Origin of the sequence: Novosphingobium sp. 9U, from assembly GCF_902506425.1 — a bacterium.
In the GTDB taxonomy this organism is placed as follows: Bacteria; Pseudomonadota; Alphaproteobacteria; order Sphingomonadales; family Sphingomonadaceae; genus Novosphingobium.
In genome coordinates this window covers 172229-229209 of record NZ_LR732488.1, presented here as the reverse complement: position 1 = coordinate 229209, position 56981 = coordinate 172229, and the positions used below count along the sequence as shown (strand labels likewise).

Below are 56981 nucleotides of genomic sequence, written 5' to 3'. Positions count from 1 at the left end.
CAGCTGTAATCACCAAGACGAAGGGCTGTAAGAGAGCCTCACTGCGCTTACGGGAAGGCGATTGCGATCAAGGCATCCAACTGCTGCCGCATACCCATGCAGCAGACTTTTGATCCGCCCTGGTGCGACGGCTGACCATCGAAGGGGAGATCCGAGTGACTGAGTTTCTGAGCTTTGACAAGGTTGACGATATTGTCATCGTCACCATCGATTCACCGCCGGTCAATGCATTGGGTCTTGGCACCCGCACTGCGATCGCCGAAGGCATGCGCCGGGCGGCGCAGGACGAAGCGGTCAAGGCGGTGGTGCTGATCTGCGGCGGGCGCACGTTCTTCGCGGGCGCAGACATAGCCGAATTCGGCAGCGCGCCGCAGTCGCCCACTTTCGCTGAACTGTTTGATTTGGTCGAGAACTTGGGCAAGCCGACAATCGCCGCGATCCACGGCACGGCGCTGGGCGGCGGCCTGGAACTGGCGCTGACTTGCAATTACCGGATCGCGGTTCCCTCCGCCAAGGTCGGCCTGCCCGAGGTTGCCTTGGGCCTGCTGCCCGGCGCCGGCGGCACACAGCGCTTGCCGCGCCTCGTCGGTCCAGAGGCAGCGCTCAGCATGATCGCCTTTGGCGCTCCGATCGGCGCCAAAAAGGCGCTGGATGCCGGCGTTATCGACGCGCTCGCCACTGAGGGGAACCTCAAGGCCGACGCGATCGCGTTCGCCAAGCAGGTGCTGGCGGATGGCGGGGCGATGCCGCGCGTGCGCGACCGGCAGGCCAAGGTCGATCCGTACAAGGGCAACACGGAGATTTTCGCCAACTTCCGCAAGGCCAATGCCCGCGCGTTCCGCGGCTTCAAGGCACCAGAGAACATCATCAAGGCGATCGAGGCAGCGGTCGAGCTGCCGTTCGACGAGGGTCTGGAGCGCGAGAAGGAACTGTTCCTGGAACTGCCTGACTCGACCGAGAGCCAAGCCCAGCGCTACTACTTCTTCGCCGAGCGTCAGACCGCGCGCATCCCCGACGTGCCGGCCGACACGCCCACGCTTCCCATCAAGGCCGTCGGCGTCATCGGCGCAGGCACCATGGGCGGCGGCATCACGATGAACTTCCTGAATGCCGGCATCTCGGTCACTCTCGTCGAGATGACGCAGGAAGCGCTCGACCGCGGCGTGGGCGTCATCCGCAAGAACTACGAGAACACCGCAAAGAAGGGTCGGATGACCCAGGAGCAGGTCGAGCAGCGCATGGCGCTGATCAAACCGGCCCTCTCACTCGACGAACTCGCCCCCGTCGATCTCGTCATCGAAGCGGTGTTCGAGCAGATGAGCGTCAAGGTCGACATCTTCGGCAAGCTCGACAAGATCTGCAAGCAGGGCGCGATCCTTGCGTCCAACACCTCCTTCCTCGACATCGACGAGATCGCGGCCGCGACGAGCCGCCCGGAGTGGGTGATCGGCCTGCACTTCTTCTCGCCCGCCAACGTGATGCGGCTTCTGGAGGTGGTGCGCGGCGCCAAGACCTCGAACGAGGTGATCGCCACGTCGATGAAGCTGGCGAAGACCATCGCCAAGGTGCCGGTTCTGGCTCGCACCTGCCACGGCTTCATCGCCAACCGCATCATGGAACCCTACATGAAGCAGGCCCAGGTGCTGGTGCTCGAAGGCCCGACGCCGACCGAAGTCGACAAGGCGATCTACGATTACGGCTTCGCGATGGGTCCGCTCTCGATGTTCGACCTGGTCGGCCTGGACGTGCTCGGGCGTGACAGCAACGAACGCCTGCTGACGGGCGATCTGGTCCGCGCCGAGCGCCTGGGCCAGAAGAAGAACGGCGGCTTTTACGACTACGATGACAACCGGCGGGCGGTGCCCTCGCCCGTCGCCGCGCAGATCATCGCAGACTACGCCGAGTACAAGGGCATCAAGAACGAAGGGTCGCAGCCGGCCGAAGACATCGTCGCTCGCCTGCTCTACCCGGTGGTAAACGAAGGCGCCAAGATCCTTGACGAAGGCATCGCCATCCGCGCCGCCGACATCGATGTCGCGTGTATCCTCGGCTACAACTGGCCGGTCTACACCGGTGGCCCGATGTTCTGGGCCGACACGGTCGGTCTGCCGAAGATCGTGGCGAAGCTGCAGGAGCTGGAGGCTCGCTATGGCGACGCCTACAAGCCTGCCAAGCTGCTCGTCGAGCTGGCCGAAAAGGGCGGTTCGTTCACCCGCTGACGTGCCATGTGACCGCCGCCGCCGACGGGCGGCGGCCGATTTCGAGGGGAGGAGTGCTGCAATGACCGAACTGGTGCTGCGCAAGGATTTCGACGGTTGGACGCAGCTCACGCTGAACCGGCCGGACAAGCTCAACTCCCTCAATGTCGAGCTGTTCGGCGAGCTGCGCACGCACGTCGAAGCTCTCGCCGGCGATGCAGCGTCGCGCTGCGTGGTGCTGCGCGGCGCCGGCAAGTGTTTCTCAGCCGGTCATGATCTCGGCGATCTCGCGGAAGGCGAGGCAGTCCCCTCTCCCGGTTGGCACAGCGAGACGCTGCGCATGCTGGAGCGCCTGCCGAAGCCCGTGATCGCAGCCGTTCACGGTCATTGCTACACAGGTGCGCTGGAAATGGCGCTGGCGTGCGACTTCATCGTTGCGGCTGACAATGCCCGCTTCGGCGACACGCACGCCAAATGGTCACTGACGCCGATCTGGGGCATGAGCCAGCGCCTGCCGCGACGGGTCGGGCTCGCGACTGCCAAGCGGCTGATGTTCACCGCCGACATGATTGACGCGAACCAAGCAGTTCGCATCGGTTTGGCCGAGTACGCCGTTCCGCTAGCGGACTTCGATAGCGAGGTCGAAGCGCTAGTCGCCCGGATCATTGCAAACGCATCGTTCTCGCACGCCGCGAACAAGCGTCTGCTCGAGCGCACCGAAGGACTTTCCCTTGATGCCGGCCTTCAGGCGGAGGTCTGGGAGGGCGAAGGGTTCGGCCCCGACATGCAGGACCGCATCGCCGCCTTCACCAAGCGGTCTTGAGGTGAGCGGCGCTGTAGCACCGCTTCGGTCAGTGCCACTCCGGCTCGTCCCACCACGGGAAGAAGTCCGGGAACCCCTTGGCTAGGTCGGTCGAAAAATCGGGCGGGCGCTTCTCCAGGAAGCTGTTGACCCCCTCTACCGCGTCGCTCGTGCGACCGCGGGCATAGACCAGTCGGCTATCGATGCGGTGCGCCTCCATGGGTGGCTTTCACCAAGGCCTCGCCACATCATCTGTCGAATCATCGCCACTGAGATCGGGGCGCTATGGTCGGTCAGCTCGTGCGCAAGGGCGCGGGCGGCCGGCAAAAGGTCCTGTGGCGCGTGCAGCGCGCGGATGAGCTCCGCCTCCAAAGCTTCCTCTGCCAGGAAGATGCGGCCTGACATCGTCCACTCCACCGCGCGGCTTATACCGACGAGCCGCGGCAGGAACCAGGAGCTCGCGCCCTCAGACACGATACCCCTGCGGGCGAATACAAAGCCCATCTTCGCCCCGGGCACGGCCAGCCTGATATCGGCAGGGAGTGTCATGGTCATGCCCGCACCGACGGCCGAACCGTTGATCGGCAGATTACTGGTTTTAGGCTGCGGAACACGCGCAAGGTCACCCGCCCGGCGGCGTCGCGCACGTCGACATGGGCCCAGTCGATGCTGCCGTCGAGGCGAACCGGCCCGCCGACGGTCTCGCCGCCGTAGTTGAAGGTGTCGGCACCCGCGCTCAGGTCCGCGCCCGCGCAAAAGGCGCTGGTCCCCTCGCCGGTGAAGATGACCGCGCGCATACTGTCATCGCTGTCGGTAATCTCGAATGCCTGGATCAGTTCTTGGCACATGAGGAGCGTGAAGGCATTCATTTGCTCGGGCCGGTTCAGAGTAATAATCGCGATGCAGTCCTCGACATCGAGCTTGATGGTTTTGAACCGGATCACTTGCATTCTCTCCCGTTTAGCCGGTGCCCACGCCGATTTAGCACGCCGCTCAAGATCAACCCGCTTCACGGCTGGTGATTCTGCCTCGACTGGCCGCATGCCAGCTTCCAACTCGTATGCTTTAAGAGCATCGAAGAGTTCCGGGCTCGAGCTGTAGAGCACCCGAAGCCTTTTTTGTGAGTCGCAAGTACACTGATCCATACGAGATCAAGTTTACGTGACTGATGTGTCGCAACATCGTTCTGGTACAGTGAGGCTAGATCGACACTCTGCGGAATCTTTCGATGTGCCCGGCCCCATTATGGGCGCGATGCACATGCAAAACAGCACGCACCAGCCCGATGGTTAGTCATTACATACGTGTTCCACGGCCCCCGCCGGGGCTTTTCCGCAGGAGATGTGGCTTCACGCTCCCTTTCGTAAGCCGATGCGCGTCTCACAAAATCGAAGCACAGTTTGCGTCAAATAGCGGAGGTGATACACGCCGAGGCCACAAGGAAAGCCGGCATTTCGCCCAAAAGCAACGTCACAAGATCATCCTGTCAGGAGTCTGACAGCGGATGTCGTGAATGATTGCCAGGATCCATGGAGAGGACATCGCATGAATTTCGATCTTCCGCAGGATCTTCTGAACTTCCTCGATGAGCTGGACCACTTCATTGCGACCCAGATTCGTCCGCTTGAGGCGAAAGACGACAACGTGCGCTTCTTCGATCATCGCCGCGAGTATGCGCGCACCGACTTCGAGAATGGCGGTCTCCCGCGGCACGAATGGGAAGCTCTGCTTGATGAGGCAACCGCCCTTTCCGAAGCGGCGGGTTACTGGCGCTTCTCGGCACCCAAGAAGTTTGGCGGGCGCGACGGATCGAATTTGTGGATGGCCGTGATCCGCGACCGCTTCACCCAGATGGGACTGGGGCTTCACAACGACTTGCAGAACGAGCACTCGATCGTCGGCAACTTCCCGTTCGTCGCTATGTTCGAGCACTTCGGCACGCCCGAGCAACAAGAAGAATTCATCCTCGGCGGCTTTGCACGCACACGCCGTGTCGCCTTCGGCTTGACCGAGCCGATGCACGGCTCTGACGCCACGCACATGGAGACACGTGGCACTCCCGAGACCCGCGACGGAGTCGCAGGTTGGCGCATCGATGGCGCCAAGATGTGGATCAGCGGTATGCACACAGCCAGCCATTGCGCGGTATTCTGCCGCACGTCCGGTGAGCCTGGAGACGCGCGCGGCATCACCTGTCTGCTGGTACCCCGCGATACTCCGGGGATGCGCATCGATGAATACCTGTGGACCTTCAACATGCCCACCGATCACCCACGAATGACCTTCGAGAACTGCTGGGTGCCCGAGAGCGCCATGCTGGGGCCTCTTGGCGGTGGTCTCGCAATCGCCCAGAGCTTCGTCCATCAGAACCGCATCCGCCAGGCCGCTTCGTCGCTAGGGGCGGCCACGTTCTGCCTCGAGGAAAGCCTGCGATATGCCCGCGAGCGCAAGACCTTCGGTCATGACCTCGCTCGTAACCAGGCAATCCAGTTCCCCCTCGTCGAGATCGCGACGCAGTGCGAGATGCTGCGGCTGCTGATCTATAAGACCGCCTGGGAAATGGATCGTCTGGACCACAAAGAAGTTGAGCAGCAGCTGTCGGATCGCGTGTCCATGTGCAACTACTGGGCAAACCGCCTCGTCTGCGAGGCCGCCGATCGCGCCATGCAAGTTCACGGCGGCATCGGTTATTCACGCCACAAGCCGTTCGAGCATATCTATCGTCATCATCGGCGCTACCGGATCACCGAGGGTTCTGAAGAGATCCAGATGCGGAAGGTGGCTGGATACCTGTTCGGCTACACGGGCCCGCGCAAGAAGACTGCGCAAAAGGATTGATGCGCCAAGCGGGCGCACCCGGGGAAGCGCAACCACCGCATGCCCTGCTCGCCGCGGCTGGGTGCGCCCGCGCTCCGACGTATCGGCGACGATAGCTGGCCCTTGTCCATGCACATGAAGGACATCCTCGAACCCCGCGCTAGATGGCGAGGTGGCGAGAATTGGATTCTCGATTAGAGCAAATCTCGTCAAACTAGACGATCTCAGTGGCACGCTTGCGGATTGCGAACGCCTGGACTTGAGCTAGCCGGCTGGTCATCACGGAGCATCGCGGTTGTTCAATCGCGAGCCGATGGGAGAGTGACGGAAAGGGTGCGATGTCGGAGACCGTGGCCCAGCCAGGCTCTGCTTGGCAGTCCTCGCCGATCTACGGCGATGCGCGCTCCATGCGTTACTCTAAGCCACAAGTATAATGGATGATCGTCGAGGCACATTTTTGCTGTGCGCCTGAGCCATATTAGCGGACTGATAAGTGGCAGATGCAAACGTGTACTCGGATGAGGTGCTTCTATATCCTCACCTGACCGAACATATTGAGTATAGCTACCCCGGCGCGCAGCACGCGATCCAAAATGAAGAAGAAGAACATCGTCGGACGTCGATCAGATCACCATCTTGAGGCGCGAACCTTACGATGCGGTGGTGACGGCTCAGTGTTCAAGGGAGAAAGCCAGGTCATGAGATCACTATCCTCCTTCGGCTCTCTTTCAGACCTCAGAATCATCGATCTGACGCAGATGCTAGCCGGGCCGTTCGGTACCATGATGTTTTCCGATCATGGTGCGGAGGTGATTGGAATCGAGGCGCCTTCCGGCGACATGACTCGAGCGGCTGGTCCTTTTCGAGAGGATGACACGCTCGGCCTGCTCGGCGGCTATTTCCAAAGTATAGATCGCAACAAGAAGAGCGTCTGCCTCGATCTCAAGACGGAGAGTGGACGGGCGGCATTGCGCGCGCTCGTCAGGGATGCCGATTCAATCGTCGAGAACTACCGCCCCGGCGTGATGGAGCGCCTTGGTCTCGGTTACGAGGCGCTGCGGGAGATCAACCCGCGTCTCGTCTCTGGCGCACTCAGCGGGTTTGGCAACAAGCGCACCGGCAAGTCCCCTTATGGCGAGTGGCCGGCCTTTGACGTGGTCGCCCAGGCAATGGGCGGTATCATGGCGCTGACCGGTACCAATGGCGCCACACTTATATAAATAGGGCCTGGAGTAGGCGATATTGTGCCTGGGATGTTCCTCGCCTTCGGCCTGCTCAGCGCGATCCATGAAGCGCGCAATTCCGGAGAGGGGCAGTTCGTCGACGTGTCGATGGTCGACTGCATCCTTGCGGTATGCGAGCGCATGGTCTGGCAGCATTCCGTTCAAGGTCTCGTTCCAGGTCCGGAAGGCAACCACCATCCTTTTCTCTGCCCATTCGGAATGTTCCCGGCGCGCGACGGCTGGATAACGTTGGGCGCGCACCAGGACGAGTTCTTTGGAAAGCTCACCGTCCTCCTCGACGCTCCGCATCTCGCAAAGGACTCGCGTTTCCTGACCTTCGCCGACCGAGGTGCCAATCGCCTGGCGCTCATCGAGGAACTCAGCGTCTTCACCAGCGCATTGTCCAAGGCTGAACTGACCGAGCTCGTTGGCGGCAAGATCCCGTTCGGCCCAGTACTCAACATCGCCGAGATTGAACAAAGCGCGCATTTCGCCGCACGAGAGATGATCGTGGATATCGAGCAACCCGGGGCCGACAGCCCCATCCGCGTGGCCGGCGTGCCGGTGAAGCATACGCGTACAGCCGGCAAGGTTGACAGTCGCGCGCCCTTCTTGGGCGAGCATACCGCTCATTACCTTGAGCTCGCCGGTCTTAGCGAGAACGAGGGTGGGATCCGAACTCAGCATCTAAGTTGCGTATGACGCTGGAGAATTTCTGAGGCGCTGGAGCGCTATACCTTAAACCATACCTCGCAAAAAAACTTTTCGGATCTCAAGTGCTTGTCCGTTCAGGTTGATTCCTGGCGTAGGATTCGAATCCACAGGTCCCTCTTACCGGCATGTTGATGCAGGCAAGCTGCCCGCGCCGACCGCGCGCCTGGTGCCCCCCATCCTTAATCACTAGATAGCATACGTTATTTAAGTTCAGCATTTCCTGACTGTAGATGTTGAAGATGCATACTCGTACTTCGCCGTGGTCTTGCTCGCGACCTCATCGGCGCTCACGCCCGGCGCAAGCTCCACCAGCTTGAACGCGCTCGCGTGATCGGGCCGGGCGAAGACGCACAAGTCGGTGACGATCATGTCCACGACGTTCCGGCCGGTGAGCGGCAGGGTGCACGCTGGGATGAATTTGGGGCTGCCGTCCTTGGCGGTGTGCTCCATCACGACGATGATCTTCTTGACCCCGGCGACGAGGTCCATCGCGCCGCCCATGCCCTTGATCATCTTGCCCGGGATCATCCAGTTGGCGATGTCGCCGTTCTGGGCGATCTCCATGGCGCCCAGCACGGCAAGGTCGATGTGCCCGCCGCGGATCATGGCAAAGCTTTGCGCGCTATCGAAGTAGGCGGAATGCGGCAGTTCGCTCACCGTCTGCTTGCCCGCGTTGATGAGGTCAGCGTCCACTTCGTCCGCGTAGGGGAAGGGTCCGATGCCCAGCATGCCGTTTTCAGACTGCAGCGTCACCGTCATGCCGGCGGGCACGTGGTTGGCCACCAGCGTCGGGATGCCTATCCCTAAGTTCACGTAGAAGCCGTCCTCAAGCTCCTGCGCAGCGCGAGCGGCCATCTGGTCGCGGTTCCAGCTCATCAGGCGGCCTCCCTCTCGCGCGTGGTCACAAACTCGATCTTCTTGTCGTAGGGCGCGCCCAGGATCAGGCGCTGGACGTAGACGCCGGGCAAATGGATCGCGTCGGGATCGAGGCTGCCGACAGGCACGATTTCCTCTACCTCGACCACGCAGACCTTGCCGCAAGTCGCGGCAGGCACGTTGAAGTTGCGAGCGGTCTTGCGGAACACCACGTTACCGGTCTCGTCCGCCTTCCAGGCCTTGACCAGCGCCAGATCGGCGAAGATGCCCTGCTCCAGCACGTACTCCTCACCGTTGAAGACCTTGGTCTCCTTGCCCTCGGCGATCAGCGTGCCCACGCCGGTCTTGGTGTAGAAGCCGGGAATGCCCGCACCGCCCGCCCGCATCCGCTCGGCCAGCGTGCCTTGGGGTGAGAACTCCACTTCCAGCTCGCCCGAGAGGTACTGGCGCTCAAACTCCTTGTTCTCGCCCACGTAAGACGAGATCATCTTGCTGACCTGCTTGGTGCGCAGCAGCTTGCCGATGCCTTCGTTGTCGATGCCGGCGTTGTTGCTGGCGAACGTCAGGTTCTTGATGCCGCTGTCGCGCACGGCATCGAGCAGCCGCTCGGGCAGGCCGCACAGGCCGAAACCGCCGCTGGCGATCAGCAGGCCATCGCGCAACAAACCGTCCAGCGCGGCAGTGGCATCGGGGTAGACCTTCTTCATCGACGATATTTCCCTTCCCAAGCGGAGATCTTTTCCGGACATCGCGTCGGTGTTGACGCGCAACTACCTTCATCGTTCAACTGCCTTGCACGCTTCCACAAACTCGCATGCCGTCATCTTTCCCCATGTCGGAGGCAGCATACCTACGACTAGCCGTGCGCGGAACAGACATCGTTCTATGAGTTCACAGCCTACTTCTTGGACTGGTTGAAATACGAGGCCCCTGTTCAGACATAAACACTACACTCGGCACTTCATGAGCTTTCCCATCTCATTCCTTGGTAAGTCTGAAACGAATATTATGCTTCTCGGGCACTTATATTGGCTCAGCCGCGCTACGCAGAAGTCCAGAAGTCCGGTCTGCATCGCTCGATCTGAACTATAACCCTGCTTAAGCACGATCAGTGCGGTGACCACCTCGCCCAAGTCTCGATCGGGAGTGCCGACGACCGCCACATCAGCGATCGCCGGGTGGCTGTGCAGCACATCCTCCGCTTCGCGCGGGTAGACGTTGACGCCGCCGGTGATGATCATGTTGCTGCTGCGATCAGTCAGGTAGAGGTAGCCATCGGCATCGAGATAGCCGATGTCGCCCAGTGATGCGTAGCCTTCGGCGTCGTAGTCCTCGGCGCCAGGGCTGGCGGCAGCGCCGTGATAGGCGAAGCGCTGGGTATTGCGCATGCGTATCAGCCCCGTCTCGCCCGCCGGCAAAATGCGGCCCTGCGCATCGACGATCTTGACCTGCACGTGTGGCGGCGGACGGCCGACGGAGCCGGGATGCGCGAGCCACTCCTGAGCGTTGATGAAGGTCTGGCCGATCGACTCGGTGCCGCCATACAACTCGTCGATCACCAGGCCCCACCAATCGATCATCCCACGCTTGACCGCGACTGGACATGGTGCAGCGCCATGGATCGCGTGGCGCATGGAGGTGACGCAGTACTGCGCACGTACCGCGTCAGGCAAGTCGAGCATGCGCTGGAACATGGTAGGGACGAAAAAGCCGTGGGTCGCGCCTGTTCGCTCAATCGCGGCGAGCATCGCTTCGGCATCGAACTTGCGCATGACAATCACTGTTCCGCCGGCACGCTGCACTGCCATGGATATCCGCAAGGGTGCAGCGTGATAGAGCGGCGCCGCGGTTATAAATACGGTGTTCGAATCGAGCCCGTAGGCGGCGAGCAGCCCAGCATGGCGCGGGGGTGGCACTTCGGGAGGCACGTCGCTCAGCATAGCTTTCACCCCTTTGGGCCTGCCGGTCGTGCCCGAAGAGTAGAGCATTGAAGCGCCCCGCTTGCGTCCGGGCAGCGTCGTCGCGGGCTCGATCGCAGCCAGCGCGCGCAGGTCGCAAAACCCTGGCAGCGTTCCGTCGGCGCAGATCATCCGGATGCCCTCCGGTTCGAGCCTCAGATCAACGATGCGCGATGCAAGGTCGGCGGTGCAGATCAGTGCGGTCGCGCCAGAATCGCGGACGATGTAGTCGATGTCGGCAGCGTTCAAACGCGTACCAACCATGACGTAACGCCAGCCGTTGTTCTTCGCCGCCCAGACAACCTGGAACAAGGAGGGAGCGTTGCTCATCAGGCAGGCGATAGTGGCGCCCACTCCCAGACCCAGCCCTGCCAGCGCCCGGCCGATCCGATGAGCCGAGCATGTTAATTGCGCGTAAGTCAGCGCCTCGCCGGTATCCGCCATCTGCAGCGCCGTTTGGAGCGGCGCCCGACGGGCAACCGCTTCAGGATGCGCAGTCCTGGAATCCTGTTCCATGTCGCCTGTCCTCGCCTCGCCCCAGCCTTATGCGCGATTGGGGTTGATTTGATATGCCAGCGAACTAGTTTGTCGCAAGCATTCTCTACGGGATACTCTGATGACTGATCTTGCCGCCTTGTTCGAGCCCGTGACCCTCGGCGCGCTGGAGCTGCCCAACCGTGTCATCATGGCACCGCTCACCCGAGCGCGGGCCACAGAGGGCAACGTGCCCACCGCGATGATGGGCGAGTACTATGCGCAGCGCGCCGACTGCGGGTTGATCGTCTCGGAGGCGACTGCCGTCGATCCCCTGGGCATGGGCTGGTATCGGGTGCCCGGCATCTGGACGGACGAGATGGTAGACGCCTGGCGTGCCGTCACCTCGGCCGTGCACGCGCGTGGCGGGCGCATGGTACTTCAGCTATGGCACATGGGGCGGCTCGTATTGCCCGACTACATCGGCGGCGAGCAGCCCATCGGGCCTTCGGCGATCGCCGGTGAAGGCGAGACCTTCGCGCCGCGACCTCACGGTGACGACAGTCTGTTCCTGCCGATGAAACGATATGTCGTGCCGCGGCCTATGGAGCAGGCCGACATCGATCGCGTTATCGCCGCCTTTGGCAAGGGTGCTCGCAATGCAGCGGCAGCAGGCTTCGACGGGGTCGAGGTGCACGGGGCCAACGGCTACATCATCGACCAATTCCTTCAGTCCAAGACCAACCAACGCAGCGACGCTTATGGCGGACCTGTAGAGAACCGCGTGCGGCTGCTGCGCGAGGTGCTGGGTGCCGTGTCGGCCGAGATGGAGCCGGGCCGCATCGGCTTGCGCATCAGTCCGACGAGCGAACGCAAGGGCATGGGTGACAGTGACCCCGGCGCCCTCGCCCGCGCCGTCGGCGCGGTGGCGCGTGAGTTCGGCCTCGCATACATCCATTTAATAGAGCCAATCGCCTCAGGGTTCATGGAGAAGCCGGAGCGACCGGTGCTGGACGACCTGCGTGCGGCATTCGGCGGCAAGGTGATCCAGAATGGCAGTTTTGACGCAGCCACGGCGGCGCAGTTCATCACCCAAGGCAAGGCGGACGCGATCTCGTTCGGGCGGCCCTACATCGCCAATCCGGATCTCGTTACCCGCTTTCGCAGCGGCGCCCCCATTGCTTTGGCAAATTTCGACTATGCCTATGTCGGCGAGGAGACGGGCTACACCGACTATCCCGTCCACGTCAGCTGAAGAGCGTCACCGCGAGGCGGTGAATAGCCGCCAAAACCTTCGGAGGCGCTCACATTTCGGCGTTGGATCGCCCGATGTGATGGATGAGATTGCCCGCGGCGACCTGTCCCCAATGGATCGCTGAGTTCTGGCCGGTGCAGGTGAAGTAGTCGCCCGCCAGCTGGATCGGGGAGGCGGGGTCGAGCCGGTGCTTCATCGTGTGGATCGCCTTGTAGACGCCCGGCGCGGGATTGGGGATCGCGCGGTCCCAGCGCAGCACTTCGGCCATGTCGCGCGTGCCGGCAAGCTCCGGGAACAGCCTTTCCACCAACCTTTGCGCGATCTCCACGAAGTCGGCGTCCGAGCGTGCGGCCAGTTGGTCGAGACCGCCTTCCTCGAAGTAGCAGGTGATCAGCGAATGGCCGCCCGGCGCGGTCTCGGCGAGCTTGTTGTGGTCCAGCCAGACAAGGCCGATGTTCGGATGCTCCACCACCGGCACCAGAACGCCGAGCGCTTGCGTGTTCGTCCGGCGGGTGTAGCCGAGATAAACGTTCACCGCCCGGTTATAGTGCAGGACGCGATCCAGCGGCGCGATGACCTCGGCCATTTCGGGCAGCATCGCCGCCGCTTCCGGCAGGCGGGTGGCGACGATGCAGGCATCGGCCTCGATCTCGCCATCCTCGCCCTGAGAGACGCGAACGCCGCCCGGGATCTTGCGCACTTCCCGCACCGGGCTCGACAGCCGGACGTCGAGCAGCGAGGCGAGCTTGGCGGGGAACGCGTTGATCCCGCCCCGCAGCGCCAGCATGCGCTGCCCGGCAAGGTTCGCAAGGCCCGAGTACCACTCCAGCGCCGAGACATTAGCGCCTCGGTTGATCGTGTAAGTGCGGATCAGCGGATCCACCAGCACGTCATAAATCTCGCGATTGAGCCGGCGCAGCGTGTAATCCTGCGCGGATTCTGTGTCGGCGGCATGCGCCTCGCTGACATCGAGCACGTCGGTGGGGCGATGCTTCAAGTAGTCGAGCACCGCGCGCACCATGGTCAGCTTCGAGCGCCAGCTGAGCGCCCCGCTCAGCAGCGCGCGCAGCGGCTTGGTGCCATCGATCTCGTAGAGCCGGCCCTGCCGCATCAGCATGATCGTGTTGCTGCACTCGGCGATCTGGTCGGCCATGCCGACTTCCTCGGCGAGCGCGAGGTAGGCCTTGTAGCCGGTCGAGAGCTGGGTGGCACCGCGCTCCAGCAGATAACCCTGCTTGCGGAAGCTGCGAGTGCGGCCGCCGATCTCGTCGGCCGCCTCCAGCACAATAACTTCCCAATCCGCTTTCTGTAGCCGGTACGCGGCGGCGAGCCCGGCGAACCCTGATCCGATGACGACGGCCTTCATCGTTGCGTGCTCAGCCCGGGATCACTTCGGGATTGGCGTCGGGGTAGACGCCGCGCTTCATCGCCCGGATCATCAGCACCGAGGTCAGCGCGAACCAGCCGCCGAACGAGCCGACCGGGATCCAGATGCCGAACAAGCCACTCCAGGCGAAGGGACCGGAGTGGAAGAAGAACAGCAGCTGGTCGGGCAGCAGCATGAAGAACAGCCAAAGCGCGGCCCAGCCGGACCAGCGCGGGAACACCGGATCGCGGCTGCGGTCGCACAGCGCGGCGATTGCCATGCCCAGCTGCAGCGGCCAGAAGATCGAGGCGCCGCCGATCAGCTGCATCCATGCCCAGTCGTTGAGCATGTAGATGATGTCGGGCGAACGCTCGGGCCGGTAGGCGGCGACGAGCCAGAAGATTGCCGGGTAGAACGTCAGAACGACGTTGCAGACGCCACCCATCACCACCGAATAGGTGAGGATGCCGGGCTTGCCCTCAATTCGGGCGATATACTGCGCGAGGATGGCGGTGAACGGCGTGCACATGGCCGCACCGATCATCAGGAACACCATGCCGATGCGGATGTGAGTGACCTTGCCCTGGTAGATCGCAGCGATCTCCGACACGCTGGCGGAAGGGTGATGCGGCGGCAGGAAGCCGGCGATCAGCGCCCAGCCGAGCAACAGCACGCCCATATACCAGAAGCCGCCCCAGGCGCAGAAGATCTGGATGCGCCGGCGCGCAGACTCGCTCATCATCACAATCGCCCTCCATGCGGCGCGCTCGCCGAGCCGCTCCTGACGTTCCTGGTCTTATCGCCAGGCAACGACATTTGGTTTGTTAGCGAACTAGATTGTCGCTGGCAAGCTGTTTGGATGTTTGTACTAGACATTGGCGCGTTCGAGTGACTCATCCATATGCATTCGCGTCGCTTGAAGTCGAGACACGAGAGCACAGCGCTGGCGTGTCTCGACTTTGAGCGACATCAACGGATTGGTAGGCTTTGACCTAACGCGGCTGAACCTCTCACGGCATGCGCAAGAACCGGAATGATCATCGCCAACGTCGCCCCGAATTCGATTCGGAGCGACGAGGCGAGGAAGGTGAACATCTGGGTCAAGGCATCAGCCAGGATTGCCCTTCACCCCTCGATCACCCGCCAGACCTGATCCATGAAGCCCTTCTGTGCGTCGCGAACGTCCTGCGGCATGCCGCGCTGGACCGAGGTGATCGCGATGCTGATCATATAGCCGGTCAGCCGGCGATAGTAGGTCAGATCCTGCGGCTCGCGCCCGCCGAGGCGGACGTAGCGCTCGACCCACTCGGCCTGGCTCGGCGGCTGCGGCAAGCCGCTCTCGGGCGGCGCCGCAAACAGCTCGTTGCCCACCGTCTGCAGCGCCAGATCGTTCTCGGGCCGCCCGATGCACGACATCTCCCAGTCGAGCACGCTGCTCAGCTTGTTGCCGACGAACATGTAGTTGTGCAGCGTGGAGTCGCCATGTGTCAGAGTCTCGCCGCCGACCGGCACGTTGTCGAGCAGCCACTGGCGCACGGGTACCATGCGCGAGAAGTTGGGCTGGTCGATCCATTCCCAGGTGTCCCAGTACCAGTTGATGCACTTCTCCATCGGCGTGGCACCCGCGGCCGGCATGGCGAAGTCACCGAGCCCCTTCGCCTGGTAGTCGAGCCCATGGAACGCCACCAAAGCGCCGAGCACCTGGTCGACCATGCTGTCGCGATCCTCGGGCGAAGCCTGCGCCATCGGCCCCACGGCGAACGCGGACGGGTTGGGCGCCTCGCCCGCGCTCATCTCCATGACGTAGCCCGGCACGCCGAGCTGGCTGCCGTCCGCATCGAGCCATAGTGCATTGGGGACCGGCACGCCGCAGCCCTGCACCGCTTGCTGCACCCGGAACTGGCGTGCGAGATCGTAGGAATAGAAGATGCGCGCATCGTGGCTTGGCGCGTAGCGCAGCACCAGATCCTGCTTGCGCCGCTGCGTGCCGTCGTCCCACTGCGCCGTGAACATGACGATGCCGCTCGATGCGCCGACCTTGGAGTTGCCGCGCACGTCTCCGACGCTCGCCCTGCCCTCTACCCCGGGCTGCGCCGAGATGAAGTCCTCGATCAGCTGCAGGTCCATGGTCTGGCGGCCGGCCTGCCCGGTCGAGATGACCGCATCGAGCACGTCCTGAACGCGAGCGGTTTCGGCCATACTTAACTCTCCTGCGCTATGCTTAATTTCGTTAGCTAGCGAACCTAATCGCCAGCAGCAGTTCCGTCAAACCGATTACTCGAACCCGTAGGGCCGGTAGGCGCCGTTCACGTAGTGCTCGAAGTGCGCGCCGCCGACATGCTCCTCGCCGGACGGGGTGCGCAGCACCGCGTGAGTCAGGTATTCGATGCCGATCAGCGGCTTGTCGAAGTTGAAGCCCAGCCCGAAATTGTCCGGCGCGTTCGGATCGGTCAGCTTGTATGGCACGTGGACCACCGGCTGCTCGCGGAAGTCGAACTCGTCCCACTCGGTCGCGAGTTCCTCCGAGCCGTGGTAGGTGTGGAATGTGCCGCCGTCCTTCCAGCTGCCCGGCGTATAGCCCAGCGTCGCGGGCATCCACGGCATTGCCACCGGGGTCAGCTCCAGCTGCCAGGCACCGCCTTCCTCGTCGGTAAGGTCGAGCACGGCATGGGTCGCGATCCGGGTGCCTTCGCGGTAGGCGATCTTGTGCCGGCCGCCGGCGAGATGTAGCACGCCTTCGCGCCCCGCGACGCTGAACACGCCGCCGAACGGCGCGCCGAAGGGGTCATCAAGCTGGCCCTGCTCACCGTCGGCATCCTCGTGGATGTGGAAGAACCCGCTGACCGGTCCGGTGCGAAAACATGTCCACACACGCAGCGCCCGCGGCTTTCCCTGTGGCGCCTGGCGCGGCGGCAACAGGTGCACCGGCGGCGCGAGCGGCGCACGCTCGACATAGAGGCCCCAGCTATGGTCACGGCCACCGACCCACTTCTCGGGATCGAGCGCCCAGGTGCGATCAGCCAGCCGGATCGTGCCGTGGACCTTGCCCGATTGCGAGTAGCGCGTCTGGTCGGTGGTGCGTCGGCCGCGGTGGACAACTGTCTGGCGCTCCTCCTGGTAGGCCGCCGAAGTGCCTTCCCACAGCAGGTCGAAGCTGATGCCGCTGTCGTTGTCGTCCAGCGTGAGCGAAATCTTCTTCATCGGCTCGGGGAAGCGGATGTGCAGCGGGCCGAGATCGAGTTCGAAGTTGCTACGCCAGGTGCGGCTGAAGCGGACCGTGCGCTGAATGCCATCGACGTTGATCATGGCATAGCCGCCGAACATGTCAGTGTTGGGATTGACGCGCGCGCCAATGCCCAGGAACACCTTCTCCTCGGGGTTGAACACCGCGAACCAGTAGCCCTCGTCCCAGCTGTAGTCGGTGGAAGGGATGTAGCTGAACGGCAGCGGCGCCTGGTGGACGGGATATTCGTCGTAGGGTGTCAGCAAGGCATGTCTCCGGTCATGTTCCGCGCAGCGCGTCCGCCTGTGCGATCCTGGCTTCCACCAGGGGTTGGTAGAGCCCGTGCGAGAGCAACGGCATCTGCAACCAGTCGATCAGCGCAGGCTCGGTCCGCTGATACATGGCCGCGGCCGAGAGGGTCGACACGAGGACCTTGGCCACACTCATCACGTCGAAGTAGGCGAGACGATAGCGGCTGATGCGATTGCCAGAGAGCGCCTGGTAGCGGGCCAGCGCCTGCTCGCGATCGATGGCGCTGCCCGCGCATTGGAGAAAGAACGACAGGTCTTCGGCCGGATCGCCGATCCGGGCAATTTCCCAATCGAGCACCGCCGAGACGTGGTCGCCATCGACCAGGATGTTGTGCGGTCCATAGTCGTTGTGCAGCACGCGCGCAGGTTCGTCGTCGGGTGGGACGTTGGCCTCCAACCAGTCGAACACGCGCGCGAAGCTGGGTGAGGCTGGAGCTGGTCGCAGCCAGATCTGGTGGCGCCAGGCGAGAATCTCGGCGCGGGTGTTCTCGGCAAGGCTGACCTGCCCGCTCCACTCGCCCAGACGCGTCGCCAGCAGAGCCTCGTCGAGCGGCTGGTTATGGATCTGCGCCAGCGTGGAGATGAAGGAGTCCGTAAGCGCGTCGGGGAACGGAGCGGAATTGCCATACGCGCTGCCGGTGTTCCCGCCCACCGCGCGGCGGGAAACCATGAAGCGCTGGCCCAACATTGACGCGTCCGCCTCCAGCCACAATGGCTCGGCGACGGCCACACCGCGCTTCCACAGCAGGTGCACGATCGCGTGCTCGTCGGTGATTGCGCTGGCGGTGAAGCGGACGAAGCGGTCGTCCTTTTCCGCGCGGATCACCATCGGCACAGCGCCGCCATCGGCGAGTTCGGCCTCGACGAGGATGGTGTCCTTTTGGAATCCGCCCACTAGCCTCTTGAAGGCCGCGAGCCGCCGGTACTGGCCCGGGAATTTGGCCAGGAGATAGGCCTCAAAGCTTTCTGCCTCCAGCCTTGGAGCAGGCGTCGCATCAGGCTCAGCGCTGCGTGGCAGGAGCGCAGCGTAGAAACGCGCCTCCATTTGCTCGGCCCTGGCGAAGAAATCATGGTCATCCGCCGCTTGCGAGACGGCGCGGCGAAGCCGGTCCATGGCGTGGGTGAGCCGATCGACAGCGGTGTCGTAGTCGGCGGGCGGATTATTCTGCTCGACTTGACCGCGAGCGGCTAGCAGCGCCAGGATCTCGCCTTCCAGTGTCTGCAGCGACTGCACCGCGCCTGGGCTCTGGCGCTCGACCAGATGCGACAAGGCGAGGGCCGCCATACCAAGCGTGTGCACGACGTCGGGCCGGCCTTCGGTATCGATGCTGGCGAGTCCATGGAGCACTCCCCGCAGCAGCCGGTCGGTGGTGGGAACCAGCCGGGCCGCGCCCTCAACCATGGCCATCACGCACTCGCTTCGGCCGGCAAATGGCTGAGCAAGGTCTCGCACTGGTCGACGAACATGTATGGCGCGAAGATGTGGCCCGCCAGGGCGAAGCGCATCTCGGTGGGCATGTGGTTGTCGAACAGCGTTTGCGCGTCGACGCAGCCGACGGCGTTGCGAGTGCGGGTCCATAAGTCGTAGAAGAACGCCGCCTCCTCGCACGGCGGGGTGCCGCCCGCTTCGAGGTAGAGCGCCAGGAAGCGGTCCCAGCCGACCAGCGGCTCGACGAACTGGCGCACGAAGCATAAGTCCTGCGTCGGATCGCCGAGAACCGAGAACTCCCAGTCGAGCAGCGCTGTGACGGTGCCCAAGTCGTCGAACATCAGGTTGTGGAAGCCGACATCGCCGTGGATCAGCTTGGCCGGTCGATCGAACAAGGGAGCCGGGACGTTGGCCTTGAGCCACAGCAGCGGCAGCTCCTGCAGCGGAAAGGCCTCGGCCCGCTTGCGGCGGAACAGGTCGATCCAGGCGTCGACCTCGCGCACCATGTGCTCGCCCGCCGACAGCTGCGCGCCCTCGCGGCCGAGCGCCGCGGGATCGAAGGCGTGCAGCGTGGCGAGCACTTGCGCCAGCTTCTGGCAGGCAGCGTCGGCCAGTTCGGGGTCGCTGCCCCAGCGGCTTGCGTCGTTGCTGCCGGCGACCCGACGCGAGACCAGGAAAGCGCCGCCGAACTGGCTCGCGTCGGCCTCAAGCCACAACGGCTCGGCAACAGGGAAGCCTTGAGCGTACAGGGCCTGGAGCAGCGGGAACTCGTTCACCACCGTCTTCTCGATCAGCGGCACCGGCAGGTCCTTGCGGATCACCAGCAGATCGCGCGTACCGGCTGTGTCATCCTCTAGCGCGAAGAACACTGTCTGTTTGGAGAACCCTCCCGGTATGCTGCGGACATCGCTGACGCGGAGGTTCTCGCGGCCGAAACGGCCGCGAACGTAGCCGGTCAGGCTCTCCGCGGTAAGCTCGGGAAAAGCGTTGGCCAAGGGCGCCCCGATCCGCTCATGCTCAATGCGGCCACCACGGTAGACGACGGTGCTGCCGTCCGCCACGTCGGGGTCCTGCGACACGTAGAAGCCCTTCTCCGCCTCCACCAGCCCGGCAATGGCCTCGGTGTCGCACTGATCGCCAGCCCCGACCCAGTGCGGCAGCAGTTCGCCGACCTTCGCTTCGGCGTCGCGGCGCGCAGCCTCAAGTTCATCGAGCCCGGCATCCGGGCCGGGCACGTCGACCGGCACGATGGAGGACAACTGCCGCAACAGCGTGCGCAGGCTGTCCTCGCGCCGGGTGAGGCGAGCGGACACGTCCCACAGCAGCCGTGTCACATGATCGAGCTTGATGCGGCTGACCGGGTCGTCGATCGTGGGCAAGATCTCGCCACGCAAGGTGACGACGGCGGTCTCGAGCAGATTGGCGGAGCGCCGATCGGTCATGCGGGCACCAGCGCCTTGCTGGCCACCGAATAAGCGAAGTCGTTCCAGATCACGTCCTGCATGTCGCCGTACCCGATCCGGCCTTCGACATCCCAGCGGATCAGCGAGATGTTGGCGTGCATGTTGGTCCAGGTCGCGTAGGGGCAGCTAGCGGCCAGCGTCCCACGCGCGACAAAGGTGCTGCCATCCTCGACAGTGAGGTGCAGCGTGACTTCCTGCGGCTGGAAGGTACGGTCGTCTCGGCGGATCTCCTTGCGCGCGGCGGTGATCAGCGACAGCTTGCCGTTGCGCCACACCCAACCGCCGTTAAGCGCCTTGTCCTGCGGGATCTCGAACGGGGCTGTGATCTGCGGATTGCTGCCGACGTGGTCCATCAGGTTGCAGTTGAAGATGAAGTCCTCGCCGAACGAACCCGTCATCCACGAGACCGGCGGCATCGGCATCAGCGCCTCGGGGCGCAGCTTGCCCCAGCTGCGGTCGCGCACGTTGAAGCAGTCGACTTGGTGCTCCTCGCCGCGCAGTTTCAAGGTGCCGCGCACCTTCATGCCCTGCTCGAAGTGCTTGCCGTCGCCGAACAGGGCGACCGGCGTCACGGCCTCGGACACGAGATCGATGGCATTGCCGCGCGCCGCGTCCTCGTAAGTCAGGTGGAAACGCTTATTGGGTTCGAGGATCTTGACGCCGAAGCCGTTGTCCAGTCGGTAGTCGTGGATGTCGTTATCGAGCACCGTGTCGTTCATGTAGATGCGGAAGTCGAACAGTTCGGCGGCCATGCTGATCGGCTTCACGCCCTGGAACACCATCAGCCCGCCGGTCACCACGTTGAGGTTGGGGTGGTGCCACAGGTACGTCAGGCCATGGATGTTCTTTTCCGGCACATTGAAGCCGAAGTACTGGGTTTCGGTCAGCGTATCGCCTTCGATCCCGGCGTTCACCTCGCGGTGCAGGAGATCGTCCTCGGGCCGAGCCTGGATGAGGCCAGTATTGTTGGCGAGATAGAAGGGCTGGTCAGTCACGGGCCGAACTCCGATGTTTCCTTGGTCCGTCTTCCAACAGAAGAACGCGACCAGCAAGAATACGGCGATAGCTGTTCAGCCACCGCGCAGTGGTGTCGGCTGGCGGCTGGACATGCCCCATGGCCGTCCAGCCGCGCCGTGATCGTCAGCTGCCGAACTTGACGTTCAGCGTCACGCCGTAGGTCAGCGGAGCGCCCGGCGTGGTCAGCGCGCCCAATGCCGATGGCACGCCCTGCGCCAGGTAGTACTTGTCGAGCAGGTTGCGGCCCCAAACGCGGATGCCGTACTTCTCGTCGGCCGTGGTGTAGGCCAGCGAGGCGTTGAGCATGGTGTAGCCATCGTTGCGCAGGATGTTGTCCGCACCGAACGAGAAGCCGCTGTTGTAGCTGACGGTAACCGAAGGCGTCAGCTTGCCCCAAGTACCCTCGAAATCGTAGGCGCCCGTCAAGTTGCCGGTGAACTTGGGCGTGCGCACAGTAGGATTGCCGCTCGCGTCGTAAGGAGCAACGATCTGGCCGGCGGAGTTGCCGTATGACACGGTGTTCTGGAAGTCGCCGTAACGGCCGTGGATATAGGCCGCGCCGCCGGAGATGCTTAGACCTCCGATCGGGCGCCACTCGAAGTCGGTCTCGATGCCCTTGATCTTCGCCGAGGCCGCGTTCGTCGTCTGGACCACGCCCGCGCTGGTGGCGCCAGCAGGGATGACCTGCACCTGGATGTTGCTGTAGTCATAATAAAACGCCGCCGCATTGAGGCGCAACGTCTTGTCGAGCAGCGTGCTCTTAAAGCCCACTTCGTAGGCGTTGAGGAATTCCGGATCAAAGCTGGTCAGCGGCGCGCCGCCCAGCGCATTGAAAATCGACAATACGTCGAACCCGCCGCCCTTCACGCCGCGGTTGAAGCTGGCATAGGCATGGACGTCGTCGCTGAAGCCGTAGTCGACCGATGCACGATAGGTAAACTCGCTGTAGCCCCGCTCAGCGCCATTCACCGCGAAGTTCGGGAGCACGCCGACGAGCCCGACATTGCCCTTCAGCGTCTGTTTCTCGTCCGTGTAGCGGATGCCGCCGGTGATCTTCAACCGGGGCAGCACCTCGACAGTGGCCTGCGCGTAGCCGGAGACCGATCGCGTGTTCTGCAGCGTCGTTGCCGAGATCGGTACCGGCACAGAGGGCACCACGAACAGCAAGTTACGGTAGCCCGCGGTGCTGTCATAGTAGTAGCCGCCCACCGTCCAGTCGAAAGCCGAACCGGGCTTCGAAACCACCTGCACTTCGCCCGAGATGTTGCGCTGGTAGGTCGGCAGCCTGGCTTCGACCAAGGTCAACGGCGTCGCGTCGGCCTCGGCGAAGTAGTAGCCGTCCTGATGGCGATACGAGAAGATCGTGACGAGATTGGCAAAGCCCATGTCGCCATCCGCGTGGACCGAGATGCCGTACTGGCGGTTCTTGATCTCTGGCGCCTGTACGCGGCCGAAGCTGGTGATGACGCCGCGCGTGTCATAGCCGTCTGCCGGCGAAGGTTGGCCGTCTGCGCCGATCGCGCCCTTGGGCAGGCGGTAGTCGGCGAAGTTGCCCTTCATCTCGGACCAGTCCCCCGCGATCACCATGCGGAAGTCATCGGAGGGCTGCACCAAGATCTTTGAGCGGATCGACTTGCTCTGGGTCTTGTAGGTGTCCTCGTCGCGAACGGCGTTGTAGCCCCAGCCGTCGCGCTGATCCATCGCCTGAGCTGCAATGTCGACTGCGACCACATCGCCCAGTCCGGTCGAGCCATAGACCGAGCCGGAAATCGTGTCGTAGTTGCCATAGCCCGCCTGCGCCTCGAACTTGGGCTCGAACGATGGATCGCGGGTGATCAGCTGGATCACGCCGCCGGTCGCGTTGCGACCGAACAGCGTGCCTTGCGGACCCTTCAGCACCTCGACGCGCTCGAGATTGTTGAAGTCCATGATGTTGGCATAGGGCGAGGCGATGTAGACGCCGTCGATATAGGTCGCGACCGAGGGCTCGTCGTTCGGGTTGGCGGCGTTAGAACCCACGCCGCGCAGGAACACCGTGCCCGCACCCGCCACGTGCGAGAAGTTCAGCGCCGGCACCAATGTCGGCAGGTCGCTCGAAAGCGACACGCCAGACGAACTGAGGGCAGCGCCGGTCACCACATTGACCGTGATCGGCACGTCCTGGAGGCGCTCAGAACGGCGCTGGGCGGTGACGACGATGTCACCGATGCCGGTGGTGGCAGTGGCGGGCTGATCCGTGGTGGGTGGTGGCGGAGGCGGTGTCGCGCCGGCTGCCTGCGCGAACGCGGGGCTGGCGGTGGCAGCCAGGGCGACGCCCGCCGCCGTGCACATCAGAACTTGCTTCTTGATCGCCTTCATGTCGTCCTCCTCCTCCTGCCTCTGCTCGCGCGCCTTTCGGGCTTCGCGGATCGTGTACGTCCGCCGCGCTTTGCAGAACCATGTTTGCCGTCGGGCTTCCGCCTCGGTGACCCGATATAGATACGCTGGCTTACTACTTGTCAAGCACGATTGCGTAGGATCGTCCTCCTAGATTGTTCCTAAAGCCGTGTTCATCTCCAGTGAGAGATGCAGGCGCCACGGGATCGATAGCCGCTGAAATGTGCACGCTTTTCGTACGCCGGCGACCCATCTGCGCTGCGACCGACCGCCAAGCCAAGTCACTTGATGAGCATCTTGAACGCACCATCGAGCGCGCTGTCGGGCAGAACCCGTGCCAACGCGGAAACCGCCTTGGCATCCATCCCGACTCGATACCGCGCCTTCGGGTTCCGTGCGAAGACCGCATCCTGGATCTGGCGCGCGCACTCCTCGGCCGAGATGCCGCCGCCCGAGTTCTTCGCGATCATGCGATGGTAGCTTTCGTAGAGCGCGCGATAGATCCGCGCCTGCTCGCCGGCGAGCGCACCGACAGCGCGGTTGGCGTCGGCCACCTGATTGTCCACCAGCTTGGTGCGCACCACGCCCGGTTCGATCAGGATGATGCGCGCATCCTGGCCGCGTATCTCGCGACGGGCCGAATCCACGATCGCCTCGATTGCGAACTTGGAAGCGCAGTAGGCGCTGAGCATCGGTCCCGAAACGCGTCCCCACAGCGAGGTCACCAGCGCGATCCGTCCATCGTGCCCGCGCAGTCGCGGCAAAGCGGCACGGATCATGCGCGCCGAGCCGACGGCGTTGGTGTTGAGCGTGTCGAGGATCACCTGCTCCGACTGCACCTCGACCGCACCGAGCGGACAGATCGCCGCGCAGTTCACCACCGCGTTGAGCGGCGTACCCGCAAGCCAATTGTCCGCCTGAGCGAAAGCGGTGTCGACCGAGCCGGTGTCCGACACGTCGAGCGGCACCACAAGCAGGTTGGGGCCGGCGCCAAAGCCATGCGTCTCGTCAGGGTTGCGCACGCCAGCGATGACCCGGTCACCGCGCGTGAGCGAGCGCTCGACAAGGGCACGCCCGATGCCACCCGCGGCGCCCGTGATGAGGATGGTCGCCATGTCAGCGCGCCTTCCCCGGCACCGCAACGCGCATGTCAGGCTTCCAGTGGAACTGCGGCAATGCCGGTAGCAGGAGGCCTGGCGCAGCCTCCACCACCGCGGGTACCGCCTGCAGCATCGCCACCACCGTCATGATGTAGCCCGGCGGCGTCGGCTCGTCGGGCTTGATATAGACGTTCTCCTGGTACGAGGCCTGCCCGGCCACGGTGATACGCAGGGACGGCCGCCCTTCGATCTCGATCAGCCAGAAGTCGTTTACCGGGCACTCGTCGGGACGCATGGAGTCGCCGAGATACCAATAAACCTCGGTGGTATAGAACGGCTTGCCCTTGCTGTATCCCGTCCAGGCATAGGACACCAATCCTACGGTGCCCGGGTCGATCGACATGACCGGCTCGGAGAGCGCCCGATCGGTCTCCGCGAGCCGAGCGGTGCGCTCGATCCGTTCTACGTCGATGCCGAACTGATCGGCGTAGAACAGGATCGGCTGGCGCAGGTAGGCCTCGGCCATGGCGGCGGCGGCATCATTGCCTTCCACTTGCGCTTTGGGCGAGCCGAAGCCGAACATGCGCAGCATATCGCCGCCGCCTACGACCGGGCCGATGTTGAAGAACTCGGCGAAGCGGATGTGGGTGACGTCGTTGACGAGCCCGGTCGCAGCAATCGCAAAGCGCTCGTTGAAGAAGCCCGGGGTGATGCCCGATCCATGCAGGGTCGCCCCGCCCTTCTCTGCCGCGGCGCGGAACCGCGCGGCGATCTCCGCGCCACGTGACTGCAGGAAGTGGTAGGGCAGCATGGTCACCACGTTGACGCCCCTCTCCAGCATGCGCAGGATCTCGTCGTCCGTGCGCCAGTCACCGAAATCGCGGCCGCAGTGCAGGACACAGTCGATCTCGGTGTCGAGGAACGTGTCGAGGCTGGTCGTGGCACTGACACCGACCGGGCCGATGCCAGCGAGTTCGCCCGCGTCGACGCCATCCTTATGCGGCGAATAGGCGAGAACGGCGGCAAGCTCGAGTTCGGGCAGGCGCTGGATTTCGCGGATCGCGCACAGGCCAAGTCCTCCAGGTCCCGCCACCGCGATGCGATAGGGCGTCCTCATGACCATCCACTCCTTACAATTTGTCGTACTGTACCATACGACATTTTAGGTTGCGCTTACTATGATACGGAGGATATTCAGCGGTGGTCAAGTTCGCATGCGAACCTTTTTGCTGGCGGGTGCGACCAAAGATGCAGACAGGGAAAGAGGACGCGTGACCCTTTCGATCTCACCGGACGCCGCGATCGCAGCAGGCGCAACGGATGCGCCCTTGCTCGACCTCTCGGTCGGCGAGCTGCTTGCGCGCCAGGCGCATCGCTTCCCGACCCGCGCGGCGCTGATCGTGCCGGCCGATGCAAGCTCCGAGGCTAGCCATGGCGAGCGGCGCTGGACGTACGAGGAACTGGACCAGGAGGCACGCACCACTGCGGCTGCCCTCCTCGCCCGCTTCGCGCCGGGGGACCGGGTGGCGACCTGGGCCTGCGGCAGTGCCGAGATCCTCCTGCTGCAGCTGGGTGCTGCATTGGCCGGCGTCACGCTGGTCACCATCAACCCGGGCAACCGTTCGCTCGAAGTCGAATACACGCTGGCGACGAGCCGCGCGCGCGGGCTGTTCCTCGACCGCATCTATCGTGGGCTCGACAACCAAGTGGTGATTGAAGCGCTGCGCGAAGTCCTGCCGGCGCTGGAGATCGTCACGTACTTGGACGAATGGGACGCGTTCCGCGCGCAGCACAGCGAGGAGCCGCTGCCGCAAGTGCTGCCGTCCGATCCAGCGCTGATCCTGTTCACCTCCGGCTCCTCGGGCAAGCCCAAGGCAGCGATGCTATCGCACCGTGGGATCGTCAACAATGCGGCGCTCACCGCGCGGCATCTGGAGGCGGGCGAAGGAGCGGTCTGGCTCAACCTGCTGCCCATGTTCCACGTTGGCGGCAGTGTGACCATGACGCTCGGCGCCCTTGCATCGGGCGGCACGCAGGTGCTGCAGCCTCAGTTCGAGGCGGCCGCCGTGCTCGAGGCGATCGCGCGCTACCGAGTCGAGCTGACGATGGCAGTACCGACGATGCTGGTCGCCATGCTGGAGTGCCCTGAGATCGCAACTGTCGACTTGTCTTCGCTCAAGCTGATCGTCGCCGGCGGCAGCGCGGTCGCGCCCGATCTCATCCGCCGCGTGCGCGAGAGCATCGGCGCCGAAGTCGCCAGCTTGATGGGTCAGACTGAGGCCAGCGGAGCGATGTTCTCCACCCGCCGCGGCGACACCGACGAGCAGGTGTCCAACAGTGTCGGCGGGCCGCTCGCCCTGTCAGAGGTGAAGATCGTTGACACGCAAGACGGCCGCGTGCTCTCTCGTGGCGAGCCGGGCGAAATCTGCATCCGCTCGCCCTCCACGATGCTGTGCTACTTTGAGATGCCGGAGAGGACCGCCGAGGCACTGGAACGCGACGGCTGGCTGCACACCGGCGACATCGGCCGCATGCGCGACGACGGCTACATTCAGATCACCGGCCGCAAGAGCGACATGATCATCCGCGGCGGCGAGAACATCTACCCGCGCGAGATCGAGGACGTGCTGGTCTCGCACGAGGACGTGGCGCAAGCCGCGGTCTATGGCCTGCCCGATGAGCGCTGGGGCGAGCAGGTAGCCGCCGCGTTGGTGCCGCGCGCCGGCCGCAACATCGATACGGACGCGCTGACCGAATGGCTACGCGCACGGATCGCGCGGCATCGGGTCCCGCGGTTCTGGCAGGTTCTCGACGCGCTGCCGCTCAATGCATCGGGCAAGGTTCAGAAGTTCATCCTGCGGGATGAGCACACGCAAAAGCTGTAATGAGGCGTCACGAGACCGGATCAGGATCGGCGTGCGCATCACAATGAGCCAGGCGGAGGCGGAAACGTGAGCACGCCCATCAACTTCCGCGACTTCGGCGGACAGCGGACCGCAGACGGACGTTATGTCCGACGCGGCCGCCTCTTCCGCAGCGGCCACCTGGGCTGGCTCGATGCCGCGGCGATCGCAGCGATGCTCGCGTACGACTTCGACCTCGTCGTAGATCTGCGTTACCTCGACGAGCGCACCGAGCACGTCTCGCCCTGGCGCCAGGGAGATGCCGCGCGTGTGATCTTTCATGACAATGCAATGGACCACGACGCGCCGCACCTGCAGATCATGCGCCGCTCGGGCTCGGATCTGGAAGCGATCGATGCTGCCTATGCGTCGTTCTACTCGCAGCTGCCGTTCGACCCCAACTACGCCCCGCTGTTCGTCACCGCGATCGAGCGCATGGCCCGAAGCGGTGGCCGCACGCTGATCCACTGCTCTGCCGGCAAGGACCGCACCGGCACCCTCGCCGCGCTGATCCTCGCGGTGCTCGGTGTCGAAGAGTCTGCCATCGTGGCGGACTATCTGCGCTCGAACGAGGGCTTGGGCATGGAGCAGCTGCGCGAGCACGTGCGCGAACGCTACATCCCCACGGGTGGGCAAACGGACGAAGGCCAGGTCCGTGCACTGATCGGGGTGAAGGCCGCGTACATCGGCGCAGCGCTGGACGCGGTGCGCGAGCGGCACGGCAGCATCGAAGCGTATCTCGTGGCGCAGGGCGCGAGCGAGTCGGCCCTCGAAGGCTTGCGCGCCGCCTATCTCACCGATGCACCCGGCGATTGACAGATAGTACGCTACCATCTTATCTCACCGCATAGTACAAGCCTACTAAGCGGCACGCGCGGAAGAGGAAGCATGAAGACCATCATCAGCTGCGCCATTACTGGCTCAATCCATACGCCTTCGATGTCGCCTTACCTACCCCTTACGGTGGAGCAGATCGCACAGAGCGCGCTGGAGGCAGCAGAGGCGGGTGCCGCGATCGTCCATCTTCACGCGCGTGATCCGCAGGACGGTCGCCCGGTGCACACGCCCGAGGACTTCGAGCCGTTCCTGAAGGTCATCAAGCAATCGAGCGACGTGGTGGTCAACATCACCACGGGCGCCTCGCCCTACATGCCCGTCGAGTACCGGGTGAAGCCGGCCGAGACGTGGAAGCCCGAAGTGGCCAGCCTCAACATGGGCTCGATGAATTTCGGCCTGTTCCCGATGCTCAAGCGCAGCCGCGAATGGAAGCACGACTGGGAGCCCGAGATGCTGGAGGCGAGCCATGACCTCGTCTTCCGCAACAGCTTCAAGGACATCCGTTATGCAATGGAGACGCTGAACGCGACGGGCACACGCTACGAATTCGAGTGCTACGACACCAGCCACCTCTACAACCTGCACTACTTCTGGAAGGAGGGCCTGGCCCAAGGCCCGCTGTTCATCCAGACCTGCTTCGGCCTGCTGGGCGGCATCGGCGCCCATCCCGACGACGTGATGCACATGAAGCGCACCGCCGACCGCCTGTTCGGCGACCAGTACCGCTGGTCCGTGCTGGCCGCCGGCGTTAACCAGATGAAGGTCGCCGCCATGGCTGCCAGCATGGGAGGGCACGTGCGCGTCGGGCTGGAGGACAGCCTCTGGCTCGGTAAGGGCGAGCTTGCTCAGACCAATGCGGCGCAAGTCACCAAGGTGCGCCAGATCATCGAAGGGCTGGGCGGCGAGATCGCGACGCCTGCCGAGGCACGCGAAATCCTCGCGCTGAAGGGCGGCGACCAAGTGGCTTTCTGACCGTCAAGAACCATAAAGGGAGAGCGGACGATGCAACTGCCGAACCAGATGCCGGAGCCACCGGTTCATATGGCGATGTCCCCGTACTACCCGTACATCCTGGCGATCAGCATCGCCATCTTCTGCGCCGCGACTGCCTATGCGGCGCGCGATGCAAAGCGAACCGGCCGCTGGCTCCCGCTGCTGGTGATTGCTGGCGCTGCGATCGCATCGTTCCAGGAGTGCATCTACGACGTGGCCGTGCTGGTCTGGTGGGCCGAGCTCGACACCACGCCCATGTACCGCATCTTTAACCGCTCAGTACCGCTGTGGATGGTCTTTGCCTATCCCTGGTTCATCGGCGGCATGGGCTATTGGGCGTATCGCCACTTTCAAGACGGCATGCGCAGCGCAACGCTTTGGAAGCTCTACTTCTTTGGCTGGTTCGCCAACCTGCTGCTGGAAGTACCCGCGCTGCAGATCGGCGACATCTACACCTACTATGGCGAGCAGCCGTTCAAAATCCTGGGCTTTCCGATTTGGATGGCCATGACCAACACGCTGATGCCGATCTTCGTGGGCGCCGCCCTGCACGCGCTCGACGACGTGCTGCGCGGGCCGCGCGCGCTGCTGACGCTGGTGCTGGTTCCCGCCGCGACCGCCTCGGCCGAGATCGCGTCAGGCTGGCCGATCTGGCTGGCGCTGAATTCGGGACAGGGTCTGTGGTTGACGCAGGCGGCGACGCTGGTGACGCTCGGCTTCTCGATGAGCCTTGCCTATCTGATCTCGCTCAAGCTGTGCGTTGAAGCGCCCGCCACAGGGCGCGTCGGGGCGACACCCGCAGCCACGAAGGTGCAATTCGCTTCGTGACCTTCCGCACCCTGCCCGCCTATCTCGCAGCGACAGCGATCGGCCTCGCCGGCTCGTTGCTGCCGTTCACGACCCAGGCGCAAGATGCTCCCGATGCCGACCCCAAACAGGTGCAGTTCACGGCCGAGCCTTACGTCTGGGCGCCGACGGTGGACGGCACGGTCTCGCTGGGGGTACTGTCGCTACCCATCCATGTGCGACCGCAGGATCTTGCATCCGGTCTGCGCCTGGGTGCGATGGGCCGTGCCGCGCTCAGCAAGGGGCGTGCGACCCTCGCGATCGAGGGCATCGGCGTCGACTTCAAGCGGGATCGCTTCGTGCCCTTGCTGGGCCAGGACGTGAAGGTGCGCGTGCTCGCGCTGGAGATGACGGGCGGCTACCGCTTCGATCTTGGCCGCTCGGTCGCGGTCACGCCGCTGCTGGGGCTGCGGTACAACTCGATCAATGCGCGCTTCGGCACCGCTCCGGCGGTGCTACGCGCGAAAGGCGACTGGGCCGAACCGGCTGCGGGGCTGCTGGTCGCGGCGCGCCCGGCGCGGCGGCTGGAGCTCCAGGGCAAGCTCCTCGCTGGTCGTCGCGACAGCCAGCGGCACTCGCTCGACTTGCGCGGAGAGGTCGCCTACGCGCTGCACCCGCGCACCCAGGTCTTTGCCAGCTACCGCTACCTGAAACAGAACTACGCCTCCGCCAGTGCTGAAGGCCTGGCGATAGACTTGGGCGGCGACGGCCCGCTTGCCGGCCTGCGCCATCGCTTCTGAAGCTCAAGGCTGATTCCCAGCTCCTATCCGCCTCGACGCGCTGCGCCGTGACCTGGCAGTATCGCCCACAAAAGACTGCCGCAGTCACGGGGACTGCGGCAGCAGGTCGGGAGAAACGGTGAGGAGTCGTCAGAGCATCGTGGTGACCGTGCTCACGATGTCATCCTTCTGCGGTACGAAGGCGGTTTCGAGCGGCTTGGAGTAAGGTACCGGGCAGAACGCGCCGCCCAGCCGGCGCACTGGAGCCTTGAGTCGGCCGAACAAATGCTCGCTGATGTGCATGCCGATCTCCGCGCCGACGCCGAACTCACGTACCGCTTCGTGTACGATCAGCGCGCGGCCGGTCTTTGCGACCGACGCCAGTACGGTCTCCTTGTCCCATGGGGAGATCGTGCGCAAATCGATAAGCTCGACCGAGACGCCCTGCGCCTCGAGCTGCTCGACCGCCGCCCGCACGTTGGTCATGATCGCGGCGTAGCTGATAATGGTCACGTCCGTACCCTCGCGCTCCACGAAGGCCTTGCCGAGCGGGAACTTCTCCGGGGTGACCGAACCCGGCGCGAAATAGGTCGGCAGGTTTTCGATAAAGATCACCGGATCGGGATCCTCGATCGCCGAGCGCAGCAGGGCGTAGGCGCTGTTGGGACTCGAGGGCGCTACCACCTTGATGCCCGCGGTGTGCGCGAACCAGGCTTCCAGGTAATCGCTGTGCTGGCCGCCGTTGGAAAAGCCGGCGCCGGTCATCATGCGGATTGTAATCGGTACGTGCGTCTGCCCGCCAGACATGAAGCGCAGCTTGGCCGCGTGATTGACAATCATGTCCATCGCAACCGTCGTGAAGTTCATCAGCATGATCTCGGCGACCACGCGATGCCCGCACATCGCGGCGCCGATGGCGGAGCCGATGATCGCCTGCTCGGAGATGGGCGTCGACTTGACGCGGTCGTCGCCAAACGCGGTGGACAGCCCCTTGGTGGCGCCAACGACGCCGCCCTCCTCACGATCGGCGACGTCTTCGCCCAGTACAAGAAGCGTATCGTCCGCCTTCATCGCATCGTGAAGCGCCAGGTTGACGGCCTGAATGGTGTTCATGGTCTGCGTTGCCATTGGCGTGATCCTCAATCCAGCTCGTACGCGTAGACGTCGCGTTTAATTTCTTCGATCGGCGGAAACTCGGCGGTCAGCGCCGCTTCGTAGGCCTCCTCGATCCGCGCCTTGTGATTGTTGTCGATGGCCTCGAGCTCAGCCTCGCTCGCGGCGCCAGCTTCGATCACGCGGCGGCGCAGCACCGGCACCGGATCGTTTGCCTTCGCAGCTTCGAGCTCCTCTTTGGGAATGTAGCCGGCTGCGTCGCCGACGAGGTGACCGTTGAAGCGGAAGGTCAGCGCCTCGATCAGCGTCGGGCCTTCCCCAGCGCGGGCACGATCGACGGCGACGCGTGCGGCGCCGTACATTTCGTCGACGTCGTTGCCGTTCACCGTCACGCCTGGCATGCCGTAGCCTGCGGCGCGGGTGGAGAGCCTCTCCACTGCAGTGGAGTTGCTGAAGCTGGTGTGCTCGGCATAGCGGTTGTTCTGGCAGATGAAGATCACGGGTAGTTTCCACAGCGCCGCAAGGTTGAGCGATTCATGGAACGCGCCGATGTTGGCCGCGCCGTCTCCGAAGTTGGCCACAGCGACGTTGCCCTTCCCGGCCAGCTTGGCAGCCCAGGCCATACCCAGCGCGATCGGCATTGAGGAGCCGACGATGCCGGTGGTCACCATGCAGCCGCTCGACGGATGGGTAAGGTGCATGACGCCGCCCTTACCCTTGCAGCTGCCGGTTACCTTGCCGGCGAGTTCGGCCCACAGCGGCTTCAAGGGAAAGCCCTTCGCCAGCATGTCGTGCGTGCCGCGATAGATCGTCGAGATCTTGTCGTCGTCGTTCAGATTGACGGAGAGCGCGGAGGGGATGATCTCCTGCCCGGCGACCGAGTAGTACGGCATCATCAGCTTGCCGGTCATCATCGCCTTGATGACGCGTTCGTCGTTGTGTCGGATAAGCGAGGCCTTGCGATAGATCGCCAGCAGCGTGTCGTTGTCGGGCTTTGGATAGTTTTCCATCTGCCTCTCCTTTTCAGTTCTTGCGGAACATGTCGCGCGCGATGATTTGGCGCATCACTTCGTTGGCCCCGCCCGCGATGCGCGAGATGCGCGCATCGACGTAAGCCTGCGCGATCGGGTATTCGGTCATGTAGCCATAGCCGCCGAAGAACTGCAGGCACTGGTCGACGACGCGGCCGTTCAGTTCCGTGGCGAGCAACTTGATCTTGCTGGCGTCAACTGCCGAGAGCTTGCCCGCCAGGAAGCGTCGAATGCCCCAGTCAACCATGACGCGGCCCTGGCTGACTTCGGCGCAAAGTTGGGCGAGAACGAACTGGGTGTTCTGCATACCGCCCAGCGTTTGGCCGAACAGCTTGCGCTCCTGCACGTACTCGACCGTCCAGCGCAGCGCCGCTTCGCAGGCCGAGAGGCCCTTGATGCCGATCGACAACCGCTCCTGCGCCAGTTTGGTCATCAGCATGCCGAAACCGGTGCCCTCCTCACCGAGCCGCGCGGAAATCGGCGCGCGCGCGTCGTTGAAGAACAACTCGGCCGTGTCCTGCGCCTTCAGACCGATCTTCTCGAGCTTGCGCCCGCGCTCGAAACCGGGCTGGTCGGCGTCGACGACGATCAGGCTCACGCCGCGTGCGCCTGCCGCCGGATCGGTCTTGCAGGCGAGCACGATCAGGTCGCACTGCGAGCCGTTGGAGATGTAGGTCTTCTGGCCGTTGATGACGTATTCGTCGCCAACTCGCTCGGCCCGCGTCCGCAGTTCCTTGGCGTCGCTGCCGGCACCGGGTTCTGTCATGCCGAGTGCACCGATCACCTCGCCGGTGACCATGCGCGGCAGCCACTGCTGCTTGGTCTCCTCACTGCCCCACGCCAGGATGTAGGGCGCGACCATCTCGGAGTGGACCATGAAGCCAGGTCCGGTAACGTTGGCCCGGGTGATCTCCTCGATCATCACGACGCTGTAGAGGAAGTCGGCGCCGATGCCGCCGTACTCCTCGGGAACCGAGGGACACAGCATGCCGATCTCGCCGGCCTTCAGCCATGCCTCGCGCGGCACGATGCCGTCCTTCTCCCACTGCGCGTGATGGGGCTGCAGCTCGGTTTCGACAAAGCGGCGAACGGAGTCACGATAAGCATTGTGCTCGGGCTCAAAGATATCCCGGTCGACGAAGCTTCCGCTGTCGTGCGCAACTGCGATCATGCGCCTGCAGCCTTGAGGGTGCGGCGCGCGGCCTTTAGGTGGGGGATGTCGTACATTTTTCCGTCGATGCCGACGGTGCCGGCATTGGGCTCGGCATCGAAGGCTTCGATCACGCGCCGGGCGAAGGCGACTTCCTCTTCGCTTGGCGAAAAGCTGTCATTGATGCCGGAGACCTGCGCAGGGTGGATCGCGATGCGGCCTGAGAATCCCTCGGCCCGCGCCGCGCGGCACGATGCGCGCAGACCCTCGTCGTCGCGGAAGTCGACGTAGAGCGTCTCATAGGCCGGCACTCCGGCGGCGTGTGCCGCCATCAGGGTCAGCGAGCGCACCAGTTGGTAGGTGAACGCCCACTTGCCGTCGGCGCCGACATTGGTGCTCGCGCCCATCGCCGCCGACAAGTCCTCGGCGCCCCAGGTCAGGCCGGCCAGGCGCGTGAGACCGGCTGTGGCGAAATCGCCGAGGCGGAATGGCGCAATCGGCGTCTCGGTGGAAACCGGCAGAATGCGGGTTGATCCGGCGGGAACGCCCTGTCCTTCCTCGTAGTGATCAAGCAAGGCGGAAAGCTTGGCTACGCAGTCCGGACCGTCGATCTTGGGCTGCATGATGCCATCGGGGGCGCCAACCATGATGGCGGCGACATCGTCCTCGGTCATGCCGGTGTCGAACGGGTTCACGCGTACCCACAGCTGTACGGTGCGACCCGCGCGTGGGCGCGCCTTGAGGAAGTCGGTCACCATCTGCCGCGCGAGCGCCTTATTGGCGGGTGCGACCGCATCCTCAAGGTCGAGCACCACGGCGTCGGCGCCGCTCTCGTCGACCTTGCCGAGCTTCTTCTCGCTGTCGCCCGGAATAAACAGGAAGGAGCGCAGCCGGCTCATGCTGGCTTCTTCATCTGCATCCCGCTGCGCTTGCACGAGGCAACCAGCTTGCCGTCCTGGTTGTAGGCACGGTGCGCGAAGGTGACGATGCCCGCAGTCGGCCGGCTCTTGGATTCGCGCAAGTCGATCACCTCGGTCTCGACCCGCAGCGTGTCGCCGATGAACACCGGCGCGGGGAAGCGCACTTCGTCCCAGCCGAGGTTAGCCACCGCGGTGCCCAGCGTCGTGTCGCCGATAGAGACGCCCACCATCAGCCCCAGCGTGAACGTCGAGTTCACGAGAATGCGGCCGTAGTCGGTCGTCTTCATGTACTCGGCATCGAGGTGCAGCAGCGCCGGGTTGTGAGTCAGCGTCGAGAACAGGAGGTTGTCCGTCTCGGTCACAGTCCGGCGAATGTCGTGCTGAAAGGTCTGTCCGATCGTCAGGTCATCGAACCACAAGCCGGCCATCAGAGCAGCCCCAGGATCGAGATCGCCGCCACGCCCTGGTAGGGCACACCGCCCAGGTTGTGCGTCAGCCCCATGCTCGGGTTCGACAACTGGCGCGCACCGGCGCGGCCGAGCAGCTGCGTGTAGACTTCATAGGCCATGCGCAGGCCGGATGCGCCGATCGGGTGGCCGAAGCACTTGAGACCGCCGTCGATCTGGCACGGGATGGCGCCGTCGCGGTCGAACTTGCCGTCGAGCACGTCCCTTACGGCCTGGCCGTCGTCCGAGAGACCCAGGTCCTCCATCGTCACCAGCTCGGTTATAGAGAAGCAGTCGTGCACCTCGGTCAGGCTCAGCTGCGACTTGGGATCGGTGATCCCCGCCTCGGCATACGCCCGCTTGGCCGCATTGCGCGTGTTGGGCACGTAAGAGCCATCCCAGTCGCTCATCTGCGTCTCACGGCCAGAGCTGGTCGAGATCTGCAGCGACTTGATACTGACAATGTCCGTCTTGCCGAGAGCCCGCGCGATCTCGGGCGTGGTGACGATGGCACAAGCCGCGCCGTCCGACACGCCCGAGCAGTCATACAATCCCAGCGGATCGGCGATCATCGGCGCGTTGAGGATTGTCTCCATCGAGACCGCCTTCTGGAAATGCGCCTTCGGGCTGTGCACCCCGTTCTGGTGGCTCTTCCAACTGACATGGGCAATCGCGCGCTTCAGGTCTTCCTTGGAGATCTGGTACTTGGTCCGGTAGCCATCGGCGAGCGGAGCGAAGCCAGCGGGCGCGGAGACCATCGGCATCCACAAGTCGTTAAACGTCCCCTTGAAGGCGGGCGGTAGGCCGCCGTAGCCCGTGTCCTTCAGCTTCTCTGCGCCGATGGCGAGCGCAACGTCGACCGCGCCGGAGGCGACGGCGTACGTGGCCCCACGCAGCGCCTCGGTGCCAGTCGCGCACATGTTCTCCATGCGGCTGACTGGGATACCATCCAGGCGCAGCGCGATAGCTGCCGGGATCGAGCTATTGCCGACATTGATGGCGTCGCCGTAGCAGCCGAACCACGCAGCCTCGATCTGGTTGCGCTCGATGCCGGCGTCGGCCAGCGCTTCCTCAAACGCCTCGGCCATGAGCTCGGGCGAGCCCTTGTCCCAGCGCTCCCCGAACTTGGAGCAGCCAGCGCCGATAATGGCGACCTTGTCCTTGATACCCGTGGCCACGTGATCAGTCCTTTTCGCCGCCGAGCTTGGGCACGGCTTTCCAGAAGTAGCGATTATAGCCGCGCTGGCGGTCCTGCTCTTTGACGCGGAACACCATCTCCAGCGACGCGCCGAGCTCAAGCCCCTCGGGACCAACATCGACCATCTCCATCTGCAGCCGCGCGCCGTTGTCGAACTGCACGAAGCCGCCGTGAAGCGGGGGCGACGGATAGTAGGAAAGCCAGTCCGCGGTGTGGGTCATGACCTTGGCGGGCTGGTCGATCAGCGAGACAGAGTCGAACTGCTCCTTGGGCGCATGGCAGTTCACGCAGTACTGCAGCTGCGGAAATTGGATCGTTCCGCACTCGCCGCAGTGCCCGGCCTTGAAGCCCTCGACCTGATCGGCAGTGCGATACTGCTCGGTCAGAGCGGTCTTGGCGCTCTTCTCGGCGCGCATGCCCCATTCGGGCTCTATCCCGCCTTGAAAACTGAGCATGCGCAGGTACGAATCCGTCATCAGGCCGTTAGCCAACGAACCCGCGACGCCACGCTCCGGCCGCGCCTGCGTGATAGCCTCCGTGACTTCGAACACCAGCGCATCGACGCCCTGCCCAAAGCTGATCACCAGCACGCGGTCACCCGCCTCAGCCGTCTCCAGCGCGCGCGCCAGCATAAGCGTGGCATGGGCGCTGCCGGCATAGCCGCAGCCGTCATCCAAGTTGTCGACCTGCTCGCCGGCAAAGCCGATCTGCTTGGCAGTGGCGACGGCAATGTTGCGCAGCGGCGAAGGCATGGCGAGGTGCGTGACCTCGGCGATGCCGATGCCCGCCTGCTCCAGGGCTGCCTTGACCGCAGGGGGCACGAGCTTGGCATAGCCCTCGTCGCGGACCCAGCGCTCCTCCCAGTGGTACTCGAAGCTCTCGCCTTCGTCGCGAAAATGCGAGACGAAAGTCGCCGCCACGCTGCCTGCCCCGACAAGGCGCGCCGCGACGTTCTCGGTGCCGAGCACGAAGGCTGCAGCCCCCGCACCGTAGCCGATCTCCTGCGTGCTCGCCGGACGGCCAAGCGGGGCATCGGACGCAATGAACAGCGACGGCTCACCCGTCTTAAGCGCCGCGAGCAGACCGGAGGTGCCCGCCCGCTGCCCGAGGCCGCTATCGATCGTGCGCACGGTGTGCGGCAAGTCGAGCGCGCCGCCGATGATCGCGCTCGCTTGCAGGTCAGCGTAAGGGGCGCGCGTGGACGCGAAGCCCAGCGCCGTCAGCGTCGAGCGATCGCGATCACGCAAAGCATCGCGCCCCGCCTCGACCGCCATGGTGATGGTGTCCTCGTCCCAGTTGCAGAATGCGCGTGAGCCCTTGGCCAGGCCTTTCAAGCTTGGCGCCATCCACTTGTGCGCGGCAGCAATCGCGCCTCGATCGAGCCGCAGGCGTGGGACATAGGCGCCAAAGGCAGTGATACCGAAATCGCTCATTGTCACTCTCAATAGGATTTGGGCAGGCCAAGCTCGCGCTCGGCGATGAAGCTGAGGATCAGCTGTTCGGTAATCGGCGCGATGCGCATCAGGATGGACTCGCGGAACAGGCGCTCTACCTGGTATTCGGTGGAGTAGCCCATGCCGCCGTGCGTCATCACCGCGCGGGTGCAGGCGTCGAACGCCGCACGCCCGCCCAGGAACTTGCCCGCGTTCGCCTCGGCGCCGCAAGGCAGGCCCTGATCATACAGGCTCGCCGCGCGCATGATCATCCAGTAGGCGCTCTCGAGGTAAATCCAATTCTCCGCGAGCGGGTGCTGCACTCCCTGGTTCTGACCGATCAGGCGCCCGAACACCTTGCGCTCGCCCGCATACTGCGCCGCCCGCTTGAGCGCACCGCGGCCCAGCCCGACCGCTTCGATGCCCACCAGCACGCGCTCGGGATTGAGGCTGTGCAGGATGTAGTGGAAGCCCTTGCCTTCTTCACCGATCCTGTCCGCCTCAGGCACGAAGTAGTCGTCGATGAAGGTCGCGTTCGAGTCGACGGCGTTGCGGCCCATCTTGGGGATGCGGCGCACTTCGACCTGGCTGTGGTCAAGGTCGGTGTAGAACAGCGTCATGCCGTCGGTCGGCCGCTTGCACTCCTCCTTGGGGGTGGTGCGCGTGAGCAGCAGGATCTTGTTGGCAACTTGACCCGAGGAGGTCCAGATCTTGCGCCCGGTGACGCGATAGCCGCCCTCGACCTTGGTGGCGAAGGTCTTGATGCTGGTCGTGTCGAGGCCCGCGTCGGGCTCGGTGACGCCGAAGCAGGCCTTGTCCTCACCCGCGATCAGCGGCTTGAGCATGCGCTCCTTCTGTTCGGGCGTGCCGTTGACCACGACCGAATGGGGTCCGAAGATGTTAAGGTGGATCGTCGAGGCCGCCGAATAGCCGCCGGCGCTGGCCGAGACCTCATGCATCATTATAGCCGCTTCGGTGACCCCAAGGTTCGCGCCGCCGAGTTCCTCGGGCATGGTGATGCCCAGCCAGCCAGCATCGGCCATGGCCCGGTGGAACTCGTGCGGGAACGCCTTTTCCTCTTCCTTGGCACCCCAGTATTCGTCTCCGAAGCCGTCGCACACGCGGCGCACAGCGTCGCGGATCGCTTCCTGGTCTTCGGTCAGGCGGATGTCCAACAACCCCTCCTAGTATGCTCGTTCTATAGTTCGCTTGCTTATCAAGTTGGTTGTCCCATTTCAAGGGCACTCATGTCGTGTCGCTGTCCGGCCTCGTTGATGGAAAGTCTGGGCGGCGCTTTTCGATAAAGGCGCGCACACCCTCGGTGAAATCCGGATCTGCGACCGAGTCGGCAATCGCGTCACGTTCAGCAGCCAGCTGCTCGGCAGGCGTGCTGGCGAGTGACCGGCGCATCAGCGCATGGGCCTTGCGCACCGCCCCACGCGGCGCCGCAGCCAATCGAGCTGCCAGCTTCTGCGCCTCGGCCTGAAGCATGTCAGTCTCAACAATTCGACTTACGATGCCCAGCCGCAGAGCCTCCTCGGCATCGATCGTTGCTGCGGTGATCGCCAGTTCGGTCGCTTTGCGCACACCGACGACGCGCGGCAGCAGGTAAGTCAGCCCGCCATCCGGCGGCAGGCCGAGACGCTGGTGGGGGAACACGAACTTGGCCCTGGGCTCGGCCAGAACGATGTCGGCTCCGCAAGGGTATGCTACCGCCGCTCCGGCTACCGCGCCCTGGCAGGCGACAATCACGGGCATCGGTAGGGCAATATATGCCTCCATCAGCAGTCGCGCCCGATCCATACGAGCGAAGTAGTCTGCGTGCCGCTCGGTCGGCGTTTGCCCAATTGTGCGAGCAAACCCTTTCACGTCTCCGCCGACGCAGAACGACGCACCTGTGGCACGGATCGACACGACTCGCACCGCGTTGTCCAACGCCGCTTGCGTGAACACGGCGGCGAGCTCGGGGATGGCTTCGGACGCGATGGCGTTGCCCGCCTCGGGTCTGTCGAGGACAAGGTCGAGTACGCCGCCAGTTACATGCACCGTGAAGCCGGTGTATAGTTGAATGCCTTGCGCGGCCGAGACCCTCGCCATCTGAAATCCTTTTTCGTACGCCTCCTTACTAGTTAGTGTGCACGCGCATTGTCAACGCGTGCATGCATCGTTGCGACGAGGAGGTTACCTTTGTGCGATAGCAGACAGGCGGCGGGATCAACGCGCCCTGCCTTATCGCACGGGAGCAAACGATTGCTGACTTGCGTCGACCCTGCGTCGCGGATACCGACCAGCAATCTGCGATGATCGGAATACGATGCCGAAGAAGACGACGACCGAACTACCGGCCGAGACCAAGGAGGATGCTCCCCGGCGTCCTACGGCCAAGAAGTTCACCTTTGGGTACTTGATCCACGACGTATCCCGCCTGCGCAGGATTGTCATGGATGACATCATGAAGCCGTACGGCATCACCCGTTCGCAGTGGTCGTTGCTGAGTGCTCTGTCGCGCAGCGGCAACTCGGGCATGACCCAGGTCGATCTTGCTCGCCTGCTCGAGATTGGCAAGGTGACCACCGGCGGCCTGCTTGAGCGGCTCGAAAACAGCGGCCATATCGAGCGTCGCGCCGACGACAGCGATGCCCGAGCCCGCCGCGTGTTCATCACCGAGAAGGGGTACGAGACGATTGGGCTGATGATCGCCGTCGCCAGCAAAGCCAATCGTCGGGTCATGAAGGGCCTTACCGCGGAGGAAGCCAAAATCGCTGAAAAGGTGTTGTTCAAGGTGAAGCTCAACCTCAAGGATATTCATGAGGAACACGTCCTGACCGGCAAGGCCGAGGACGCGAACGCGTTCATCAAGGTCAGCGAAGACGATCTCTAGAAGCCGGTGAACGTCGGCCTGCGCTTCTCAACGAAGGACATGACACCCTCGCGATAGTCATCGGTATGGCGTGACAACCCCTCGAAGGCGATGCTTGCTTCGAGCACCGAGGTCAGCTTCTCGCGCAGGCCGATGTTTGCGGCAATCTTGGTGTAGCGGATCGCTGATTGGGCGCCCCGCGCCATGCGCCGCGCGTATGAAGCTACTTCCTCGTCAAGCTGATCACCCGGCACTGCGAAGGCGATAAGACCGAGGCGCTCGGCCTCCGTTGCCTCGATGGGGTCGCCGCTGAGGAGATAGTGCCGCGCCTTGCCGTAGCCGATCAGCGCCGGCCAGATCAGCGCCCCACCGTCGCCCGCGACGAGGCCCACCTTGACGTGCGGGTCGGCAAAGCGTGCTCCCTCAGCCGCGAACACTACGTCGCACAGCAACGCGATCGTCGCGCCGAAACCCATCGCGTCGCCGTTGACTTTGGCGATCACCGGCTTGGGACAGTCGAGCAGCGACGAGACGATGCGTTTCATCACCCGCCCTTCGACGATGAACGGCGCTAGTCCGTTCTCAAGCTCGCCCGCCAGCCAATTCATGTCGCCGCCAGCGCAAAAGACCTTGCCTTCGCCAGTAAGGACGATGATGTCGCTGCCCGCGTCGTCAGCCACATCGTCGAACACTCTCGACATCTCGACATGCAGCTGGTGTGTTACCGCGTTGGCTTTGTCGGGCAGGTTAATCGAGACGGTCAGCACTCGACCGTTGCGGGTAAACTTAAGTGCCTCGTAGCGGCTTTCATCCAGCATCCTCAATCCTCACCGTTTGCCAAGACTTTTCATTTCCTAGTCTTATTGGTACGCAGGCTTACCAACAAGTGTGAATCGCACGGGCAATCGGCCTGGTCTCGATCCACTAGCACGGGGAGGCTCATGAAACTCGATGTCATTCGCGCGTTGCGCATCGAACCCATCGTCCAGGAATACGGCATTCGTGAAACGGTCCTCTATGCCCTTGGCCTGGGCTATGGTGGCGATCCGACCGATACGCAGGAACTGCCGTTCGTCTACGAAGGCGCGCTCAAGAGCGTGCCGTCCTACGTCAACGTGTTGTGCCATCCCGGCTTCTGGGCGCAGCGCCCTGAGTTCGGGATCGACTGGGTCAAGATCCTCCACGCCGAGCAGGATTTCCGCATGCATGCGCCCTTGCCGCCGACGGGCGCTCTGCGCGGCGAATACTCGGTGCGCGCCATCGAGGACAAAGGCGACGGCCGCGGCGCACTGATGCACCAGGACAAGGAGCTCTACGACGTCGCCACCGGCACACACATCGCAACGGTGCGATCGACGCTGTTCCTGCGGGGCGACGGCGGGCAAGGGGGCTTCGGTGAGCCACCTGCCCCCGCGACCGCCCTGCCCGACCGCGCGCCCGACTGTAGCGTCGCCATCGCGACACTGCCGCGCCAGGCCTTGATCTATCGCCTATCAGGCGACTGGAACCCGCTCCACGCAGATCCGGCGATCGCTGCCAAGGCAGGCTTTCCCGCGCCCATCCTGCATGGCCTGTGCACTAACGGCATTGCGTGCCGGGCTGCGCTTTCCGCCTATTGCGACAACGATCCGGCACGGCTGACCGGCATGTTCACGCGGTTTTCCAAGCCAGTGATGCCGGGCGAGACGATCCGGGTCGACTTCTTTGAGGAAGGCGACGCCATCCGCTTCCGCGCCGTCGCGCAGGAGCGGAACGAGACAGTGCTCGACCGCTGCTCGCTAACGATCGCCTGACCCGTCACCTCGCTGCCAGTGCCTGCTCAATCAACGAGACCAGTCGCTGGCGGCCTGTCTCGCGCAGCTCCTCACTAATCGGCTGCACGCTGAGGATGCCGTTCAGCACGGTAGTGCCGATCACCAGAATTAGCGCCAGACCGGCGCGCACTTCCCCGTCTGGCGCGCCCAGCAGGCCGGCAAGCGGGTTGAACACGTCCTCGACGAAGGCCTCGTTGATCACCCGCGCGGTCGCGGGGGACGAGGCCGAGCGCAGGATGATGTACAGACGCTCCAGGTCAGCGCGGTGATCGTCCGCCCCGTCCGACATCGCCAGGTTGCCGAGCCAGGCGGCAAGCTCGCAAGCGGTGCGCGCCCCTCCAAACCATGGCTCCTTACCGCGCTCCAGAAGGACCTTGCCGAAAAGCTCCTCCTTGGACCCGAAGTAGCGGCTGACCAGTGCGACGTTCACGTCGGCCGCACGCGCGACATCGCGCATGCCGACTGCTTCGAAACTCTCGGCAGCGAAGAGCTCTCGTGCGGCGAGCAGGATCGCCTCGCGCGTCGCGGCGGCATTCTTGATCTTAGTCTGAGCTTTCATCGCCGGATCATAGCACTGCAGCGCAGCATGTAAACAGCGGTTGACATTCCGCACACGATCGTACTAATGCGAACCAACTGGCCCAGCCGAGAGGAGAGCGATTATGGCCCCCGTACAAAGTTTCGCGCAGGACCATCTGGTCCCGCAACCCAACGAGATGATCGCGTTATGGGTCACGATTGCGATCGCGGTGGTCAGCGTCGGGCTGGTCGTCCGCTATTGCATGGCCAAGCGGATCTGGTGGCCGATGATCGTGGTCGTGGGCGGACTGATCACCTGCCTGCAGGAACCGCTTTACGATCACCTCTATGGCCTATGGTTCTTCGAGCAGGGCCAGCTCGGCGCGTTCACCACCTACGGCATTCACGTGCCGCTATGGCTGCCGGTCATCTACATCGCCTATTATGGCGCCAACACCGTATGGTACTGGCATCGCCTGGAGAGCGGCTGGACGATCAAGAACATGATGGCGATGTTCGCCGTCGAGGTGCTCCTGGCTGGCCTCGCTGAGGAATTCTACATCAACGCGGTCGGGCTCTATAACTACCAGGACAACCAGCCCTTCTACATCCTCAACTATCCGATCTTCGTCGCCATCGTGAACGGCGTGCCGCCGACGTTGGGAGCGATCATCATCTTCAAGCTCAAACCGCACCTCGACGGGTGGAAGAACCTCCTGCTGCTGTTCCCGGTGTCCTGGGCGTTCGCCGCTAATTCGTTTGGCAGCGGCTTCCTCTACCTCTCGGCCCGCCATGCGACGCCCGCGGTTTCGCAGCCGGTGCTCTACCTCGCGGCGGCGACGGCGGCCATCGGTTCGATCGTGACGATCTGGGCCGCGCTGAAGATGGCCGGCGTACCTCAAGCCCGCCGCGTTGCGCAGACCAGCGCACCGCGCCGGGCAGTGCCTGCCACCGCCTGAGCAAACGGCACGCGCCAACAAGAAAGGCCGGGAACGTCACCGCTCCCGGCCTTCTTTCGTGCCTACTGTCGGACGTTCAACCCAGGACGGAGCGGGCGATCAGTCCACGCTGGATCTCGTTGGTGCCGCCGAAGATCGACCAGCAGCGGCCATAGAGATAGTGATGCGCCATTGCGCTGGCACGCTGCAGTGGCGAGAGCGTCGCCCCCGGCGCCAGGTGCAGGTCAGCCGGATCGTGCACCGCGCCGAGCGGCCCCTCGATGGCAAGGGCGATCTCCGACAGCTCCTGCAAGATCTCGGTGCCGCGCACCTTGAGGAACGAAGCCTCCGGTCCATCGCGGCTTGCACCTTGCTGCCACGCGCGGACATAGTCCTGCTCCATGGCACAAAGCGCGGTGAGCTGCACTTCGGCGTCCGCCAGGCGATCGGCGATGAGAGCCACCTGCGCCGTCGCGCCTTCGCTTTGCTCGAGCACGCCGAACATCGCCTTGATATCGTCGAGCAGCTTTAGCTTGGGCCCGGTGTCGGCTATCGACACGCGCTCGTTGGCGAGCAGGAACTTGGCGATCGCCCAGCCCTGCCCCTCGTGACCGACCAGGTTCTCGACCGGGACGCGCACATCGTCGAAGAACACCTGGTTGGTGTGATGCTGGCCGTCGATGGTGACGATCGGACGCACGTCGATGCCCGGCGTGGTCATGTCGATCAGCAGGAACGAAATACCTGCCTGCGGCTTCGCCTCGCGATCGGTGCGCACCAGGCAGTGCATCCAGTCGGCCCAGTGCGCCTCGGTGGTCCACATCTTGGTGCCGTTGACGACGTAGTGGTCACCGTCGCGCACCGCCGTGGTCTTGAGCGAGGCGAGGTCGGAACCGGCGTTGGGCTCCGAGTAGCCCTGGCACCACCATACGTCGCTGAGGAGGATGCCGGGCAAGTGCCGGGCCTGCTGCTCGGCCGAGCCGAAGGTGTAGATCACCGGGCCGACCATGTTCACGCCATAGGGCATGATCATCGGCGCGCCGGCGTGTCCCGCCTCCTGAACGAACGCGAGTTGGCGCGAGAGATCCCACCCCTGCCCACCAAAATCGGTCGGCCATGCAGCGGCGAACCAGCCCTTGTCGCGCAAGAGCTTCTGCCAGGCGACGAAATCCTGCTTGGAGAACTCCAGACCCTTCTCGCCCTTCGCACGGATCTCCGGCGGGAGCTGTTCACGCACGAAAGCCCGCACTTCCGCGCGAAAGCCGCCGAGGCCATCTTCGTCGGCGATCACCGCGTCACCGGACAAGGCGGCGAAGCGCCGGCGGTGGCTCGCAGCGTTGCCCAGCGTGGCGCGGATCGCCGCGAGGCGCCGCATGGAGTGACTGATGTCGAGTTCGTCGGACACGCCCATGCCACCATGCAGCTGCACGGCCTCGTGGCCGACCCGCAAGCCGGCATCGTCCGCCAGCGCCTTCGCCGCGCTGGCGAGCGCCAGGCCCTCGCCGGCGTCGAGCGCGGCGATGGCGCGGTCGGTGAGCGCACGCGCTGCCTCGGTTACGATCTTCATGTCCGCCGCGCGATGCTGCAGCGCCTGGAACGTCGCAAGCGGCACGCCGAACTGCTTGCGGGTGCCGAGATAGGCGAAGGTCTTCTCGCACAGCGTTGCGGCGATCGCCACCGCCTCCGCCGCCAGCGCGCAGGCATAGCGCGCTAAGGCAGTCTCGATCGCACCCGGTGGCAGCTCGAGACGGGTTGCCTCCACCGCATCGAACGTCAGCGTCGCCGCGGACGACGCATCGATCAGACGCGTGGTGTCGAAGGACAGACCCAATGCCGTCGGCGCGACCAATAGGCAAATCGTCTCGCCCGCCGCTTCGGCCGTCACCAGGAGCGAAGTCGCGAGATCGGCATGGCGCACGGCGGGCTTCATCCCGTCGAGCAGCCAGCGATCGCCCTCTTGCCGCGCGGTCATACGGCGCGTCGCGAAAGGATCGAGCCCCTCGTCATGGGCGATGGCGATCACACGCTCGCCCGCGATTACGTCGGGGATGTCGTGCCCAGCCAGCGCGAGCAGCCAGCCGCCGATCGCACTGGCTGCGACCGGTTCAACCACCAGATAACGTCCGACCGCCTGCATTACCGTGGCCAAATCGCGCATCTCTCCGCCGAAGCCGCCGCTTTGCTCAGAGAAAGCGGCTCCCAGGATGCCCTGTTCGGCCAGCTCGGGCCAGAGCGCCATGCGCTGCGGAAACGGCGCCGAGAGCCGATGGCGGCGTGCTTCGAACTCGTTGCGCTCTGCAAGCAGCCGGCCGACCATGTCCGCCAGCATGATCTGCGTCTCAGTCTGGGCGAAGGTCATCGCGGTGCACTCTCCCACAAGCGCCCTTGATCCGGAAGATCGGCGGCGCCGGCCACCTGGCCTCATTCGTTGCCTCTTACGAAAAGGCTTTTAGATTATCTCGCCCAGGACCGTCCCGACCGGGAGCGCCTCCCCCTCCAACACGATGATGCGCAGCGTGCCCGAGACCTCGGCATCGACCTCTTGCGTGGACTTGTCGCTCTCCAGCTCAAACAGCGGCTGACCGGCGGTGACTGCCCCGCCGTCCGCCACGAGCCAGCGGGCCAGGGTTCCCTCGTTCATCGAGAACCCAAGCTTGGGCAGCAGGATTTCCGTTGCCATGATGCCGCCGCCTTAGGGATTGAGCCAGGTGTTGCGATCGATGCCGGCGTTGGCGCGCGCGAAGCCGACGATCTTCTTCACGCCCTCGCCGATCGTGGTGGGATCGCGGCTGGCTTCCATCTGGGGGCCATGCTGCCAGCTTTCGATCACGGAATATCCGTAGCCCCACGCTTCGAACACGCGGCCGGAAACCTCCTTGGATTCCGGACTGGCAAGCCATGTGACCAGCGCGGCGATCCATTCGGGATCGCGCTTCGCCATACGCTCTTCGCTCTGTCCCTTGCTCAACCCTTCGGTCATGCGCGTCTCGGCACGCGGCGCAATGGCGTTGACGGTGACGCCCAGGCGCGCCAGTTCGCGCGCGGCGAGCTGCGTCAGCGTGGCGATCCCGCCCTTGGCGGCCGCATAGTTGGCCTGGCCGATGTTGGCGAACAGCGCCGAGTGCGAGGTCGTGTTGATCACGCGAGCGTCAACGGGATTTCCGGCCTTGGACTCGAGGCGCCAGTAGTTGGCGGCATGGTGCAGCGGCGCGAACGTACCCTTCAGGTGAACCTTGACGACGCTGTCCCACTCGTCCTCGCTCATGTTCACGAGCATGCGATCGCGCAGGATACCGGCGTTGTTGACCAGGATGTCGAGCCGACCGAAGGTATCGATCGCCTGCTGCACCATCTCCTGCGCATCGCTCCAGTTGGAGACATCGGACGTGTTCACCGCCGCTTGGCCGCCCATCGCCTCGATCGCCGCGACGACTTCCTGCGCCGGCGTTTGGTCGGCACCTTCGCCGGCGGCGCTGGAACCGAGATCATTGACGATAACCTTGGCGCCCTGTTCGGCCAGCTTGAGCGCATGCGCGCGTCCGAGACCTCGTCCGGCGCCCGTAACGATTGCGACGCGACCTTCCAGCAAACTCATCATCCCTCCTTCGGCATGGTTGCTCCCATGCCTTCGCTTGCGCTAGACAATGCCCGGCAACTTGCATGATTCTAGTACGCTTGCAAACCGTTTCTGCGTGGCATGTAGCGTGTATTTGAACGAACGAAGACAAGGACGAGACCCTGCGGGCTGGCTTACGATGGATTGCCCTTGACCGAGACACTAGTATGCTTGGCTACGTTCCCGTTGCCCCAAGCAGGGCCACGAACGCAGGATTGAGAGGAACGCCGACTTGACCGCCGATACCGAACCGCCGCGCGACCGCATACCTGGGGAGCCGGGCATCTGGGTGATGATCATGGGCGACCTATTCGTATTCGCCCTGCTGTTCGGGACGGTCGCCTACTACCGGATGCAGGAACCCGCGTTGTTCCACGCCTCGCAGCCGGCGCTGAACCAGGGCCTCGGCCTGTTCAACACGATCGCCCTCCTCACCAGTTCGCTGCTGGTCGTGCTGGGGCTGGAAGCGGCGCGCCACGACGAAGCGGCACGCGCACTGCGCCTTGTTCGCGGAGCACAACTGCTGGGCCTCATGTTCGTCGTGGTGAAAGCGGTCGAGTACTATCAGAAGGGCGGCGAAGGCCTCCTTCCCGACACCAATACCTTCTTCATGTTCTACTTCGTGCTGACCGGCATGCACCTTGTACATGTCATAGTCGGCCTTGTCGCGCTTCACGTCATGAGCCGTATAGTACGTCACGCCCCCAGCGGTACATCGCCGCGGAACCTGCCACTGGCCGAATGCTGTGCGCTGTTCTGGCACATGGTCGACGTGCTCTGGGTCGTGCTCTTCGCCATCTTCTACCTGCACAGGTGAGCCGCCATGACTGCGATCCTCCAGCGACCGATCACGACCTGGGCATTGCTCCTTGTCGCGACCGCATTGTCCTATCTCGCCTGGGTGGACCCGGCACTGCTGGCGCCGCAGATTGCGGGGTCGATCGTGATCGTCATCGCCATGGCGAAGGCTTGGCTGATCGGAATGCGCTTTATGGAGCTGGAGACTGCAGTGCTGCCGCTGCGGCTCGCCTATAGCGCATGGGTGCTGGTCGTCGGCGGCGTCCTGCTGACGATGTTCGCGCTCGGATGAGCCCTGCGGCTCGTTAGTTGCCGCGGGAAACCTCGGCGCAGTAGTCGGCCATGAACTCGTCCGTAACGAGCGGCTCGATCAGCGCCCCCAGCTGCAGCAGGCAGGTGTTCATCACACCCGCCTTGTCAGGCTCAAGATCCTTGTCGCGCGCCTTCTGAAAAAACATGCAGCCCCACATTAGGTACCAGATGTTGTCAGCCAGAGCCGAGGGCGAGTTGGGATAACGCAGCGGCTTGATCGATTGCTCGTTCACGCCGCGCTGGACGATCTGCGACAAGCCCATGCGCGCCTGGTGTTCAACCTTTCGGAATGCCTCTACCAGCCCTGAGTCGAGGCGATGGAGCGACATCATTGAGGTGAAGAAGAACCGATAGTTCCAGATGATCTCCAGCATCGAGCGCAGCAGGCGGTGGCTCTCCGCCGGCGAAGGCACCTTCGCGCCGGTCAGCAGCTCGGTCAGCAACTGCGATTGCAAGCCGCTGATTTCCTGGTCGAACGCGTCCTTCAACGCTAGTACGATGTGGCGCTTCTTGGGAAAGTAATACGTCAGATTTCCCGACATGATGCCGATCCGCTCACAGATCATCGCGATCGAGGTGCCGTCGAAGCCCTCCAGATTGAACAAGTCGCGACTGGCGGTGAGGATCAGGTCCCGCGTGGACGGGCGCGGCAACACCTCGCCCGCCAAGCGGCTGTCGGTGGTCTCCGGTTCCGGTCGTTTCTGACCGCGCACAGCGACCATTCGTGTTCCTTTCGCGACTGCTTCGCTCACGGCCGAAGTGCCAGCTTTTGCAAGCTTCTTCGGCCTCGCGAGACTTACCGGCGGCCGAGATATTTGTCGATCTCCGCATGATAGTGACGGATGCGGCTCTCAGAGTCGCCTAGCAGGATTGCCGTGAACGCCTTGCTGCGGATACCCTTCTGAACCAGCGGCACGCGCAGCGCGTCCTGGGCGAGCACGGCACCGAATTCCTCCAGCGTCTGCGGCGACCGCACCTCCGGTCGCTCGGAGCCATCCCAGCCTGGAGCCGAAGTCGCCTCAGGACCGATCGAAGCGATGTCGATCACGCACTCCTGCGTACCGGGCACCGGCAGGTTGAGCGAGATCGCGCGGTAGAAGCTCTTCTCCGGATCGGTCGGATGCGGGCGGAAGATCTGAATCAGCAGCGCCTCGGCGAAGTAGTTCACCGTGATGTTTGGAAACACAAAATAGTTCCAATCGTCGGTGACGCGACGATCGTCGAGCTGATCGAAGAAGTCGGAATAACCGTGGCGCGCTGCCCACTTGCGCTTGGCATCTGCCAGCGCCTTCCAGTACTCGTAACCCTTCACCTCGGCATAATCATCAGGGTTGCCGCCGAAGAACTGGACGTACATCTGGAGGAACGGATTGACCGCGTCCTGATCCTCGTGCCGACCCGATACGAAGCCGTAAGGGATGATCATCCGGCTGAGGCCATTTGCATAAAGATCGTACTGAGTCTCGTGAGTGGCCGAGAACGGAATGACTTCGGGGTGAACCTCGTCGGCATGGTAGAACTCGATGAACGCATCGAGAGCGGTCTTCCAGTTGGCATCCCAGACCGTCTCGAAGTCACCGATGATGCGGAACTTGTCGAGCGGGAACACCGCCATGTGCTCGGTCATGACGTTGAGGTGCTCGGCCAGGGTGATGCCCTCGTCGGCCATGCTGATGAACACCATCGTGTTCCAGACGCCGCAGCGCATCTCCTTGAGGCCAGGCCGGTGGGCGATGGTCTCCTTGCGGAACAGCAGCTCGTCCTTGATCTCGACGTTCTTACCGTCCCGATCAAACTTCCAGCCATGGAAGTCGCACATGAAGCAGCCGCGCTCACCCAGGCTGCCGAAGCGCTGGTTCACGACGCGGTTGCCGCGGTGCGGGCAGACGTTGAAGTAGGCGCGAACGCCCTCGTCACCTTCCTCGGTGCGCACGACGATGATCGACTCGCGGCCGATCTCGATCATGAAGTAGTCGCCGACTTCCTGCAGGTCGTGGGTCAGGCCGGCGAACTGCCAGGTCTTGGTCCACATCCCCTCCCACTCGAGCTCGGCCTCTTCCTTCGAGTAGTAGCGCAAGGGGCTGACCGGGTTGCCCCCATGATCGATGAAGGGGGCCTTGGCCCCGGGATCGCCGGGCTTTGCGTCGGGGTAGACGACGAAGCCGGTCTCATGGCTGTACTCGGGCTTGGCGGGGAAATTCATTGTGCCTCTCCAGATTCGGGGGCATGGCGTTATGGTGCGCCAGCTTACGTGTGAGATAGCGAGTCTTGGCCGATTGCGTCAACCTCTCTAGGAGGCTTATACAAGGTCGGACTTGGTCAGCAAAGCATATGATTTGTGCGGCCTGCAAGCCGGTCTCCTTTCGATAGATAGGTTGCGCCAGATAGATACGAGGAGAGAGGCGATGAACGCTCCAATCACCCCTGCAAACACTGCCGTGCCAGCGCTCGATCCGCAGGAAGTGAGCCTTTCGCGCACAAGCACGTGGAGCGGCACCGAAACCGCCGACTTCTACGGCCCACAGCCCGGCAGCGATCCTGCCTATGCCGAGAAGCTGGGCGATCCGGGGCAATATCCCTTCACCCGCGGCAGCTATCCCAAGATGTACCGCAGCCGGATGTGGACCTTGCGCAACATCGTCGGTTACGGCGCTCCTGAGGATACGCTGGAGGGCATCCACCAGTCGCTCGCGGGTGGATCGACCGGCATCAACATCGTGTTCGACGTGCCCACGCAGCAGGGTATCGATCCCGATCACCCGGCGTTCGGCATGGAAGTCGGCCTGGAAGGCTGCTCGGTGCCCTCGCTCCCCGACATGGAGCGCCTGCTCGCCGACATCGACATCACCCGCACCGATGTCGCCTGGCACGCGACGCTGTTCGCCTACACGCTGTGCGCCGCCATGGCGAAGCGGCGCGGCATTCCGCTCGATCACATCCAGGGCTCGCACATGCCCGACCACCTGCAGCAGACGCTATCGGGATGGGGCACGCGGATCGTGCCGACCGACCTTGCGCACCGGGCCACCGTCGATTGCGTCGAGTTCTGCGTGCGCAACAGCCCGCGCTGGGCGCTCGGCATGCCGCAGGCCTACGATTTGCGCGAACGCGGCGCGACACCTGCGGCCGAGATCGCTTTCGGCATGGCGATCATCAACAAGACCATGGAGGACCTGCAGACGCGTGGCCTTCATGTCGACCAAGTCGCGCCCAGCATCGCATGGGTTTCCACGTCCGACATCGATTTCTTCGAGGAAGTCGCCAAGTTCCGCGCACTGCGCCGCATCTGGGCAAGGACCATGCACGAACGCTTCGGCGCGCAGGACGCGCGCAGCATGCGCCTTCGCGCCGCCTGCCACACATCCGGCAAGAGCCTCGTCTTCCAGCAGCCGATTAACAACATCACCCGCGCCGCGATCCAGAGCTTTGCTGCACTATGCGGCGGCGTGCAGAGCCTGGAGGCCTGCACTTACGACGAACCGGTCTCCATCCCGACGGTCGAGGCACGCGAGATCGCGACCCGTACGCAGCAGATCCTGGCCCACGAAGTCGGCGCCGCACGAGTCGCCGATCCGCTGGGCGGCAGCTACTATGTCGAGGCGCTGACCGACGGTATCGAGCGCGATGCCCTCGCCCTGCTCGCCGAAGTCGAAGGCATGGGCCTGCTCAACGCCGTCGAGAGCGGCTTCATCGAAGGGTGGATGGACGAGGCGAACTTGCGCTTCGAGGAAGAGCTGGAAGCGGGTGCCCGGCTACAGGTCGGCAAGAACTGCTACCAGGCCGAAGGCAGCCACATCCCGCCACGCTTCGCCTTCAATCCCGCCAACACCCAGGAGCACATCGAGCGCTTCAAGGCGATGAAGCGCGACCGCGACCAGTCGTCGGTCACGAATGCGCTGCGTCGCCTCCATGCGGATGTTCGCGAAGGCCGCAACATGCAGCCCGGCATGATCGACGCGTTTCTCGCCTCGGCCTCGATCGGCGAGACCTGGGGCATGGTGCGGCTGGGAATGGGCCAGTCCTACGACCCGTACAACACCGTCACCTGCCCGTTCGACCTGAGCTGAACGGGCAGGCGCCGGCCGCTAGAATGAGATCCGCCCTTCGACGGTGAAGGTGCGCGGTTCGCCCGGCACCAGCGTGTTGACCTGGTAGATCTCGCCGGCTTGCAGGCCGCCGACGTAGTAGACCTTCTTGAAGGCGTTCTTGAGGTTGGCGATAATCGACCAGCCTGCAACCTCGTCGCTCACGCCCAGGCGGAAGTTGGCGGTCGTGTAGCCCGAGATGCGCGTGCCGGCGAAGTTGGCCGAGCGCGGCGAGGTGGTTGTCGCCGACTGGTGATACGCGTCGCCATGCGCCAGCAGCGTCAGCGATCCAGCGGGCACCCGCACATCAGCGAACAGCGCGCCGCTCGTCTTGGGCGTGTCTGGAACCTGATCGAAGACTTGCGGGACGCCGACCACCGACACGTTGCGGTCGGTGAACTTGGCATTGGTGTAATTGAACGTGCCGCCCAGCGTCAGCACCTCGATCGGCTTGACCTGCGCCTCCAGCTCAGCGCCATAGGTGTGCGCCTTGGGCACGTTGACGGTGACCGTCGCGATGTTGCCGCCGATGAAGGCGAATGCGGCGCGCTGACTGTCGCTGATCCAGTTGTAGTAGCCATCAGCGCTGATCCGGAACGGCATGGCGCCGAGCCGACCGTTGAACTTGGCGCCCACTTCGGCATCGGTCACCCGCTCGGGCCGGTAGAGGTCGCCGCCGACCGAGCCGTCGCCTTCGACAGGAGGGGACTGGCCGTTGAAGCCCCCGCTGCGGAAGGCCCGGCGGCTGACGGCGTAGAACAGCAGCTGCGGACTGGCCTGGTATTGCAAGCCGAGGGTCCAGCTCAGGTTCTCGAACGTGCGGCGCTTGTCCAGGCTGTAGCCCGCCGGCGGTGTGGGACCAAGCGCCTCGAAGAACGCGTCGCCCGGCAGCAGCGTCTTGCCGACCTTTTCGCGGGTGTAGCGCAAGCCTCCAGTCAGTCCTACACCGGTGTCGCCCAGGTGGTAGGTGACCTGGCCGTACCCGGCCAGCGTCTCGTTCGTGATGCGGTAGATGTTCGCCTGCGAGACGCCGCCGAACACCACGTCGAAGTACTGCGTCACGAAGTTGGTGATCGACTTCTCGTTGGCGTAGTAGCCGCCGACCACGTAATCGAGCTTCCCGGCGGTGCCGACAAGTTGCAGCTCCTCGGTGACACCGTGATAGATCGCCGCGAGTCCCTGCCCGCTGCCTCTGGGTCCGGTCTGGGCGATGCCGAACACGGTGCCGTCCGCCTCGAAGCCGGTCAGCGAGTGCGCATCGACAAGCCCGAAGATGTTCTTGAGCTTGGCGGTGTCGCTCAGTCTGACGGTGGTGGTGTTGGTGACGATGGTCGTGCGGTTATCGGCGATGTTCTCGCCGTCGACGTTGATGTCGTATGGCCCGCGCGCCTGCTGCGCGGCCAGTTCACCGCTCAGACCGGCTGTGGGATGGGCGGCGAAATAGGCGTTGTAGAAGCCCGACACCAAGGGCGACACCGGTGGGCACGCGCCCAGCCCGGCGAAGCCCTGCACGGCGCACTGACCGGTCAGCGTGGCTGTCGGCGTGGACGTTCCGGCGTAGAGGTAGGCCGCCGGGACGTAGGGCGTGCCGGTGCCCGTGTACGGCAGCAGCCCGGAGATCACGCCAACCGTGTTTTCGCTGTTGGACTTGTAGTAATCGACCACCAGCTCGTTGGTGACGTCGGGGCCGAGATGCGCGGTGAGGCTTGGGCGGAAGCCGAACTTGCGCTGCTTGCCCTCGTCCTTGCCGGTGAAGAGGTTGTGCTGGAAGCCATCGCGCCGCGAGTAGAAGCCCGCCACGCGCAGCAGCAGGTCGTCGCCCGAGAGTGGCAGATTTATCGCCCCCTCAGCCCTGGCCTGGTCGTAGTTGCCATAGAGCGCGCTGGCATAGCCGCCGAGCGTCTCCTCGGGCTTGTGCGTCGTGAACAACAGCGCGCCGCCAGTGGCGCTGCGGCCGAACAAGGTCCCCTGCGGACCTTTGAGCACTTGCACCGATTGCAGGTCGTAGAAGGCGGAGGAGCCGCTCTGGCTGCCGATCTGCACCTCGTTGAAGTACGGCATCACGCCGGGACGCACGTTGCTGAACGGGTCCTGCGTGTTGCCGCGCAAGGAGAAGTTGAGCTGCTCGGAACTGAGACCGCTGCGCACCGACAGACCTGGTGCCGCGGCCCGCAAGTCGTCGGAGCGAGTGATCTGCGCCTCGGCCAAGGCCTGGGCGGAGAGCACCGTCACGGCGACCGGCGTGCGCGACAGGTTTTCCGACCGGCGCTGCGCAGTGACGACGATCTCGTCCGAGGGTTGCTCCGGCGCGCTCTGCGCCAGCGCTGGAGCGGCCGGCAGCATGCATACGCCCGCCAGCAACATGATCTTGCCGTTCATCCTGTCCCCCTGTTGCCCGCTCAAGCGAGCCGATTATTTCAGCACACTAGCTAAGACCTCTGCCCGCTGTATCCTTGAACGTCTTCTCGGCGGCCACGCGTTCGAGCCAGGAGACGATCTGCGGCGTGGTCGTGCCGGGACCGAACAGCCCGTCGACACCCATCGCTCGCAATGCGGCTTCGTCATCGGGGTGGACCAGACCGCCCACCATGATGCTGACCTCGCCAAGCCCAGCGGCCTTCATCGCGTCGGTGAACTGCTGCATGTAGACCAGGTAGCCTGCGGTCGAGAAACTCAGGCCCACGAACGCGGGATCGGCCTCACGCACGCTCGCCACCATCTGGTCGATGGTCAGGTGCTCGCCGGCGAACACGACGTCGATGCCGGCCGAGCGCAGCATGCTGGCGACCGTGCGGATGCCCTTGGTGTGCACGTCCGAGCCGAGCATACCCAGCACGCAGCGGATGGCATTGCTCTGCGCGGGCTGCTGGGTCGCCATCGCTGGTTCGACTGCCTCGCTCACGTCACTTCTTCGAGCGGAACAGCGTCCACAGCCCGAACAGCCCGGCGCCCAGGATCCACGGCGCGGGCGTGCCCTGCAGCGGCATCGCCGCGGCCTTCGCCATCGTCGGCAGCGACATCTGCTTGAGCGCCATGCGCATGTCCTCGGGCTTGAGCACGGCTTTCACCGGCACCGCGCCCATGATCGTACCGGTGACGACCAGATTGCCGCCTTCCGCGACGATCTCGGCGATGTCCATCAACTCGGAATTGTCGGTGGTGTAGAGTTTCATAGCCCAGTCCTTTGCCTGCCGGTCGCCGCCACCTTCACAGATGGAACACCGAATTGAAATTGATCCCCATGTCCGTGCACATGACCATCGCCGTCGGGCGCCCGCCGAGCGTGACCGTGCCGCCCGGATGCATGAACGGCCCCGTGAGATAGAGACCACCGATGCCGGGCACGCGATAGTTGGCCAGCGCCGGCGTCGGGCGGCGGCCAAGGATCTGGCCACCGGCGGTGCCGATGCCGAAGATATCGCCGTTCTGCATGCTGGCGCTGTGGCGGTGGTGATCGAGCGGAGTCTCGATCAGCCGGCCGAGGATATGCTCATCGGTGATGTTGGTGGTGTATGACTTAAAGGCGTCCCAGACGTATTCGCCATACTCGTCGCGCAAATCCTCCCACGCCGAAAGGCCACCGTCCTTCAACTTCATGGGCGCGAAATGATAGAGGTACAGCGCACAGTTCTCGGGCTTGGGAACGCGCGTCTTGTCGATGTAGCTGTTGATGATGGTCAGCGGATTGAAGTGACCGTGCGGCACCTCACCGTACTTGTACCCATCATAGATCTTGCGCATGCCTTCAAAGTCGCCGCGGGGCATGTATTCCACGACCATTGACTTCTTGAGAATTGGATCGTTTGCGCCGATGTAGATCGGCTCGACTGATAGCGAGATCTGCTGAT

51 protein-coding genes and 1 pseudogene (1 of these 52 cut by a window edge) are annotated in these 56981 nt (G+C 63.9%); 16 read left to right on the top strand and 36 right to left on the bottom strand.

Features of this window, described 5'->3' with window-relative positions; translation table 11 throughout:
* Window positions 1-149 precede the first annotated feature (149 nt).
* Together GV044_RS15255 and GV044_RS15250 are read left to right on the top strand one after the other, a co-directional pair.
* Window positions 150-2219 carry a 3-hydroxyacyl-CoA dehydrogenase NAD-binding domain-containing protein gene (locus GV044_RS15255; protein WP_159872459.1) on the top strand — a complete coding sequence of 690 codons (2070 nt, stop codon included), beginning with the start codon at window positions 150-152 and terminating at the stop codon, window positions 2217-2219.
* 61 nt (window positions 2220-2280) lie between these two features.
* Window positions 2281-3021, top strand: coding sequence for an enoyl-CoA hydratase/isomerase family protein (locus GV044_RS15250; protein WP_159872391.1), 741 nt, complete (start codon window positions 2281-2283; stop codon window positions 3019-3021).
* 28 nt (window positions 3022-3049) lie between these two features.
* Here the strand turns inward: GV044_RS15250 and GV044_RS22810 are convergent, their stop codons facing one another.
* Genes GV044_RS22810 through GV044_RS22800 form a run of 3 tightly spaced genes read right to left on the bottom strand, consistent with a single transcriptional unit; the run spans window position 3050 to window position 3944 of the window.
* Window positions 3050-3220 (bottom strand): hypothetical protein, encoded by a 171-nt coding sequence (locus tag GV044_RS22810; protein WP_371741633.1) that lies wholly within the window; start codon window positions 3218-3220, stop codon window positions 3050-3052.
* Window positions 3157-3549, bottom strand: coding sequence for an enoyl-CoA hydratase-related protein (locus GV044_RS22805; protein ID WP_371741632.1), 393 nt, complete (start codon window positions 3547-3549; stop codon window positions 3157-3159). The genes GV044_RS22810 and GV044_RS22805 overlap by 64 nt, the downstream gene beginning before the upstream one ends.
* Window positions 3550-3551: 2 nt before the next feature.
* Window positions 3552-3944, bottom strand: coding sequence for an enoyl-CoA hydratase-related protein (locus tag GV044_RS22800; protein WP_371741631.1), 393 nt, complete (start codon window positions 3942-3944; stop codon window positions 3552-3554).
* Between the two features lie 601 nt (window positions 3945-4545).
* Here GV044_RS22800 and GV044_RS15240 point away from each other — a divergent pair.
* Window positions 4546-5838 carry an acyl-CoA dehydrogenase family protein gene (locus tag GV044_RS15240; protein WP_159872389.1) on the top strand — a complete coding sequence of 431 codons (1293 nt, stop codon included), beginning with the start codon at window positions 4546-4548 and terminating at the stop codon, window positions 5836-5838.
* Between the two features lie 572 nt (window positions 5839-6410).
* A pseudogene (locus tag GV044_RS22240) lies at window positions 6411-7742 on the top strand (CaiB/BaiF CoA transferase family protein).
* Between the two features lie 222 nt (window positions 7743-7964).
* Here GV044_RS22240 and GV044_RS15230 read toward each other — a convergent pair.
* The 3 genes from GV044_RS15230 to GV044_RS15220 all read right to left on the bottom strand — a co-directional run bounded on the left by GV044_RS15230 (window position 7965) and on the right by GV044_RS15220 (window position 11104).
* On the bottom strand, window positions 7965-8630 hold the full coding sequence (locus GV044_RS15230; protein ID WP_159872387.1) for a CoA transferase subunit B: 666 nt from the start codon (window positions 8628-8630) through the stop codon (window positions 7965-7967).
* Window positions 8630-9337, bottom strand: coding sequence for a CoA transferase subunit A (locus GV044_RS15225; RefSeq protein ID WP_159872385.1), 708 nt, complete (start codon window positions 9335-9337; stop codon window positions 8630-8632). Before GV044_RS15225 ends, GV044_RS15230 begins: the two co-directional genes overlap by 1 nt.
* 240 nt (window positions 9338-9577) lie before the next feature.
* Complete coding sequence (locus GV044_RS15220) at window positions 9578-11104, bottom strand: AMP-binding protein (RefSeq protein WP_159872383.1); 1527 nt, start codon at window positions 11102-11104, stop codon at window positions 9578-9580.
* 100 nt (window positions 11105-11204) lie between these two features.
* Here GV044_RS15220 and GV044_RS15215 point away from each other — a divergent pair, with 100 nt between their 5' ends.
* Complete coding sequence (locus GV044_RS15215) at window positions 11205-12317, top strand: alkene reductase (RefSeq protein ID WP_159872381.1); 1113 nt, start codon at window positions 11205-11207, stop codon at window positions 12315-12317.
* Between the two features lie 49 nt (window positions 12318-12366).
* Here GV044_RS15215 and GV044_RS15210 read toward each other — a convergent pair whose 3' ends face one another.
* From GV044_RS15210 to GV044_RS15165, 10 genes are all read right to left on the bottom strand, one after another.
* A complete protein-coding gene (locus GV044_RS15210; RefSeq protein ID WP_159872379.1) occupies window positions 12367-13683 on the bottom strand; it encodes an NAD(P)/FAD-dependent oxidoreductase in 1317 nt (438 codons plus the stop codon).
* A 10-nt stretch (window positions 13684-13693) separates the two neighbouring features.
* Window positions 13694-14422 (bottom strand): hypothetical protein, encoded by a 729-nt coding sequence (locus GV044_RS15205; protein WP_159872377.1) that lies wholly within the window; start codon window positions 14420-14422, stop codon window positions 13694-13696.
* 386 nt (window positions 14423-14808) lie between these two features.
* The gene (locus tag GV044_RS15200) at window positions 14809-15882 is read right to left on the bottom strand and encodes a phosphotransferase family protein (protein WP_159872375.1); all 1074 of its coding nucleotides are present in this window, start codon (window positions 15880-15882) and stop codon (window positions 14809-14811) included.
* A gap of 75 nt (window positions 15883-15957) precedes the next feature.
* A complete protein-coding gene (locus GV044_RS15195; RefSeq protein WP_159872373.1) occupies window positions 15958-17172 on the bottom strand; it encodes a hypothetical protein in 1215 nt (404 codons plus the stop codon).
* Between the two features lie 13 nt (window positions 17173-17185).
* Window positions 17186-18625, bottom strand: a complete 1440-nt coding sequence (locus GV044_RS15190) for a phosphotransferase family protein (RefSeq protein WP_159872371.1) — start codon at window positions 18623-18625, stop codon at window positions 17186-17188.
* On the bottom strand, window positions 18625-20088 hold the full coding sequence (locus tag GV044_RS15185; RefSeq protein ID WP_159872369.1) for a phosphotransferase family protein: 1464 nt from the start codon (window positions 20086-20088) through the stop codon (window positions 18625-18627). The genes GV044_RS15190 and GV044_RS15185 overlap by 1 nt, the downstream gene beginning before the upstream one ends.
* On the bottom strand, window positions 20085-21104 hold the full coding sequence (locus GV044_RS15180) for a hypothetical protein (protein WP_159872367.1): 1020 nt from the start codon (window positions 21102-21104) through the stop codon (window positions 20085-20087). The genes GV044_RS15185 and GV044_RS15180 overlap by 4 nt, the downstream gene beginning before the upstream one ends.
* Window positions 21105-21249: 145 nt before the next feature.
* On the bottom strand, window positions 21250-23484 hold the full coding sequence (locus GV044_RS15175; RefSeq protein WP_159872365.1) for a TonB-dependent receptor: 2235 nt from the start codon (window positions 23482-23484) through the stop codon (window positions 21250-21252).
* A gap of 299 nt (window positions 23485-23783) precedes the next feature.
* Window positions 23784-24617, bottom strand: a complete 834-nt coding sequence (locus GV044_RS15170) for an SDR family NAD(P)-dependent oxidoreductase (protein WP_159872363.1) — start codon at window positions 24615-24617, stop codon at window positions 23784-23786.
* 1 nt (window position 24618) lies between these two features.
* The gene (locus GV044_RS15165; RefSeq protein WP_159872361.1) at window positions 24619-25719 is read right to left on the bottom strand and encodes a hypothetical protein; all 1101 of its coding nucleotides are present in this window, start codon (window positions 25717-25719) and stop codon (window positions 24619-24621) included.
* A 154-nt stretch (window positions 25720-25873) separates the two neighbouring features.
* Between GV044_RS15165 and GV044_RS15160 the strand changes: the two genes are divergently transcribed.
* The 5 genes from GV044_RS15160 (at window position 25874) to GV044_RS15140 (ending at window position 30921) form a co-directional block, all read left to right on the top strand.
* Window positions 25874-27487 (top strand): class I adenylate-forming enzyme family protein, encoded by a 1614-nt coding sequence (locus tag GV044_RS15160; protein ID WP_159872359.1) that lies wholly within the window; start codon window positions 25874-25876, stop codon window positions 27485-27487.
* A gap of 66 nt (window positions 27488-27553) precedes the next feature.
* Window positions 27554-28321: a tyrosine-protein phosphatase gene (locus GV044_RS15155; protein ID WP_159872357.1), complete on the top strand. Its 768-nt coding sequence runs from the start codon at window positions 27554-27556 to the stop codon at window positions 28319-28321.
* A 72-nt stretch (window positions 28322-28393) separates the two neighbouring features.
* A complete protein-coding gene (locus GV044_RS15150; protein ID WP_159872355.1) occupies window positions 28394-29314 on the top strand; it encodes a 3-keto-5-aminohexanoate cleavage protein in 921 nt (306 codons plus the stop codon).
* A 30-nt stretch (window positions 29315-29344) separates the two neighbouring features.
* Window positions 29345-30163: a hypothetical protein gene (locus tag GV044_RS15145; protein WP_159872353.1), complete on the top strand. Its 819-nt coding sequence runs from the start codon at window positions 29345-29347 to the stop codon at window positions 30161-30163.
* On the top strand, window positions 30160-30921 hold the full coding sequence (locus tag GV044_RS15140) for a hypothetical protein (RefSeq protein ID WP_159872351.1): 762 nt from the start codon (window positions 30160-30162) through the stop codon (window positions 30919-30921). Before GV044_RS15145 ends, GV044_RS15140 begins: the two co-directional genes overlap by 4 nt.
* 129 nt (window positions 30922-31050) lie before the next feature.
* On the opposite strand, the gene GV044_RS15135 is transcribed toward GV044_RS15140, so the two are convergent.
* The 9 genes from GV044_RS15135 to GV044_RS15095 all read right to left on the bottom strand — a co-directional run bounded on the left by GV044_RS15135 (window position 31051) and on the right by GV044_RS15095 (window position 40288).
* Window positions 31051-32028 (bottom strand): alpha-ketoacid dehydrogenase subunit beta, encoded by a 978-nt coding sequence (locus tag GV044_RS15135; protein ID WP_159872349.1) that lies wholly within the window; start codon window positions 32026-32028, stop codon window positions 31051-31053.
* A gap of 11 nt (window positions 32029-32039) precedes the next feature.
* On the bottom strand, window positions 32040-33023 hold the full coding sequence (locus tag GV044_RS15130) for a thiamine pyrophosphate-dependent dehydrogenase E1 component subunit alpha (RefSeq protein WP_159872347.1): 984 nt from the start codon (window positions 33021-33023) through the stop codon (window positions 32040-32042).
* A gap of 13 nt (window positions 33024-33036) precedes the next feature.
* Window positions 33037-34215: an acyl-CoA dehydrogenase family protein gene (locus GV044_RS15125; RefSeq protein ID WP_159872345.1), complete on the bottom strand. Its 1179-nt coding sequence runs from the start codon at window positions 34213-34215 to the stop codon at window positions 33037-33039.
* Window positions 34212-35093: a CoA ester lyase gene (locus tag GV044_RS15120; protein WP_159872343.1), complete on the bottom strand. Its 882-nt coding sequence runs from the start codon at window positions 35091-35093 to the stop codon at window positions 34212-34214. The genes GV044_RS15125 and GV044_RS15120 overlap by 4 nt, the downstream gene beginning before the upstream one ends.
* The gene (locus tag GV044_RS15115) at window positions 35090-35542 is read right to left on the bottom strand and encodes a MaoC family dehydratase (protein ID WP_159872341.1); all 453 of its coding nucleotides are present in this window, start codon (window positions 35540-35542) and stop codon (window positions 35090-35092) included. The genes GV044_RS15120 and GV044_RS15115 overlap by 4 nt, the downstream gene beginning before the upstream one ends.
* On the bottom strand, window positions 35542-36738 hold the full coding sequence (locus tag GV044_RS15110) for an acetyl-CoA acetyltransferase (RefSeq protein WP_159872339.1): 1197 nt from the start codon (window positions 36736-36738) through the stop codon (window positions 35542-35544). Before GV044_RS15110 ends, GV044_RS15115 begins: the two co-directional genes overlap by 1 nt.
* Window positions 36739-36742: 4 nt before the next feature.
* Window positions 36743-38191, bottom strand: coding sequence for a 3-oxoacyl-[acyl-carrier-protein] synthase III C-terminal domain-containing protein (locus GV044_RS15105; protein ID WP_159872337.1), 1449 nt, complete (start codon window positions 38189-38191; stop codon window positions 36743-36745).
* 8 nt (window positions 38192-38199) lie between these two features.
* Window positions 38200-39366 (bottom strand): acyl-CoA dehydrogenase family protein, encoded by a 1167-nt coding sequence (locus GV044_RS15100; protein ID WP_159872335.1) that lies wholly within the window; start codon window positions 39364-39366, stop codon window positions 38200-38202.
* Window positions 39367-39436: 70 nt separating this feature from the next.
* Window positions 39437-40288: an enoyl-CoA hydratase/isomerase family protein gene (locus tag GV044_RS15095; RefSeq protein WP_159872333.1), complete on the bottom strand. Its 852-nt coding sequence runs from the start codon at window positions 40286-40288 to the stop codon at window positions 39437-39439.
* Between the two features lie 217 nt (window positions 40289-40505).
* Here GV044_RS15095 and GV044_RS15090 point away from each other — a divergent pair, with 217 nt between their 5' ends.
* Window positions 40506-41072, top strand: coding sequence for a MarR family winged helix-turn-helix transcriptional regulator (locus GV044_RS15090; protein ID WP_159872331.1), 567 nt, complete (start codon window positions 40506-40508; stop codon window positions 41070-41072).
* Here the strand turns inward: GV044_RS15090 and GV044_RS15085 are convergent.
* Window positions 41069-41869, bottom strand: a complete 801-nt coding sequence (locus tag GV044_RS15085; RefSeq protein ID WP_159872329.1) for an enoyl-CoA hydratase/isomerase family protein — start codon at window positions 41867-41869, stop codon at window positions 41069-41071. The two genes, GV044_RS15090 and GV044_RS15085, sit on opposite strands and share 4 nt — an antisense overlap.
* Window positions 41870-41992: 123 nt before the next feature.
* On the opposite strand from GV044_RS15085, the gene GV044_RS15080 reads away from it, so the two are divergent.
* On the top strand, window positions 41993-42844 hold the full coding sequence (locus GV044_RS15080; RefSeq protein ID WP_159872327.1) for a MaoC family dehydratase: 852 nt from the start codon (window positions 41993-41995) through the stop codon (window positions 42842-42844).
* 4 nt (window positions 42845-42848) lie between these two features.
* On the opposite strand, the gene GV044_RS15075 is transcribed toward GV044_RS15080, so the two are convergent.
* The gene (locus tag GV044_RS15075) at window positions 42849-43424 is read right to left on the bottom strand and encodes a TetR/AcrR family transcriptional regulator (protein WP_159872325.1); all 576 of its coding nucleotides are present in this window, start codon (window positions 43422-43424) and stop codon (window positions 42849-42851) included.
* Between the two features lie 103 nt (window positions 43425-43527).
* Here GV044_RS15075 and GV044_RS15070 point away from each other — a divergent pair, with 103 nt between their 5' ends.
* On the top strand, window positions 43528-44343 hold the full coding sequence (locus tag GV044_RS15070; RefSeq protein WP_159872323.1) for a hypothetical protein: 816 nt from the start codon (window positions 43528-43530) through the stop codon (window positions 44341-44343).
* Window positions 44344-44419: 76 nt separating this feature from the next.
* On the opposite strand, the gene GV044_RS15065 is transcribed toward GV044_RS15070, so the two are convergent.
* The 3 genes from GV044_RS15065 to GV044_RS15055 all read right to left on the bottom strand — a co-directional run bounded on the left by GV044_RS15065 (window position 44420) and on the right by GV044_RS15055 (window position 47917).
* The gene (locus tag GV044_RS15065; protein WP_159872321.1) at window positions 44420-46681 is read right to left on the bottom strand and encodes an acyl-CoA dehydrogenase family protein; all 2262 of its coding nucleotides are present in this window, start codon (window positions 46679-46681) and stop codon (window positions 44420-44422) included.
* Window positions 46682-46771: 90 nt separating this feature from the next.
* Window positions 46772-47002: a biotin/lipoyl-containing protein gene (locus GV044_RS15060; protein WP_159872319.1), complete on the bottom strand. Its 231-nt coding sequence runs from the start codon at window positions 47000-47002 to the stop codon at window positions 46772-46774.
* Window positions 47003-47014: 12 nt separating this feature from the next.
* Window positions 47015-47917, bottom strand: coding sequence for an SDR family oxidoreductase (locus GV044_RS15055; RefSeq protein ID WP_201299121.1), 903 nt, complete (start codon window positions 47915-47917; stop codon window positions 47015-47017).
* 253 nt (window positions 47918-48170) lie between these two features.
* Here GV044_RS15055 and GV044_RS15050 point away from each other — a divergent pair, with 253 nt between their 5' ends.
* Complete coding sequence (locus GV044_RS15050; RefSeq protein WP_159872315.1) at window positions 48171-48755, top strand: cytochrome c oxidase subunit 3; 585 nt, start codon at window positions 48171-48173, stop codon at window positions 48753-48755.
* A gap of 6 nt (window positions 48756-48761) precedes the next feature.
* Window positions 48762-49028 carry a cytochrome C oxidase subunit IV family protein gene (locus tag GV044_RS15045; protein ID WP_201299120.1) on the top strand — a complete coding sequence of 89 codons (267 nt, stop codon included), beginning with the start codon at window positions 48762-48764 and terminating at the stop codon, window positions 49026-49028.
* A 13-nt stretch (window positions 49029-49041) separates the two neighbouring features.
* Here GV044_RS15045 and GV044_RS15040 read toward each other — a convergent pair whose 3' ends face one another.
* Complete coding sequence (locus GV044_RS15040) at window positions 49042-49770, bottom strand: TetR/AcrR family transcriptional regulator (RefSeq protein WP_159872313.1); 729 nt, start codon at window positions 49768-49770, stop codon at window positions 49042-49044.
* A gap of 74 nt (window positions 49771-49844) precedes the next feature.
* Window positions 49845-51251, bottom strand: a complete 1407-nt coding sequence (locus GV044_RS15035; protein ID WP_159872311.1) for an SRPBCC family protein — start codon at window positions 51249-51251, stop codon at window positions 49845-49847.
* 202 nt (window positions 51252-51453) lie between these two features.
* Between GV044_RS15035 and GV044_RS15030 the strand changes: the two genes are divergently transcribed.
* On the top strand, window positions 51454-53115 hold the full coding sequence (locus GV044_RS15030; RefSeq protein WP_159872309.1) for a methylmalonyl-CoA mutase family protein: 1662 nt from the start codon (window positions 51454-51456) through the stop codon (window positions 53113-53115).
* Between the two features lie 18 nt (window positions 53116-53133).
* Here the strand turns inward: GV044_RS15030 and GV044_RS15025 are convergent, their stop codons facing one another.
* The 4 genes in view from GV044_RS15025 to GV044_RS15010 are tightly spaced (at most 46 nt apart) and all read right to left on the bottom strand, a layout consistent with a single transcriptional unit that may run on beyond the window.
* On the bottom strand, window positions 53134-55512 hold the full coding sequence (locus tag GV044_RS15025; protein ID WP_159872307.1) for a TonB-dependent receptor: 2379 nt from the start codon (window positions 55510-55512) through the stop codon (window positions 53134-53136).
* 46 nt (window positions 55513-55558) lie between these two features.
* On the bottom strand, window positions 55559-56035 hold the full coding sequence (locus tag GV044_RS15020; RefSeq protein ID WP_201299119.1) for a cobalamin B12-binding domain-containing protein: 477 nt from the start codon (window positions 56033-56035) through the stop codon (window positions 55559-55561).
* Window position 56036: 1 nt separating this feature from the next.
* Entirely contained in the window at window positions 56037-56306 is a 270-nt protein-coding gene (locus tag GV044_RS15015) for a hypothetical protein (protein ID WP_159872305.1), read from the bottom strand.
* Window positions 56307-56340: 34 nt separating this feature from the next.
* Window positions 56341-56981, bottom strand: partial view of an NAD(P)/FAD-dependent oxidoreductase gene (locus GV044_RS15010; RefSeq protein WP_159872303.1) — the 3' portion only. It continues 952 nt past the right edge of the window; the window shows 641 of its 1593 coding nt (coding positions 953-1593); its start codon lies off the right edge, out of view — the gene reads right to left on this strand; its stop codon occupies window positions 56341-56343.

Excerpts from the sequence above, each read along its gene's own strand:
- GV044_RS15060 (WP_159872319.1), bottom strand. The coding sequence starts at position 47,002 with ATGGCAACGGAAATCCTGCTGCCCAAGCTTGGGTTCTCGATGAACGAG.
- GV044_RS15085 (WP_159872329.1), bottom strand. The coding sequence starts at position 41,869 with ATGCTGGATGAAAGCCGCTACGAGGCACTTAAGTTTACCCGCAACGGT.
- GV044_RS15095 (WP_159872333.1), bottom strand. The coding sequence starts at position 40,288 with ATGGCGAGGGTCTCGGCCGCGCAAGGCATTCAACTATACACCGGCTTC.
- GV044_RS15090 (WP_159872331.1), top strand. The coding sequence starts at position 40,506 with ATGCCGAAGAAGACGACGACCGAACTACCGGCCGAGACCAAGGAGGAT.
- GV044_RS15015 (WP_159872305.1), bottom strand. The coding sequence starts at position 56,306 with ATGAAACTCTACACCACCGACAATTCCGAGTTGATGGACATCGCCGAG.
- GV044_RS15210 (WP_159872379.1), bottom strand. The coding sequence starts at position 13,683 with ATGAAGGCCGTCGTCATCGGATCAGGGTTCGCCGGGCTCGCCGCCGCG.
- GV044_RS22810 (WP_371741633.1), bottom strand. The coding sequence starts at position 3,220 with ATGGAGGCGCACCGCATCGATAGCCGACTGGTCTATGCCCGCGGTCGC.
- GV044_RS15225 (WP_159872385.1), bottom strand. The coding sequence starts at position 9,337 with ATGAAGAAGGTCTACCCCGATGCCACTGCCGCGCTGGACGGTTTGTTG.
- GV044_RS15165 (WP_159872361.1), bottom strand. The coding sequence starts at position 25,719 with ATGAGGACGCCCTATCGCATCGCGGTGGCGGGACCTGGAGGACTTGGC.
- GV044_RS15135 (WP_159872349.1), bottom strand. The coding sequence starts at position 32,028 with ATGGCAACGCAGACCATGAACACCATTCAGGCCGTCAACCTGGCGCTT.
- GV044_RS15055 (WP_201299121.1), bottom strand. The coding sequence starts at position 47,917 with ATGAGTTTGCTGGAAGGTCGCGTCGCAATCGTTACGGGCGCCGGACGA.
- GV044_RS15190 (WP_159872371.1), bottom strand. The coding sequence starts at position 18,625 with ATGGCCATGGTTGAGGGCGCGGCCCGGCTGGTTCCCACCACCGACCGG.
- GV044_RS15150 (WP_159872355.1), top strand. The coding sequence starts at position 28,394 with ATGAAGACCATCATCAGCTGCGCCATTACTGGCTCAATCCATACGCCT.
- GV044_RS15080 (WP_159872327.1), top strand. The coding sequence starts at position 41,993 with ATGAAACTCGATGTCATTCGCGCGTTGCGCATCGAACCCATCGTCCAG.
- GV044_RS15045 (WP_201299120.1), top strand. The coding sequence starts at position 48,762 with ATGACTGCGATCCTCCAGCGACCGATCACGACCTGGGCATTGCTCCTT.
- GV044_RS15105 (WP_159872337.1), bottom strand. The coding sequence starts at position 38,191 with ATGAGCGATTTCGGTATCACTGCCTTTGGCGCCTATGTCCCACGCCTG.
- GV044_RS15075 (WP_159872325.1), bottom strand. The coding sequence starts at position 43,424 with ATGAAAGCTCAGACTAAGATCAAGAATGCCGCCGCGACGCGCGAGGCG.
- GV044_RS15230 (WP_159872387.1), bottom strand. The coding sequence starts at position 8,630 with ATGAGCTGGAACCGCGACCAGATGGCCGCTCGCGCTGCGCAGGAGCTT.
- GV044_RS15120 (WP_159872343.1), bottom strand. The coding sequence starts at position 35,093 with ATGAGCCGGCTGCGCTCCTTCCTGTTTATTCCGGGCGACAGCGAGAAG.
- GV044_RS15215 (WP_159872381.1), top strand. The coding sequence starts at position 11,205 with ATGACTGATCTTGCCGCCTTGTTCGAGCCCGTGACCCTCGGCGCGCTG.
- GV044_RS15250 (WP_159872391.1), top strand. The coding sequence starts at position 2,281 with ATGACCGAACTGGTGCTGCGCAAGGATTTCGACGGTTGGACGCAGCTC.
- GV044_RS15115 (WP_159872341.1), bottom strand. The coding sequence starts at position 35,542 with ATGGCCGGCTTGTGGTTCGATGACCTGACGATCGGACAGACCTTTCAG.
- GV044_RS15040 (WP_159872313.1), bottom strand. The coding sequence starts at position 49,770 with ATGGTCGCTGTGCGCGGTCAGAAACGACCGGAACCGGAGACCACCGAC.
- GV044_RS15200 (WP_159872375.1), bottom strand. The coding sequence starts at position 15,882 with ATGGCCGAAACCGCTCGCGTTCAGGACGTGCTCGATGCGGTCATCTCG.
- GV044_RS15205 (WP_159872377.1), bottom strand. The coding sequence starts at position 14,422 with ATGAGCGAGTCTGCGCGCCGGCGCATCCAGATCTTCTGCGCCTGGGGC.
- GV044_RS15125 (WP_159872345.1), bottom strand. The coding sequence starts at position 34,215 with ATGATCGCAGTTGCGCACGACAGCGGAAGCTTCGTCGACCGGGATATC.
- GV044_RS15240 (WP_159872389.1), top strand. The coding sequence starts at position 4,546 with ATGAATTTCGATCTTCCGCAGGATCTTCTGAACTTCCTCGATGAGCTG.
- GV044_RS15130 (WP_159872347.1), bottom strand. The coding sequence starts at position 33,023 with ATGGAAAACTATCCAAAGCCCGACAACGACACGCTGCTGGCGATCTAT.
- GV044_RS15145 (WP_159872353.1), top strand. The coding sequence starts at position 29,345 with ATGCAACTGCCGAACCAGATGCCGGAGCCACCGGTTCATATGGCGATG.
- GV044_RS22805 (WP_371741632.1), bottom strand. The coding sequence starts at position 3,549 with ATGACACTCCCTGCCGATATCAGGCTGGCCGTGCCCGGGGCGAAGATG.
- GV044_RS15070 (WP_159872323.1), top strand. The coding sequence starts at position 43,528 with ATGGCCCCCGTACAAAGTTTCGCGCAGGACCATCTGGTCCCGCAACCC.
- GV044_RS15030 (WP_159872309.1), top strand. The coding sequence starts at position 51,454 with ATGAACGCTCCAATCACCCCTGCAAACACTGCCGTGCCAGCGCTCGAT.
- GV044_RS15065 (WP_159872321.1), bottom strand. The coding sequence starts at position 46,681 with ATGACCTTCGCCCAGACTGAGACGCAGATCATGCTGGCGGACATGGTC.
- GV044_RS15185 (WP_159872369.1), bottom strand. The coding sequence starts at position 20,088 with ATGACCGATCGGCGCTCCGCCAATCTGCTCGAGACCGCCGTCGTCACC.
- GV044_RS15035 (WP_159872311.1), bottom strand. The coding sequence starts at position 51,251 with ATGAATTTCCCCGCCAAGCCCGAGTACAGCCATGAGACCGGCTTCGTC.
- GV044_RS15025 (WP_159872307.1), bottom strand. The coding sequence starts at position 55,512 with ATGAACGGCAAGATCATGTTGCTGGCGGGCGTATGCATGCTGCCGGCC.
- GV044_RS15170 (WP_159872363.1), bottom strand. The coding sequence starts at position 24,617 with ATGGCGACCATCCTCATCACGGGCGCCGCGGGTGGCATCGGGCGTGCC.
- GV044_RS15175 (WP_159872365.1), bottom strand. The coding sequence starts at position 23,484 with ATGAAGGCGATCAAGAAGCAAGTTCTGATGTGCACGGCGGCGGGCGTC.
- GV044_RS15220 (WP_159872383.1), bottom strand. The coding sequence starts at position 11,104 with ATGGAACAGGATTCCAGGACTGCGCATCCTGAAGCGGTTGCCCGTCGG.